Genomic DNA, 57671 nt, shown 5'->3' on the forward strand with positions numbered 1-57671 from the left:
AGACGCCGGGGGTGGGGCGGGCCATCATCGAGAAGGCGGTCTCGGCCGCCCGCGCCCGCGAGGCCGCCCGCAAGGCGCGCGACCTGACGCGGAAGAAGAGCGCGCTGGAGACCGGCGTGCTGCCCGGCAAGCTGGCCGACTGCTCAGTGAACAACCCGGAGATCTCCGAGCTCTACATCGTGGAGGGTGATTCCGCGGGTGGTTCGGCGAAGCAGGGTCGCGACCGGTCCTTCCAGGCGATCCTCCCCCTCAAGGGGAAGATCCTGAACGTGGAGCGCGCGCGCTTCGACAAGGTGCTGTCAAACGACGAGATCCGGGCCATCATCACCGCGATCGGCACGGGGATCGGCGAGGACGAGTTCGACGTGGCGGGCGCCCGCTACCACAAGATCATCCTCATGACCGACGCGGACGTGGACGGCGCCCACATTCGCACCCTGCTGCTGACCTTCTTCTTCCGGCAGATGCGACAGCTGATCGAGGAGGGGATGGTGTATATCGCCCAGCCTCCGCTTTACCGCATCGCCAAGGGGAAGCAGGAGCTCTACGCCTACTCCGACCAGGAGCGGGATGAGATCCTCGCCCGGCTACGGGGCGACGGCGACGGCAAGGGGATCCACGTGCAGCGCTACAAGGGTCTCGGCGAGATGAACCCCGAGCAGCTGTGGAAGACCACCATGGACCCCGCCACCCGGACGATCCTGCGGGTGACGCTCGAGGACGCCGTCGAAGCCGACAAGATCTTCGATACGCTTATGGGCGAGGACGTCGATCCGCGGCGGGCGTTCATCGAGGAGAATGCGGTCTACGCGACGCTGGACGTATGAGGTGAGGTGGGTTGTCCGCTAGCATGGTTTTACGGGTGACGCACTAGCTTGTGGATGCAAAATCGGTCGCTGGACGGCGAAGAGGCCGGTGGGGGATTCCCCCACGGCCTCTTCATGTTGAATCGAGCAACACCGCCTGATCAGCAGACATTCACGCCCAGCGATGAGGCAGCGAGGTGAATTGCGCTGCGTAAGCCCATCCATTCCCATCGTCTAACCAACCGCCGTTCATGTCGCCGAGAGCACTCGTCACCGTCCTCGCGGTGCTGTCACCTGTGGGGTGTGCGGATTCAACTGCGCCCTCCGTGGTTCCTTCCCGCGAGCCCGCCCGAGTCAAATAGTTCAGCAAAACGGCAGGTCGGACGACACTTCTGGGCGGAATCGCCACGAGGGCGAAACCCGTGTGAAGTTCGTCCGTAGGGTGCTCTGTGGTTGAAGGGCATCCTCAATAACAGGAGAATTGCACATGTTCCGATATTCGATCGTTGTCAAGCTCGTCGAAGCCATCCGCGCTCCGCGTACGCGCGGCGTTCATGCCCTCTCGGGCTGGCGTTCCCGTACCGCCCGCGAGGTGCGGCTTCAGGCCCGGTAACTCCGCGTAGCGGATGAAGGCAAAGAGGCGGTCCGGAATCTTCCGGCCGCCTCTTTCCGTTGGTGTGTCGACGCCAACTCCTTCCCCGTGTCAGTCGCCGGAACATCACCCGCGCCACGACTCAGCCCGACTCCTGCGGAAATCCGGTTTGCGCGACCGGTGGCCGGCCGGCCGTCCTGCATCGGCTCAAGCCAAGCTTGAAACCTTCGCGCAACCCGTCCGTAAGGTGTGCTGCGGTTGCAGGACAACCTCAGACAACGGAGCAGAGAAAATGTTCAGATATTCGATCATCTCCCGGCTCGTCGAGACGATTCGTGCCCCTCGCACCCGCGGTGTGCACGCACTCTCGGGATGGCGCGCTGGCGCAGCTCAGGACGCTCGGATGCAGGTGCGGTAAGAATCGAGCGAAATCCTGGCCACTGAAAGACGGCCCGGAGATTCTCCGGGCCGTCTTTGTGGATCATCCTTCCTGGTCCCGCACGAACTGCAACTCGCCCTCCACCTTGACCCTGTTCGCGACCAGCACCCCGCCCGTCTCCAAGGCCTGATTCCAGCGCAGCCCCCAGTCCTGCCGATCGAGCTCCGTACGGAAGGTGAACCCGGCTCGGGTCTTCCCCCACGGATCGACGCCCCGTCCCAGGTACTCGCAATCCAGCATGACCTCCATGGTGCTGTCGCGAATGGTCAGGTCGCCGACCACGCGGAAGCGGTCGCCCTCCTTGCGCGGCGGGTCCCCCTCCAGGCGTTTGCTGCGGAACGTGATCTCCGGATAGGTCAGCGCGTCGAAGAAGTCGGCGCTGCGGAGGTGCGCATCGCGATCCGCGACGCCGGTGTCGATGCTGGCCACATCGATGACGGCTTCCACGCCCGCGGCCTCCGGCTGCTCGCGGTCTCCCGTGAGTGTCGCCCTCAGCTCTTTGAAGCGGCCTCGCACCGTGGTCATCATCATGTGTTTGACCGAGAACTCCACGGCCGAATGAGAGGGGTCGAGCTGCCAGGTAGGCACGCCGACCTGGGGGACGGTTTGCGTTGCCACGGTTCGCTCCTTGTGGGGAGGTTGGGGAGGATGATGGTGCCCGCTCGCGAGCGAACGTCCCCCGCATGAAGCGCTCCTGTTCGTCCTCCGATGTCTCCCAAGATGAACGGAGGCGCAGTCCAGCTGTACGCCTCCGTTCGGCGAACGAGATCGAAAAATCCGGCAAAGGCCGCGTTGTGGACCCGGGCGGATGACCTGAGCAGATCAGAAGACGGGACCTTTGGTTCGCTTCGTCGTCACCAGCACGACCCCGGATTCTCCCCTGGCGCCGAATATCGCGGTGGAGGGAACGTCCCGACGTACCTCCACGGCGGCGATTTCCCAGGGATAGAGTAGCCGCAGGTCGCCCGGAAGAGCCTCGGCGCCGTCGATGATCACCAGCGGGACCCGCCCCCGCAGCAGAACGAGGAGATCGTCGGTCCCCCGGGCGCGCACGACCAGGCCCGGCACGCTCGACAGCACTTCCTCCACCCGCTCCGCCTGTACCCACCGGGTGCGTGTGATGCCGTTGCTGGTGATCGAGATCGGGAACCGCTCGAGCTGCGGGAGCACCGGGTCAGGGGCGCCGGCCGAGCTCGGGCGAGTGTCGCCAGAATTTCCGATCGAGGCGCAGGCCGTGGTCAGGAACAGTAGGCCGGTGGCGAGGAGTGCCCGGGGGGCGGCGGAGCGGCGGATCTGGATGGACATGGGAGCCTCCGTTGAGGGGAGGGATCCCGGGGTGCGGCGGGCGCTCTGTCAGCCTCTTCCGCGAGGATCCCTCGTCGGTGCTCCCTCTGCTCGGATTCCTTTCTCGAAACGGCTCAACGCTTCGTGAACCGGGTCGGCGGTCTACATAAGGTCGCCGTCGGCTAGTGGATACGCCGTCAGGCTTGGATATCGCCGGTGCGGTCACTAATCTGGAGAAGCCCACCGCCGGCTGTGCCAGGAGTCCCCCACGGCGCAGGCAACATGGAAGCACCCGCTTCCGAGGTCACCCGACTGCTCCATCGCTGGAGTGACGGCGACGAGGGCGCGCTCGCTCGGCTGATCCCCATCCTGTACGAGCGATTACGCTGGATCGCCCGCCAGCGGTTGCGCGGCGCAGCCGCAGAGCATTCCCTCAACACGACTGGGCTGGTCCACGAGGCCTACATCCGCATGGTGGAGGCCCCTCACCGCACCTTCCGGGACCGCAGCCATTTCCTCGCCCTTGCTTCCCGTGTCATGCGTTGCCTGCTGGCGGACCACGCGCGCGCCCGAATGGCGGCCAAGCGGGGAGCCGGGGCGGCAAGGATGGAGCTGAAGGAAGCCTTCCTGATCCCGGACGATCGGATGGAGGCCATTGCGGAGCTGGACGAGGCCCTCGCCCGCCTCGAGGCTCTGGACCCGCGCCAGGCCCGCATTCTCGAGCAGCGCTATTTCGGCGGTTTGTCGCTCGAGGAGACCGCGGCGGCGATGGACCTCTCGCTGGCCACGGTGAAGCGGGAGCTGCGTTCGGCCCGCGCCTGGCTGCTGGTCGAGCTCACCGCCGAGCCGCCCCTCCCATGATCGATCTCGACGCCACCCGCTGGCAGGAGATCCGCCAGCATTTCGAGGCTCTGCTGCGGTTGCGCTCGCGGGATCAGAGCGCGGCCCTGGCCAGGATCGGCGCCACGGATCCGGAGATGGGCTCGGCGCTGGCGGCGTTGCTGGCGGCGGACGAGGAGAGCAGTGGCCTGCTCCGGATCTCCAGCGGGGGCAGCGGCGGGCGCGCTGCCTCGCAGGGAGCGGACCTCCTGGGTCACGCCGGCCGGACCATCTCGCACTTCCGGGTGCTGCGTCCGATCGGCGCGGGCGGGATGGGGGTGGTCTACGAGGCCGAAGACACCCGGCTCGGTCGCGCGGTGGCGCTGAAGTTTCCGCTGCCGCAGTACTTGCTGGACGAATCCTCCCGCCAGCGCTTCCTGCAGGAGGCGAGGGCTGCCGCCGCGCTCGATCATCCGAATCTCTGCACGATCTACGAGGTGGGGGCGCTGCCGGACGGCCAGCTCTTTCTGGCCATGGCGCTCTACCGGGGGGAGACCTTGCGGGCAAGGCTCGCCCGGCTGGGAGCTCTGGAGATCGGCGAGGCGGTAGAGATCGCACGCCAGACGGCGCTGGGCCTCGCCTGTGCGCATGCCGCCGGCATCGTTCACCGGGACCTCAAGCCCGGGAACCTGATGCTGTTGCCGGATGGCACAGTGAGGATCCTCGACTTCGGGTTGGCGAAGACGCTTGGCTGGGGTGGCACCACGGTGGGAGCGGCGGTCGGCACGGTCCCGTACATGGCGCCGGAGCAGGTCCGGGGAAGGGCGGTAAGCCCCGCGACGGACCTGTGGGCGCTCGGGGTGGTGCTCTACGAGATGCTGACCGGCGCGCGGCCCTTCGTGGGGGAGAACGAGTTTACGGTCGCGCAGGGGGTGCTGGAAGCGACTCCGCTGCCACCCAGTGCCCGGCGGCCGGAGGTGGGTGCGGAGCTCGAGGCTTTGGTCAATCGCCTGCTGCGCAGAGGGGGCGACGAGAGCTTCTCGAAGGCGGCGGAGCTGGCCAGGGAGCTGTCGGCGCTTACGAGGCCCTCGTCCGTCGAAGCGCACACACCGGATCGTCACCCGCGCTGGCGACCCATACCACGCTGGCGGAGACGTCCGCTCCTCCTGGCCGCCGTCGCCGCAGCGATGGGCACTGCGGCGCTCGCGATCTATGCGTTGCGGGAAGATGCCTCTGCCTCGCCGGATGACCGCCGGGTAGTGGTGGCGGTGTTCGAGAACCAGACCGGCGATTCGAGCCTGGCGCCGCTGGGCCGGCTGGCGGCCGCGTCGATCAGCCAGGGTCTGTCCGAGCTGGGCTACCTGGAGGTGCGCGACGCCGAAATGATCCCCGGAATATGGAGTGACTCGGGCTACAGTCCGGCTCTGGTCGCGCGGCTCGTCGAAGGGACGGCCGCGGGTACGCTCGTCAAGGGAAGCTATTCTCTGGAGGGGGATAGCATCCGCCTGGTCGCGCAGATCACCGATGCGGATGACGGCCGGGTTCTGCAACGGGTGGGACCGATCTCGACGCCGATCTCCGCGCCGCATGAAGGGATCGATCAGCTGGTCAGCACCGTCATGGGCGGCGCTGCACTGATCTTCGACCCCCAGACCTCCCCGTGGGAAGCCAGGTCACGGCGGCGCGTGCCGACATTCGAAGCCTATCGCGCCTACAGCGCGGGTCTGGACGCCTATCAGATGAACGACTGGCTCCAGTCTGCCGCGCATTTCGAGCGTGCTTTCGAGGTAGACACCACCTTTGTTGGCGCCGCGATCTGGGCAGCCCTGAGTCGGATGTTGATCACTTGGGGGATGGGTGGCATCTCCCGGGATGAACAGGTGTGGAATCTCGCTCGCGCGGATTCGATTGCGGCCGAGGTCGAAAGGAGGCTAACCCGCCTGGAACAGTACGACCGGCATTTCTTCGATTGGTATCTGTCGCTCCGCTACGCGAACTACGATGGCGCCTATGTCGCGGCCACAAGGATGCTGGACGTTGCGCCCGGATCATACGTGGCGCTGAAGGAGGCGGCGTGGGGGGCGAGGCGGGGCCAGCGCCCGCGGGAAGCGCTCGAGCTGTTGCAGCGTCTGGGACTGGAGAACGGGCTCCTGCGTAGCTCCGCTTCATACTGGTGGGAACTCGTCTCGGTGACCCACCGGCTGGGCGACTACGACCGGGAGATCGCATACGCCCGGATGGGAAGGCAGGTGATCCCGCTGTGGTCGTACGGGACCGTGGCCGAGGTGCGAGCGCACGCGGCGGCGGGGCGGATCGACACCGCCGCCTGGATTGTCAACGAACGGGCCGGAACGCTGGATGGTGTGCACCTGCTGGAGATCGCCGTTGAGTTCTCCACGCACGGATTCGATCGTGAGGCGCGCTCCGTCCTGGGACTTGTTGAGCCCTGGGTTGCCAGCCGTACCGGAGACGTCCGCAACAGTGAAGCGATTGCGCGGATCAGAGCCGACGCCCTCTATATGCTTGGTGATTATGCCGGCGCCAGAAGGGAGTACGAGGCGAGATCCTGGTCGCAGCCGCTGTACTGGTTCGTTAAAGGCCGGCTCGGGCTCATTGCGATCGAAGAGGGCGATACGCTCACGGCCAGACGGCTTTATGCCGAACTGCTCGCCGATACGCCGCTACTTCCTCAGCGCGACTGGCCGCTCTTCATGGCCCGCGCGGGCTTGGCGGCACGAGTCTCCAACCTGGAGGAGGCCGCTGCGCACGCGCGCGAGCTGCTGTGGACCGGCGGATGGGAACGGCTGCACTTCTTCCCCGAGCTTGCTCCGCTGCGCAGCTATCCACCGGTCCAGGCTATGATGAGGCCCAGTGGCTGACTGTCCGCCATCTCACCATGTCGCCCCAACGAACAAAGCCCCGAGCCGTGAGCTCGGGGCATCCGTGCCTCCTGATCCTGAGCGATCAGAACCAGCGAGTCCAGTCGCTGAACCAGGTATCGTCGCGCAGTGGTCGGGGCGGTCGGCGGTAGGCGTAGCTCCCGCCCATCGCCCCGTACGTCCCGCCGACAGGGGAGTAGCGGGGGTGCCACTCGCGGTCGAAGCGCGCATACGCTTCGTCGTAGCGATTCAGAGCCCCCCGGCGCCTCAGCTCATGCTCTCCGAGCCACCAGTAGTCGCGATCATAAGGGCGCGGCAGTTCGCCGGGTCTGTCCTGGTACGCCGAGCGGTACCCCCCGGGGCCGGAGCGATTCCCTCTTCCACGGCGATAGCCCCGTTCGCCGCTCCGTCCCAGCCCCTCCATCCAATCGCGATTGCGGTAGCCGGGGCGTGGTCCCTCGTACCAGTCGTAGTCACGGTAGCCGCCGCGCATACCGTAGGTCCGATCGTAGCGAGCCATCGTCCCTCCCTGGTCAGGTTGAGAGTAGTGCGGCCATGTCAGAGCTCGTCCGGGAAGCGGCCTCCGTAATTGGGGCCGTACCGGACCGGATCGAAGGGTGGTGGTGGTCGCACGCCCCGGCGCGTGCGCGTGCCTCCGATGGTGGAGTAGGGGGCACGGTAGTAGCCCTCGTCGACCATGCGATCCAGCCGGTCTCCCCCGAAGCCGTAGCCGTAGCTCCGCCGCCGGTTGAGGCGGTCGTCCACGTACTCCCGATTGTACCGGCGCGTGACCCTGTTAGGCAGCGGGATCTCCTGTCCGATCTCCGAGTACGACTCTAGGTAGAAGGTGTCGTAGCGGGGCGGGTAGAGTCGACGCCGACCGAGCGGTCGCGTGGTCTCGCGATAGCCCCGCATCCCGAAGTCGTAGCGTCGGCGCAAAGGCCTGTCGTAGCGCGCCATGGTGGCTCCTCCTTCCCGGGTTTGATGGCCCTGGGGCGGGAGTTGCAAGCGGTGAGCCGGCATGCGCCGTTCGCTTGCAGGAGAGCGCCCCCGTGCAGAGTCGCGGGTTTGACGAACGTCCCCATCTACCTGAGCGATGCGTGACTTTCGCGATCTCGCCCGTGAGTACGAGGAGCGCCATTTCCCTCCCACGCGCCGCCTGGACCTGCATGGTGAAGGGCCCGTCCGGGCGCGAGAGCTCGCGCTCCAATGGATTCAGTCGCGGGCCCACGAGCAGCCGGGGGACGAGCTGCTGCTGATCGTCGAGCGGGGCCGCGCCCCGGGCCGTCCTCCGACGGCTGTGAGGCGCGCAGTGGAGCGCCTCCTCGGCGAGCTGCAGGGCAAGCTGGTCGACTGGTGGCAGGATTTCGGCACCGGCGGACTTGCCCTCCGCATCTCCGATCAACCCTCCGTGCTATCGCCACCCGCCCGTCCCGAACCCACCGGCGAGGGGCGTACGCCCGAAACGGCTGCCGCCTTCCTGCCGGTGCACGAAGACATCCCCGGCGAGCTGCAGGGCATTGCGCGCCGCATCGCCGAGCTGAGACGCGATCGGGAACAGCTCTCGCTCGGGCTAATGGAGGTCATCCTGCGCCGCGTGTGGATCGAAGCTCAGGCGAAAGCAATGCAGGAGAGGGTCGGCTTCGAGAAGGCTCTCGAGGAGATGCTGGAAGAGGAACTCGGGGAGGAGGAGCGGCGTCGGGAGGCAGGGGGTGGGGGGTGACGGAGGAGACAGGGGAGGCGGGGAGACAAGGGACAAGGAGACAGGGAGAGACAAGGAGACACGGAGACAAGGAACGACCCACACTGTAGTGGGCCACGTGAGCTGTAGCTGGTACCAAACAGCCCGGCGTGCGGCTGCGAACGATCCAGAGATCGGCTGGGTTCACCCGTTCACTCCCTGTCTCCGTGTCTCCGTGTCTCCTTGTCTCCACCCGTTCACCGGTTCGCCCGTCCACCCGTCTACCCTGGCCGCCGCTTCACACGCCTCTCGAAGACCACCTCGCCTTCCACGATCATATAGCGAATGAGGCGTCCGACCGCTTCGGGGAAAGCCTGCTGGCGGTCACGGAAGCGGTCGTTCGACACCACCGATGCGTCGAGTTCCCGCGCAAAGGAGAGGATGAAGTAATCGGCGTCCGTTCCGGCCGGTGCCTGACGGATCTCACCTCGTTCCACCATATCCTCGTATTTCTGGGGCTCATCGATCTGGTGGCGCAAGGCCGCATCGACTACTACGACTGGCTGGTAGCCTTCCTCCTTCAGGCGACCGCAGACGAGTGAGATGTTCTTCAGGTGCGGGCGGGCGCCTTCACTCGAGTGCGCCACGTTCGAGCCGTCGACGATAGCGATAGGTCGCTTTCGCTCTTCCTCGCTCATTCGCATCGGAAACGGGCACGGTGTACTGTCGCGGGCCAGGATCGCATCCCGGGGGCGGCGGTGGAAAATCGCAATGCAGGTGCCACCTTACGGGTTTATTGCGGCGCTGGCTCGAATCGGGCTCGTTCCGTGCAGAGGCAGGCGGGTGACTCCGGTGAGGTGAGCGCCCTACCAGAGGGGGGAGCGATGAGACGAGCGGTGCGTGGGCGGAGCGCGGCGCTGTTGAACATCCTCGCCGTCGCGTTAGCCGCGCTATTTGCGGGAGAGGCCTCCGCCCAGCTCCCGCTCGAAGCCTGGGTACGCCCGCTGGCCGCGGTTCCAGTGGGAGCGTTCGCCGGTCGCGACGACGGAATCGAAGCCGGCGCGAGCTTCGGCTTCGATGCGGGAGCTTCCATCGATGTGGGGGCGCTCACGCTCTACGGCGAATACCAGGAAATCGGATTCAGCTGCGGTGAGTGCGAAGAGGTGGAGGTGGAGGAAACCGCCCTGGACCGGGGCTGGGGAGCCGGGGTGATCGTGCCCCATCCTTCTACCATCGCCGGGCTGCGCCCCTGGGCGCGAGCCGGGATCATCGTCCATCACCTGCGCTTTCGCTTCGGAGACGAGCGGGCATACTCCGATCCTTCGTTGGGCTGGTCCCTGGGCGTCGGAGCCGAAGCACGCCCCCTCCCCTGGCTCCGCCTCGAGCCCAGCCTGCTCTTCAACCGCTACAGCGCCGAATACGGCTTCGCCATCGATGTGCCCGATCGTCGTACCTCCATTTCTTATATCACCTTAGGCCTGGGTGTGGGGGTTGGTCTCTGAGACCCGCTCCCCCGATCGAGTAGCAATGAAGATCCACGGCCGCACTTTCCTGCTCCTCCTCGCCCTTCTGCCCGCCTGCGTCGACGCCGAGCCGATCGGGCCGGACTTCGAGCAGCGACTCTTCAGTATCCTGGGAGGGCTCGAGGTGGGTGAAGCACTCACGCTCGCGGGGGTCAACGCCCAGTCGATCGTGCTGCCGGGAGGTGAGGATGGGGCGCGCTACCTCTTCGTCCCCTTCCTCGCGGCGGAGGAGGGCTCGGTTCGCCTGCGCGTGCGAGTGAGCGGTGAAGCGCTGGAGGAGCTGGATTCGGGAGTGGCGTTGTTCAATCGATCTCCAGATTTCTCCACGCGGGCCCTCCGCTCCCCGCTGACGGACGATTCCTCGCACTTGCGGCTTCGTGAGTTCGAGCGCCGGCGCGCGGCCGCTTTCCTGGCGAATCCCGCGGCACGCGCTGCGGTGGACTCCGATATCGCGTCGCGAGCCCAGGTGGCTCCGCCGGCGGTCGGTGAAACCGTGGCGATGCGCGTCATCAATCGCAGCCCGGAGAATCCCGACCTGTGCAGCAATCCCCTTATGCGCTCGGGACGGGTAGCGGCGGTTACGGAACATGCGATCCTGGTGGAGGACGTCCTGAACCCGGTTGCGCTTTCCGCGGCCGACATCGAGAGGATCGCCTCCGAGTTCGACGACCTCGTCCTCCCGGTAGCGGTGGAGAACTTCGGCGAGCCCACCGACATCGACGGGAACGGACGCGTCTTCATCTTCATGACGTCGGCCATCAACGAGATGGCGGACCGTGAGGGCGGTGGGATCACGGTCGGCTTCACCTTCGCGCTGGACCTGCTTCCGCGCACGAGCGCAGTTGGCACCTGCGCGGCCAGCAACGAGGGGGAGATCTTCTACCTGATCGCTCCCGATCCGCAGGGTGAGGTGGGAGTGAGGGTTCCCGAGGAGGTGGTGCAGCAACTCGCTACCTCGATCATCGTGCACGAGCTGCAGCACATGATCAACGCGGGGCGCCGGCTGTACGAGGTGCCGGACGCCCGCGAGTTCGAGGAGCTCTGGCTGAACGAAGGTCTCTCCCACATCGCGGAGGAGCTCGTCTTCTACGCCGCCACCGGACTGCAGCCCCGCTCCGACATCGGCTGGAGGACCCTCACCAGCTCCCAGCAGATCTTCGAAGCGTACCAGCGCTTCGTGCGCGACAACCTCGCCATCTATTCGGAGTACCTGACCGCGCCGGATGCCGAGACCCTGATGGGCAAGTCGCGCAACGATGACGATTTCACCACGCGCGGGGCGAGCTGGGCATTTCTCCGCTACCTGGCGGACCAGACGCCCTCCGAGGATGCGGAGCTGTTCCGGGCGCTGGTGAACTCGCCTATCGGAGGCGTGGAGAACCTGGACCAGGTGCTGGAAATCAGCCCGCTTACCTGGATGCAGCGGTGGACGGTGTCAAACTTCGTGGACAACCTGCGGGATGAGGACATAGAGGAACAATTCAAACAGCCGAGCTGGGATTACCGCTCGATATTCGAGGAGGAGATCGGCTTCCTGCCTCTCTCCCCCCATTTCCTCCAACCCGGTGACACACTACGGGTGACGCTGCGCGGCGGAGGCTCGTCCTATCTGGTCCTGCAGGCCGCGGGGGACGGTCAGGCCCGAATCAACACGATACAGGGTGGCGACCCGGTCTTCGGCGAGTTCCGCGCCTCGGTCGTGCGCCTGAAGTGACCCGCCGCGGCGCCATCCAGAGGTGCCAATTAGTGGTGATGATGGACGGCGGTGCCAGCTCCCGCGCCCCCGCTCGTGTCTGTAGTGCCGCCTGATTGCCGCACCGGCGCGGCCACCAGGCTCGCGGAGTCGCGCACCCGCGCCTCCACCCAGCGGGCCATCCCGGGGTGAGGCAGGAGAGCCTCGCCTTCATAGACCACCGGTAGCCCCTCCAGATCCCGGGGGAACTTCTCCCGGCTGACCGATCCAGTCGAGATCAGCACCGGTACGACCACTACCGGGCGGCCGGTGGCGAGATGCTGGAGCTGGATGATCTCCCGGATGGACGCGACCGCCTCCTCGCGCACCGGCGCGGGGGCGTCGTCGCGCACCAGCCCGACCATCACGTTGCGGAACCCGGTGACCTGCTGCACCCGTCTGGCGATGGGGCGCAGGTTACGCATCCACTCCGCGTTGTCCTCGGCCGAGTTCGGACCGTGACCCATCAACAAGAGCGCCTGCTCTGAAGGGTTCTCCGCCAGAGCGAGGGCTCGCTCCGCAAGGACGTCGGCGACCTCGGGTGAGTCGTCGATGGCGCGCGTGAGCACAATCGGGACGTCCACATCGGGACGCTCGATTCCCGACATCTCCAGGTGGTGGCGCATCACCTCAGAGCGCTCATCCGCCTGTCCCACCAGGTAGCGGATCTGCTGGTAGTGGCCACTGTGGCTGGACACCAGCAGCGGTACTACAACGATCCGATCCACGCCCTGTTCGGCGAGCCGCCGAGCGGCGTCCTGAAAGCGGTGCTCGGCCGCGCCCGGCCCCATCAGGAAACTGACCTCAACCGGGCCGCCGGTGTCCGCCAGTTGCGCGATACGGAGCACCTGGGCGTCCCAGGCGGGGCCGCCGCCATGTGCGATCAGAATGGTTCCCACCGACTCCCCGGCCGGGGCACTCTGGGCGAGAAGCGACGGGGGAAGCAGCAGTGTCGCGCTGAGCGCGGCTATAGTGCGAAGCCTCGGCAGCATCTTCAGTCCATGGCTGATCAATTGGCACTGTGGGCCGCCACCTGCCAGCCGAGGCCGACGTAGAGGTGGCGTCCTGTGAACCCCGGCCAGTGGGTAGGCCGAACGTCGAAGAGATTGCGGACTCCGCCACTCAGCTGGAGCCCACCCCGCAGCTTTCCCGAGAGTGAAGCATCGAATCGCAGGAAGGCCTCGCGCTCCATCACCGCGTCATCTTCGTTCCTTTGAACGGGAGTGGCGCCGGTGTACACGCCCGTCACCGCCGCGCGCAGGCCCAGTGGAAGGGTGCTCTCGAGGGAGGCCCGGCCCGAGTGCTCGGGCCTCCCGAGCAGCGGCTGCCCGGTGTCGGTCGCTTTGGCGAGCAGGTAGGAATAACCCGCCTCCGCCCGCAGCCCACCGCTCGAGATCGCACCTTCGACCTCGATGCCGCGCGTCATCCCTCTGGCCACGTTGCCGTATGTGTAGACCTCGACCCCGCTCGAGTCGCCGGCGAGTACCGTCTCGATGAAGTCGTCGAACCGCGTATCGAAGAGCTGCGTTCGTAGGTAGGCGTTGCCGGGGCTCCATTCGAGCCCGAAGGAGACGTTGGTCGAGGTCTCCGGCTGCAGCTCGGGATTGCCCCGCACAGTGTAGCTGAATCCGGGTCCCACATTCAGGAACTCCATGTAGAGCTCCTTGAACGCGGGTGCGCGATATCCCTGGCCCACCGAGGCTCGAACCGCGAGCTCCGGAAACGGGCGGAGCAGTGCCGCTACCCGAGGAGTGAAGTGTGCACCCCACTCCTCGCTCCAGGCGATCCGCGCACCGGGGACGAGGCTGACCGGCCCGATCGGCAGAGTGGCCTGAGCAAACGGTTCCACGGTGTGCAGCACGCGGTCCGCATCCACCACGCGGTCCGAAGAGATCTCTTCCCGCTTGGCCTCGACGCCGAGGTCGAGCGCCGCGCCGTCACCGCGGCCGAAGTTGTAGAGCAGCTCCGCTTCGTAAAGCCGCTGAATTTCGGTCTCCCCGCCGTCACCCGACGGTGTCTCGACCGCGGCGCGACGCGAGAGGTGCTCGAACTCGGTCCAATGCAGCGTCGGCGCGAGCCGGTGGATGCCGGAGGACCACTCGGCGCCGATGCGGGCACCCCGCTGATCGTTGTCCGCGAACTGGAAGAGCTGGCCACCCTGCCATCGCTGCCGCTCGTCCAGAAGGAGCCCGGATCCCTCGAGCCGCAGTTCCGGCGACACCGTCCAGCCCACCTTCAGCAGACCATCCCATCGCTCGGCCAGAGCGCCCTGCGGAGACTCGATTCCCGGAGCCACTTCCGTAAGGCGCCGCCCGGCATCCAACAGGTAGTCCACCGATCCAATGGTCCCGCCCACGGTACCGGAGAGGTCCCTCCGCCCCTGTGATCCCGTGGTGGCGTCGAGACCCAGGCGCCAGCGCTCACTCCCAGCCGAGCGGGTGATGATGTTCACCACCCCGCCCATCGCCTCGGAGCCGTAGAGCGAGGACTGCGAACCCTTCACCACTTCGACGCGCTCGATCATCGAAGTAGGGATCCGGGAGATGTCGAGCGTCCCCGAGAGCCGACCCACGATGGGCTGCCCGTCCAGGAGGACGAGCACGCGCTCCGAGCCCAGGCCCTGCAGCATGACTCCCTCCCCGGCCGGATGTCCGGGCTGAAGCTCGATCCCCAGTCGCTGCGTGAGGAGGGTCGAGAGGTCCGACACCCGCGCGATCTCGATATCGCGGCGGGTGATCAGCTCGGTCGTGACCGGGGCGTCGGCGAGCCGCTGCAGTCGCCGGGAGGCAGTCACCACCAGTGCGTCGAGTGGCAGGGCACTGGGGGAGAGGCGAATCACCACCGGCTGGCTCGTCGCTCCGGGTACTGTGAAGGTGACGGGCTCGCCAGCGAAACCGATCCGCTCTGCGCTGGCGCGGTAAGGGCCCGGCGCCAGCCCGGTCGCTTGCCAGTCGCCCTGGGCATCGGTGGTCACTAGCCGTTCTCCCCCAGCGCCATCGACGCGGACCGTCGCCCCGGCGATCGGTTCACCCGTGCTCGCGTCCACCACGCGGCCGCTCACGTTTGCCTGCTGGGCGACTGCCGCGGCCGGTGCTGCCAGGAAGGTCAGCGCCAGAAAAAGCGCGGCGATCTCGCTGGGCGCGACGGGCTTACTCCGAGAGGGGCGCATAGCGGAAGGTGATGTGGCGCGCCGCGCCGTCGCTCGGGCGGTAGTAGCTGGTGAGCTGGAGCTTGTAGACCGTGTCGCCGACCCGAATCAGGTAGACGTTGAAGGTCGGCCAGATCTGATGTCTGCCTTCCAAGTTGTACCGGTACCAGCGGTGCTCGTCGAACACGCCGCCGTACTGGTCGGCCGCGAAGACACTCTCCTCGACCTCCGTGGCAGGAGGCGTGTCATCGAAGTGCGTGCCTGCCAGGACGGCTGCAGCCTCGCCGCTCCCGCTCACCCCGCCGTTGACGCGGACCTCGAATCCCTCGAAGCGAAGGTCCCAGTTCTCCTCGTCCGAGACCGCGCCAGTGAGCAGGTCCACGTGCGCCGGCCCTCCGGAGACGTCGACGGTGAGAGATTTCGTCTCGCCGTAGCTGTTCGTTCCCTCGTCGAAGAGGGCGAATTCCAGCGTAACCGAACCGGCGTTATCCCGGGTGGCCCCGGCAATCTCCGTCACCCGCAGCTTGAAGTAGGAGTCGCCTTCCGCCGTGCGCACGATCCAGCTCTGGTCGTCGGCCGCGCTCACGGTGTGGGTGGCCATGTCGTAGCGCCACCATCCGTCGATCGCGGGGTTGAGCGCGTCGCTCTGCCAGGAGTCCTCGTCGGTGGGGATGTCAGCCGTAGTCACCGCTTCGAAGTCCGCCCGTTCCGTGTCGGCAGTCATTGCTTTGACGTCGGCATCGGTGGCGTTCTCGTTCTGGCAGATGCAGTAGCCGACCACGTCGGAGGGTCCGGCGGCGCCGCTATTGAGCATCACGCCGGTGGCGAAGAAGGCGATGTCCCAGGAAGTCGAGCTGGCGGGGGCGCTCACCTGCACCGTGCTGGCGTTGTCGCCCAGGCGAACGAAGGTCCAGTCTGCGGAGGCATCGACTGTGAGGGTGCCGAAGGGTTCGCCGACATCGGGGCCGGTCGGGTTGCTGTTGTCGGTACAACCGGCGAAAGCGGTGGCGAACAGTCCCAGTCCCACCGTGCTGAGAAGTAGAGAGCCGCGCATGCGTGGACGTTACGTGTCTATACGTGTAGCCAGCAGTGATGTTGAGAACCATTCTCATCCATCTCCCATCGTACGGGGCGGAGATGGTGCTGTCAAGATGGCGAAAAGGCGGCTCGACGGCTGACGCTCGGCGGGTGCATGGGAAGCGGGGTGAGAGGGGTGAGAGGAACCGGATAGCGGCAGCAGGGTATGGCTCGGGGCATCGCCGTGGGGACCAAGGGGTCCCCGCCTGCGAGCCGCCCGCGGCGCTCGTTTCCCGCAGACGAGAACCGCGGGTTCATTTTTTATGTTCAGCACGGAGGTGGCTGTGGCCAAGGAAGAGGGCGTCGAAGTCGAAGGGCTCGTCACCGAAGTGCTCCCCGATCGCATGTATCGGGTGAGGCTCGAGAACGGGCACACGGTCCTTGCCTACGGCGCCGGCAAGATGTCGAAGTTCAAGATTCGCGTACTCCAGGGAGATCGCGTCACGCTTTCTCTCTCTCCTTACGACCTCTCCCGCGGACGGATCACCTATCGACACAAATCCTAGAGGCGCTATGGACCAGCTCAGCGGCAGCGGTGCCGGGCGCTGGCTCGGCCACGACTTTCCGGCCGAAGGGCCGGACAGCAGCGGACTGTGGGTGGGACGACACGCCGCGGATGACGACCTGCTCGTCTTCGACCCTGCCCAGGCGGATGGACGTGGCGACGTGATCTCCTTCTACAGTCTGGCCAAGCATCGGATGCGGAGCTTCCCTCGCTCGGTGCTGGGGGAGAAGATCCAGCCGGTCACCGACGAGGTATCCAGCGCGCGAGCGCTCAAGGACTATGCGCGGCGAGAGACGCTGCAGGCTCAGGCCGAGGACGCGCGGGAGGCCGATCGGAACGCCCACGCGGAGCAGCAGCGTGAAGCGGTGATCGAGGCGCATCGTCGCTACCTCGAAGCGCTGGGTGTCGACTACGCAGGCGTAGAGCGCACCGATGGACACCGCCGTTCGGGGCGCCGGACCAAATGTCCCACTTGCGGCATCGTGCTCGACGATTTCGCCCACGCGGCCTGTGCCGCCTGTGGCGGGGTGCTCTGTTCCTGCGGAGCCTGTTTGTGCGGAGCACCGGTGAGGGGGCGGTGAAGCGGATCTGATACCACACCAGCCGGAGGAATGGATGGCCAGGACCAGGGGAGCGAAGAGCATGCGGGTCGAGGAGTTTCTGGTGAGCCCGGAGGATCGGCCGGGTTGGGTCCGGGCGAGCGAACGTACACCGGAGGTGGGGCAGCAGGTGTACTGTGCAGGGGGCTCGGGAGAGGTCGTTTCCGTGCACGGCCGCACCGGGGACGGGAGCCGGTTGCTTCAGATCCGACTGCAGGACGACAACGCGCGTCCGTTCTTCGCCGCGGCTTCCAACGTGCTGGTGGATCCGCACGCCTGAGCGCCGACGCCGCAGCCCGGAGCCCGCGGTATCCGAACGGATGCCGCGGGCTCATTGTACATAGAGCCGTGCTTCGCGATCATACCGTTGCACAAGCGACCTCGCGTCGCTCCCCGCCCGGGGGCGACCGGCCGTTCAATCCGTTCGATCCCGAGATTTGCGCATGATCCACGGCTTCTTCCGCGGAACGGTGGCCGTCGCACTCCTGATGACCGCCGCGCCGCTCATCTCCGCCCAGGAGGCGACTCCTACCTTCACCCGCGCAGACACGCTGCGGGGCACCATCACCCCGGAGCGAAGCTGGTGGGACGTCGTCTTCTACGATCTCCACGTGCGGGTGAACCCGGCCGATAGCTCGATCTCGGGATGGAACGGAATCACCTACCGGGTGGTGGAGGCGCCGCGGGAGATGCAGATCGACCTCTTCGCGAACCTCGAGGTCGACAGCATTCTGCAGGATGGGCGTCCGCTGCAGTATCGCCGCGAGGGGAACGCGATCTTTGTTACCGGCGTCGCCAATGCGCCGATCGGGGCTATCGACACTGTAACGGTGCACTACCACGGGAAGCCCACCGTGGCCGCCAACGCTCCCTGGGATGGAGGGTTCGACTGGAGCCAGGACCGCAACGGCAATCCCTTCGTCGCCACCGCGGTCCAGGGGATGGGGGCGAGCGCCTGGTGGCCCAACAAGGACCACCAGTCGGAGGAGCCGGACAGCCAGCGCATAGCCATCACCGTACCCGCACCCCTCGTGGACGTCTCCAACGGGCGGCTGCGGTCGCGTCGGGAGAACGACGACGGGACCGTGACGTACGAGTGGTTCGTCTCCAATCCGATCAACAACTACAACGTCGCCGCCAACATCGGCGACTATGCCCACTTCAGCGACGTCTATCAGGGGGAAGCCGGCGAGCTGACGCTGGATTTCTGGCCGCTCTCCTACAACCTGGAGGCTGCCCGGCGGCAGTGGCAGCAGACCAAGCCGATGCTGGCCTGCTTCGAGCACTGGTTCGGCCCCTACCCGTGGTACGAAGACGGTTTCAAGCTGGTGGAGACGCCCCACCTGGGGATGGAACACCAGAGCGCAGTGGCCTATGGGAATGGCTACGGCAACGGCTATCGGGGACGCGACCTATCCGGTACGGGCTACGGGTTGAAGTGGGACTTCATCCTCGTCCACGAAGCGGGTCACGAGTGGTTCGGCAACAACGTCACCACCGAGGACATCGCGGACATGTGGGTGCACGAGGGGTTCACGAACTACTCGGAGGGGCTGTACACCGAGTGCCGGTCCGGAAAGGAGGCCGGTGCGCAGTACATCATCGGCAGCCGCCGGAACATCCAGAACGACCGCCCGATCGTCGGGGTCTACGGCGTGAACAATGAAGGCTCCGGTGACATGTACTACAAGACGGGCAGCATGCTGCACATGATCCGGCAGATCATCGACGACGATGAGCTGTGGCGCAGCATCCTCCGCGGGATCAACCAGGACTTCCGGCACCAGACCGTTACCGGCACAGAGATCCAGGCGTACATCAACCGACGATCGGGCAAAGATTTCAGCCGGGTGTTCCAGCAGTATCTGACCACGACGGAGATCCCTCAGCTCGAGTATCACTTCGAGGGGAACGAGCTGCGCTTCCGCTGGCAAAACGTGGTGGAGGGCTTCGACATGCCGGTCCGGGTGTGGCTCGGGAATGAGCTGCGCTGGCTGCAACCCACCCAGGAATGGCAAACGGTCACCGTATCCCCGGCCGACCCCGAGTCCTTCCGCGTGGACGACGACTTCTACGTCGAGGCCGTCGCTCTGGAAGGGGCCGGGTCCAGCGGTTGAGAATCATTTGCAAGTAAGCGATTGATATAGACTTGCGCGTTTGGAGGGCGGTCCCCTATTTGCATCTCACCGACACTGTCGAGCGACTTCACCATTTCAAGGGAGGGAATGCATGGCCGAGCCTCAGGAAAGACCGACCACCGCGCAGTCCCGGGTCGCCTCGTGCAGCGCCACCGACTGCACCTACAACGAGAACCGTGAGTGCCACGCCGGCGAGATCCGGGTCGAGATGGGCGCTCAAGGTGCCGTCTGTGGCACGTACACGCCGCAGAAGGCGAAGGTAAGACCGTAGACGGCAGACAAGGGGAAGAGGAGACAGGGAGACAAAGAGTGAGGGGGTGACAAGGTGACAAGGTGAACGGGTGAGGGGCGGCGACCCGATGGGTCGCAGAAACAATGACCGGTAATCCGGCTCATCTTGTTGTTACCCTCCCTGCCTCCCTGTCTCCTTGTCTGCTTGTCCCTGTGTCTCCTTGTCCCTGTCGGTGGATTGACGGGAGGCTGAACAAGCGCTATCCTGGTTGAGAACAATTCTCAACCTCGCGGATGAACGGTCTCTCCCAGGCGATGCAGGACGCTGCAGGTGAGCTGCAGCGGATCTCCGAAATAAATCGCGGCGCGCGGCGGCAGCGTGCCGCGGCGGTGGCGCTCGTGCTGCGCAGCCTCGAATGCTCGCTTTATGGATGTGAGTCGGGGGGCTTCGTGGCGCGTCGCGCCCGGCAGGAGGTGGAAGCCCTTCCGGCCGGCGCGGAGCGCGCTCTGCTGCTGCGTCTCCTCCTGCTCGAAGGGAGCCCTGCCGCGCCGGGGACCGCGGCCCTGATCGCCGATCTGCTGGTCGACTACGCGTACGAGCTGGAGGTCACGCGGCGTCTGCCCGAGGCGGAAGCGGTCATCAACCTCGCGCTCGTCTTCGCTCCCCACAGCGCCGCGGTGGCCCTGCACGCTGGACGCATCGCGCGCAAGCAGGCCCGGCACGACCGGGCACTCGAGCTCTATCGCCGGGCGCGCGAGCTGGACAGGGCGAGCGGAGCCATCGGCCGCCTGGCGTCGATCGGTGAGGCAGTTGTCTCTCCTGATCCATTTCCCCGCCTGGCGGCCGTCCTGCGTGAATCGATTCGAGCGCGCGACTTCGACGCTGCCGCTGTGGCGCTGGAGGAGCGCGCCCGGCTGAGGCGGGCCGCCGGGGACCGGGCAGGGGCGGCGCGAGACCTCTCCATCGCCGCGGTTCGCTACGTCGACCCGGTGGACCGCGCCCGGGTCGCGCACCAGCTCGCCGACCTCTTCGCCTCGGTCGGTGACCGGCTCGCGGTGCGCGAGGCGCTGCTCCTCGCCCTGGCGGTGGGCGACGCCTCGCAGCGCGACCACGCACAGGCGCGTCTTCACGCGATCTCGCGCGACCTCGGGGATCAACTCGGCACCCGCAGGTGGCGCAGCTTCCAGCGCCCGGCTCTGGTTTCGCTCTCCCCGACGCCGCGAACACCCAGCACGCGCTCGGTGGCATCGCGGCTCGCTCGCTGGCGCATGCAGCTCGAGAGCGCGGTGGCCGCCCCTGCCTGATCGGCGGGGGCTTCTTTTTCGTCAGCCCCTTTCCCACATGGAAAGCGCGCCTTCATGAGCGGTGCCCGCCCTCCCGTCGGCGCTGATCCAGCATCTAAGTCCGCTCCGGTATCCAGCCCTGGTCCGGCTTCCGGAAGTGGCCGCACACCGGCAAACCCGGGTGAGCCTTTCGGTCGGGAGTGGGTGCTGGCCGGGCACGCGGATCCTGCCGAGGTGGAGCGGACCGTGGGCGACGACATGGAATCGAGGGCGACCTCCCGGGTCAGCGCCGCATCCGACGAAGTTCAGCAGCTAATGCGGGCACTCCGCTGCATCGACCTCACCACCCTGGCGGCGGACGATACACCCTCCACGGTCCGCGAGCTGTGCGCCGTGGCCCGTGAGCCCCTGCCGGCAGTGCTGCGAGAGCGGCTGGGCGTTCCCGAGCCCGCAGCTCGTGTGGCCGCGGTCTGCGTCTATCCCTACTTCCTTCGCGTCGCGCTCGACGCGCTCGAGGGGAGCGGCATTCCGGTGGCCGTGGCCGCAGCCGGATTCCCCGCTGGTCTCTCGCCGCTCTCTGCCCGCATCGAGGAGATCCGGAGCTCCGTGCAGGCCGGGGCGCAGGAGATCGACGTCGTGATCAACCGCTCCCTGGTGCTCACCGGAGCGTGGGGGGAGCTCTACGAAGAGGTGAGGGCCTTCCGCGAAGCGAGCGGCCCTGCACTGCTGAAGGTGATCCTGGCGACGGGCGAGCTACGCTCGCTGGATAACGTGGCGCGCACGGCGCGGCTCTGCATGCAGGCCGGCGCGGACTTCATCAAGACGTCGACCGGAAAGGAGGCGGTGAACGCGACCTATCCGGCCGGTTTGGTGATGCTTCGCGAGATCGCGGCCTACCGCGAGCGGACGGAAAGGGAGGTGGGCTTCAAGCCCGCTGGGGGCATCCGCACGCCGGAACAGGCGCTGGCCTGGATGCGGCTGGTCGAGGAGACGCTCGGGGAGAAATCGGTCCGCCCGGAGCGCTTCCGCCTGGGAGCAAGTGCCCTGCTGGATTCGATTCGCCTACGGTTGTCCTCACTGGCGGAACGAACGTGAATCGAGCGTGAGAGGAGGGGGCACTCAGCGCTTCTCCTTCTTGTCCTCTTTCTTCGGTGAGGCGGGCGGCTCCTCCGCCTGCTGGCGGGCCAGCGCGGCAATTCCCATCACCCCGTGCGGCCCCACCGAATCGACGATGCTGCTCGGCACCACCATCATCCCGCCCTTCTGCTTCAGGCCTTCATAGAGGATGTTCATCGCGCGAAGCTGCATGGCGACCGGGTTGTCGCGGTAGGCCTCTGCCGCGTGCTCGAACATCCGCGCGATCTCCACCTCCGCTTCGCCCAGGATGATGCGCGCCTGCTTCTCCCGCGACGCTTGCGCCTCGCGCGACATCGCGTCTTGCAGAGAGGCGGGGATGACGATGTCGCGCATCTCCACGGCATGCACTGAGACCCCCCAGGGGGTGGAGCGCTCATCGATCAGCGCCTTCAGCTCCTCCTCGATGCGCTCCCGTCCGCGCAGCAGGTCGGTCAGGGAGGTCCGGCCGATAATGTCGCGCAGCGCCGTCTGCGCGGCCCAGCTCACCGCCTGATGATAATCCTGAACCTCCAGCGCGGCCTTCTCGGCGTCGTAGACCGTCCAGAAGAGCACCGCGTCGACGTTCACCGGCACGGCGTCGGAGGTGAGCGTCTCCTCGGCGGCGAAGCTGGAGGTGATGGTACGCTGGTCGATCCACGCCGCGACGGAGTCCACAAACGGGATCACCCAGAACGGGCCGGGGCCGCGGAGGCCGGTATAGCGGCCGAAGCGAAGCACCACCGCTCGCTCCCACTCCTGCGCCACGCGCGGCGACATCGCCCCCAGGATGCCCACGACCCAGCCCAGCAGCATCGCGAACCACCAGCCTCCGAAGACCGCGAGCAGCGTCCCTATCGCCACCGGGACACCGAACGCGCCCGCGGTGAGCAGGTTGATGTGGCGGGCCGGATTCACCTCGGGAAAGCTGGAGCGGAAGGGAACGAGATCGGTACTGGGCATCGGAGGGGCCGGGGTTCAGGGAGATCTGCGGCGACTGTCCAGGTGGATGATTACGTCGTCAAGATTGAAGCCGAGCTCGGCCGCGGCGCGCAGAAAGGAATCCTCGAGGGCGGTGAGCTCCTGTATCACCACCTCGTGATCGACCTCCTCGGGGGAGGCACGGACGAAGTAGCCGACGCCCCGACGCAGCTCGATGATCCCCTCGCGCTGCAGCGCCCTCAGCGCCCGTTCGATGGTGTTGGCGTTCACGCGGAGGTCGACTGAGAGCTGACGAACCGTCGGCAGCTCGTCGCCAGGCGCAAGGAGCCCGGCGGCGACAGCCGAGCGAATGGTACGCGCCAGCTGGAGGTCGATGGGCGTCGGGTCGGAGGGATCGACGTGGAACACCGGCTACTTCACCCCTCCCATCATGCGCTTCACCAGGCCCCCGCCGAGCAGCAGCAGCAGCCCAAAACCGATGCTGACCCCTGCCACCAGCATGAAGACATCCACTGCCAGGGCGGGGCTGATCTCGCCCGCGGCTTCCGCCTCGGCGGCGCCGATCTGCGCGGCCAGCAGCCCCGCGAGGAGGTTTCCGAGCGATGCAGCCATGAACCAGATCCCCATCATCTGTCCGACCATACGGTGTGGCGACAGCTTGGTGACCGTGCTCAGCCCCACCGGGCTCAGCGCCAGCTCGCCGCAGGTGTGCAGGAAGTAGGTGAGAATGAGGAAGATCACGCTCATCCGCTGCACCGAACCGGAGGCCACGCTGGCGGTTCCGCCCAGGACGACGAGGAAGCCGAGTCCCAGGAGGATCAAACCCACCGAGAACTTGCGTGGGCTGGACGGTTCGAGTTTGCGCGTCGCGAGCCAGATCCACAGCCAGGCGAAGACGGGCGCCAGGCTGATGATGAAGAGTGGGTTGATCGCCTGCAGCCAGCTGGCGGGCATCTCCCAGCCGAGAAGGTTGCGGTCGGTGAGCTGCTCCGCCACCAGGTTTAGGGAGGTCGAAGCCTGCTCGAAGCCGGCCCAGAACACGGCGGCGGCCACGAAGAACACTCCGATGGCCGCCACTCGTCCCTTCTCCTCGCGGGTGAGGCCGCCCCAGAGGAAGACGTACCCGAAGTACAGCACGGTCGAGCCGACGATGACGGCGGTGCCTGCCCCGGCGATCTGTTCCACCGACACGCCCATCAGGAGCAGCGCGGCGATCACGGCCGCGAAGGCGACCAGTCCGAACAGCAGCCTCCGCAGGTTGGCGGAGCGTTCCGCCTCCGTGGCGTCCGGGTGAAGGCCGGCCTCGCCGAGGTGCTTGCCGCCGAGCACGTACTGGATCAACCCCAGCACCATCCCCACTCCCGCCGCACCGAAGCCGAGGTGCCAGTTGACTTTCTCACCCAACCCGCCCACGATCAGCGGCGCCAGGAAGGCGCCCAGGTTGATCCCCATGTAGAAGATGGAGAACCCGGCATCGCGGCGAGCGCTGGCCTCGATCGGGTAGAGGTCGCCGACCATGGCGCTGATGTTCGGCTTCAGCAGCCCGGTACCCAGCACGATGAGCAGCAGGCCGAGATAGAAGGTCTCGAGCCTGGGAATGGCCATACTGAAGTGGCCGCAGGCGATGACGATGCCACCGAGCAGCACCGCCTTCCGCTGGCCGATGATGCGGTCGGCGACCCAGCCGCCCGGGAGTGCCATCAGGTATACGGCTGCCGTGTAGATGCCGACGATGGCCGCCGCGCGTGAGACCTCGAAGCCGAGGCCTCCCTCCGCCACCGGCGCGACCATGAAGAGGATGAGGATGGCGCGCAACCCGTAGTAGGAGAAGCGCTCCCACATCTCGGTGAAGAAGAGCGTCGACAGCCCCCAGGGGTGGCCGAAGAAGCTTTTTCCAGGGGGGGCGAGGGTAGCCGACGCCGAGCTTGCACCCGGGTGGGAGGTGAATTCGCCCGCGGGGGTTTTCGCCATGGGAGATTGTTTCTGGTGGAACGCTGGGGATGCGCGAATCTAGCCTTTACGCATGCGCATTGCCAGCGTAACTCAATGGCCGGCACCGCATCCGATGGGATGGGCGGAGCCGGGCGGATTTCGCTCTCAACGCCGCGTCGCCGTGGGTCGAGTGCGAGGCGGCTTCTTGCATTCTGGATGGTGGGTCGATGATGGGTTCCAGGCTGTCTCCGGGCGTCCGCTACATGGCGGCGAGTGCCCTCTTCTTCAGCGTGATGAGCCTGGGCGTGAAGCTCGTGGGACAGCGCATACCTACGCAGGAGGTGGTCCTGGTTCGCGGGACGCTCAACGCAGCCTTCACCTACGCGCTGTTGCGGCGCGCCGGTGTGCCGGCTTTGGGCCATCGACCGGGCGTGTTGATCCTCCGCGGGATGTTCGGCTTCCTGGCGCTGAGCTGCCTCTACTACGGCATCGTCCGTCTGCCGCTCGCGGACGCCACCGTGCTCCAGTACACCAATCCGGTCTGGACGGCGCTGCTCGCGGGCTGGTTGCTGCGAGAGCGGGTGGATGCCTGGGAGGTGGCTCTGATCCTGGCCAGTCTGGTCGGAGTGACGCTCATCGCCCGCCCCGGCTTTCTCTTCGGTGGGATGGCAGGGCGACTGGATCTGTTCGCGGTGGGCGTGGTGCTACTCGGATCGGTCTTCAGCGCGGCCGCGTACGTGACCGTGCGACAGCTCGCCCGCAGCGAGCATCCACTCGTGATCGTCTACTACTTTACCCTCGTGTCGATTGCTGGATCGCTGCCGGGAACGCTGCTGGAGCCGGTCTGGCCCACGCCGAGCGAGTGGGCCTTCCTGTTGCTGGTCGGTATCACGGCGCAGGGCGGACAGGTCTATCTCACCCGTGGTCTGCAGCTGGAGCCGGCCGGGCGGGCCACGGCGATCGGGTATCTCCAGGTGGTCTTCGCAGCCATCTGGGGCGCCGTCGTCTTCGGGGAGGTGCCGGATGGCTGGGTCCTCGCCGGGGCAAGTATCATTCTGGGAAGCACACTGATTCTGGCGAGCCGTCGCGCGCGGGCCGTGGCGCCCACGGCGCCCGGCGTCGCTCTCAAAGGAGAGGGAGGATGATCGAGGCTGGTGAGGCGGTGTCCTTCGCGGCCGAGTTGACGGTCGCGAAGCAGGCGGCGGCGGACGCGGCACAAGTGCTCCTGCGTGCGGCCACCCCCGCGACGGTCCGCGAGAAGCAGGGGGCGGCCGACCTGGTCACGGAGGTCGACGAGCAGGCGGAGCGGCTCATCCTGGAGCGGTTGAAGCGCCACTTCCCCGGCGACCGGTTCGTCGCTGAAGAGAGCTCGGCAGGTGCGCTCAGGCACGGAGAGCGCACCTGGATCATCGATCCGCTGGACGGCACCACCAACTTCGTGCACGGGCACCCTTTCGCGTGCGTCTCCATTGCTTTCGCCGACACGGAGGGGCTGGCGGTGGGTGTGGTCCACGCTCCCTTCCTGGGCGAGGTCTACCACGCCGTGCGCGGGGGCGGCGCATACCTCAACGAGCGGCCGCTGCAGGTCAGCGCAGTGGCGGAGGGGCCTGCGGGGCTGTACGCGACAGGCTTCCCCTTCAAGGCGGGAAAGGGAGACCCCGAGCTGTACTTCCGGCTCGTCGCCGACATGGTGGCGAGCTCGCACGGCGTGCGGCGCGCGGGATCCGCCGCGCTCGACTGTGCCTTCGTCGCCGCGGGCCGGCTGGAGGGCTACTTCGAGATCGGTGTCTCCGCGTGGGACGTCGCCGGCGGCCTGCTGCTGGTCACCGAGGCCGGCGGCCGCGTGACCGGCTGGCCCGGTGACACGGAGCCTCCTCTGCAAACCGGGCGAGTGCTTGCGACGAACGGGAAGGTGCATGGGTGGTTGGAGGAGAAGGTGGGGAGGGCGGGGCTGTAGGGGGAGTTTGGAACGGCACCCTCCCTGCATCCGCGAACATTCCAACCAGCCTTCATTTCGGACCGAACACCAGGAGCCGCTCGATGTCGTCTTTTCAGACGTACCTGCTCGGGTATATCATCCTGATCATCGGTCTAGCGATTGCCGCCTACCTGCTCGGTGCTCCGACGATCTGGATCGCCGTCGGGGTCATCGTGCTGATCGGCATCGGAATCATTACCGCGACGGGGCGGACCAAGCCGCGCGACCCGCAGCCACCTTCCTGAGGGAAGGCCGCGGCGGCCGCGTAGCCGGTTCCGCGCTGGAAGGAATAGTCAGATGAGCGAAGGGGTCTGGGTCGATTATCCGGTCGAGGTGGAGTGGGAGGGAGGACAGCGCTTCCGCGGCGGTCGCCCCGGCGGCCCCACCATCCTGCTGGACGGGGATCGCGAGGAGGGACCCGGGCCGGTCGACTCGGTGGTGATCGCGCTGGTGGCCTGCTCCGGGATCGACGTGGTCGAGATCCTCAATAAGCGACGGACCCCGCCGAGCCGCATGGACGTGCGCATTCGGTTCGCGCGGGCTGCGCAGCCGCCGCGCCGGCTCACCGCCATTCAGCTCCTCTTCCGGGTTGCCACCGACTCACCTTCGTCGCAGGTTGCCCGCGCAGTCGAGCTTTCCGTGCAGAAATACTGCTCGGTGGTACATTCCCTCAAGGAAGACATCGACATTTCCTGGGAGGTGGAGGTGGAAGCGCCCCAGCCCGCCTCGGGATGATCGACGCCCACATCGGCAACACGCCGCTGGTCCGACTGGAGCGGGTGGTGGAGCCGGGGATGGCGGAAGTGTGGGTGAAGGTGGAAGGCATGAACCCCGGCGGCTCGATCAAGGATCGCACTGCGCTCGCGATGGTGGTGGACGCGGAGCGGCGCGGCGTCCTGCGCCCTGGTGGCACGATCGTCGAGCCGACCTCTGGGAACACCGGCGTCGGACTCGCCCAGGTCGCGGCGGCGCGCGGCTATCGCCTCATCCTGTGTATGCCGGCCACCATGAGCGAGGAGCGCATCAGGACGCTCCGCGCCTATGGCGCCGAGCTCGTCCTGACCGACCCCGAATTGCGAATGCTCGCCGCGATCGCCGAGGCGGAGCGAATCCGGGACGAGTCCGGCGCCTTTCTGCCCAACCAGTTCTCCAACCCCGCCAACCCCGAGATCCACTACCGCACCACGGGCCCGGAAATCCGCGACGCGCTCGACCGCATCGACGCCTTCGTCTATGGATCCGGCACCGGAGGGACCATCAGCGGGGTGGGGCGTTGTCTGAAGGAACGCGATCCCTCCACCCAGGTAATCCTGGTCGAGCCCGGCCGCTCAGCCGTCCTGCACGGCGAGCCGCGGGGACAGCACCAGTTCCAGGGCATGGGCCCCGGCTTCATTCCGGACAATCTCGACCGTGCGGTGGTGGACCGCGTGATGAAGGCCTGGGAGGAGGACGCCTTCCCGCTGGCGCGTCGCCTGGCACGCGAGGAAGGGCTGTTCGTGGGGATGAGTAGCGGGGCAATGGTCTGGGCAGCCCTGCAAGTCGCCCGCGAGCTCGGCCCCGGACACCGGATCGTGACTATTGCGCCGGATTCGGGTGCACGCTACCTGTCAACGGCTCTCTTCTCCGATCAGCCGGAAGATCGATCGTAACCAATTTCGTGATCCATAGATGACGGCGACTGTACTGAAGTTCGGCGGCACGTCGGTGGACGATGCCGGGGCCCTGGAGCGCCTGGCGGACATCGTCCGGCGGCAGCTGGATGCGAACCCCGTGGTGGTGGTCTCCGCGATTCGCGGGGTGACCGACGCGCTCCTGCAGGGCACCCGCCTGGCCCAGGGGGGTGAGATCGGGCGAGCCTTTTCCGAGCTCGAGGGGCAGATAGGCCGCTATTCCAGCCTGGCGGCGGAGCTCCTTCCGCCCGAGGCCGCCGAGGAGATGGACCGCATCGTCGCCAATTCGGCGCTGGAAATCTCGGATCTGCTACGGGTGATCTCACTGCATCCGGGCACCTACCTCCCACTGCAGGACGAGATCGCCTCCTACGGCGAGAGGCTTTCGGCCGCGCTCGTCACCCGTGTGCTGCAGAGCCGCGACCTCCCCGGAGTGCTGGCGGACGCCCGCCGCTGCATCATCACCACCGCCGACCATACCCGGGCGGTCCCGCTCCCGGGTCCCACGGGTGAGAACACCCGCAACATCCTCGGGCCTCTGCTCCGGCAGGGGTCCGTGCCGGTGATGGGTGGGTTCATCGGCTCGGCGATGAACGGGGCGGCGACCACCCTCGGTAGGGGTGGCTCGGATTACACCGCGTCGCTGGTGGGGGCGGCGCTCGACGCGCGCGAAATCCAGATCTGGACCGACGTGACGGGCTTCCTGACCGCGGATCCCCGGGTGGTTCCGCAAGCGCGCCCGATCGCCCACCTCTCCTACGCCGAAGCGGCGGAGCTCGCCTATTTCGGGGCTCGCGTCCTCCATCCCAAGACGATCCAACCGGCTGTGGAGCGCGGAATCCCGGTGCGAGTCTGCAATTCACGGCACCCCAACGAGCCCGGCACCCTCATCGACGACGATCCGGTCATCGCTCCCGGTGGGGTGAAGGCAATCGCCCACAAGCCCGGAGTCACCATCCTCCAGGTGTCGTCGGCGCGCATGCTGGGGGCGTACGGCTTCCTCCGGGCACTCTTCGAGATCTTCGACAAGCACCGCACCGCGGTAGACGTGGTCTCCACCTCCGAAGTGAGCGTCTCGCTCTCCCTGGATGACACGCACGCGCTTGCCGACATCATCGCGGAGCTCGAGGGACTCGGAACGGTGGGTGTGGAGCCGGGGCGGGCGATCGTCTGCATCGTCGGTGAGGGACTGCGTTCCACCCGAGGCATCGCCGCACGCGTCTTCGGCGCGCTGGAAGACGTGGATGTCGCGGTGATCTCGCAGGGCGCTTCCAGCATCAACCTCACCTTCCTGGTACCCGAAGCCGATGTCGGCGACGTGGTGGAGCGCCTGCACCATCACTTCTTCAGCAACCCGTAATGGTCACCGTTCGGCGTTGGCGCAAAATGGCGAAGCATCAACAGCGCTGAGGGTTGCGCCATTCGAGTTCGATGATCATGTTTGAAAAACACGGCACAGACACGACCCCGACGAAGCGCTCTGCCCCGAACCGGGGGCGGGAATGAGCGTGCTCGACGAGGGAGCGGAGGGACGTTCTCCCAGACAGCGGAAGCTGGTCAGCCCGGAGCACTTGCTCCGGCTCCTCAACCAGCGCCTGGAGGGATATGGGCACTGCCACGGCTGCAAGCTCGTCGGCCCGATCCGTCGGCTTGCCGAGCCGGAGGAGGACGGCCGCAACTGGAGCCGCTTCATCCCGCTGGTATGTGGGAGCGCTTCGGCCGGCGGCTGTATTCGACTGGCCGAGCGGATCATCGACGACGCCACGCTCGAGTACAACCTCCGGGAAGACGAATGATCCCGCTGACCCGCGACTGCGGGTCGCGATTAAAGTGCAACCCCCCGCCTGCCGATATGAAACAGAGGTAAGCCCGCGTGCGCTGTCCCGTACGCGGTCTGCCTGTCCTCCGCAGCTCTGAGCCAGAAGGAGCCCTGATGCCTTCTCGCGCAACTCCTCGCATCCTCATCGGTCCCCGCGCCCTCGACGACCGGATCTGCCGCCTCATGTACATCCCCGAGACGGACGAGGCCTGGACGGAAGAATGGGCGGAGCGGGAATGGGTTCGCACTCCCGTGCTGGTCCGGTACCTCATGAAGGCGCCCACCGCCAGCCAGGCCACTCTCCGTCGTCGCGGCATTCCGCGCGAGCTGGGCGAGTGGGACCGAGAGCTTCAATAGCCCTTCCGCGCCTCTAATTCTCGGGCGCCTCCGGCATCGCCGAGTTCGAGACGAAGGCGATCCGTCGGCCGTCCGGCGACCAGGAAGGCACGTTGATGGTGCCCTGGCCCCCGTATACGTACGCGATCACCTCCGCAGCGCCTCCTTCGATCGGCATCAGGCGAAGGTAGACCTGCTTGTACCAGGGATGGTCGTCCGCTTCGATCTCCGGTCCGTAGGAGAGGAAGACGATCCACCGGCCATCCGGTGAAATGTGCGGGAACCAGTTGTTGTATTCGTCGTCCGTGACCTGCTGCTGGTCGCTTCCGTCGGGCCGCATGCGCCAGATCTGCATCTTCCCCGTACGGCTGGAGTTGAAGTAGATCCACTCCCCGTCCGGCGTGTATTCCGGCCCGTCGTCCAGTCCCTCCGCCGTGGTCAGGCGAATCTCTTCACCCCCCTCGCTGGCGGCGCGATACACGTCGAACTCGCCGTCGCGTCCCCCCGTGTAGACGAGATATTTCCCGTCCGGAGACCACCCATGCAGGTAAGAGGGGCCGTTTGCGGTCACCCGCCGAGGAACACCGCCCTGTATGGGGACGGTATAGATCACGGAAGACTCTCCTTCCGGACTCGCGCTGCTGATGCCGAGCATCGTGCCGTCGAAGGAGATGACGTGGTCGTTGTTGTTGCGGATGATCTCCCCGGTGTCGATGACTCGGGATTCCCCCGTCGCGAGATCGAACCGGTAGATCCGACCGTCCACATTGTAGATCAGGGCCGCTCCGTCCGGTGTCCAGTTGGGCGCCTGCAGCGCCTTAGGCGATCTGTAGATGATACGACGCGACCGGGTTTCGAGGTCGAGGATCTCCAGGTTTGCCCCGAGGTAGTCCCGGTAGGGCGTGTAGTCCTCCGCGGGAGGAATGATGATGCGGACGTCACGGAAGGTCGCTTGCTCGACGACCTCCGGATTGTGGGCGCAGACGAAGAGGCCGACGTAGACCTCGTCGCCCAGGTCCACGTCGGCGATCTCCTCGCGGACGAAGGTCGCGCCCATCTGCGCCACCGACATGATGAAGCGGCTACCCCGCCGCTCCAGCTGAATGATGTCGGCCGCGCGGACAGACAAAGCCACCTCCTCAGTCTGGCCGCCGGGGGTTCTTCTGAACTGCAGCGCGGTGAGCCCGTCGCCGTGGACGGCGGCGGTCACGTGCGCCGATTCCGGGTCGAGCGAGGGTCGGACCGTCCAGCCCATCTTGCGATGCGGATCGACGCCGTCGCCCACGAGGTGGGCGCGCGTGCGCAGGATGAAGTCGCCGCGCATACGCTTCCAGGCGAAGTGGAACTCGTCCCGGTCGGCCCACATGTTCGCGCCCGATCCGGCGATCAGGAAGCTCTGCTCCTCCGGATCATACGTCGTCGCGCCCGGCTGGGCCTGTCCTACGTCGGTGGTACCTTCGAAGGGACCCAGGTTCTGCGCGTCGGCGGGAAGCGCGCATGCCACGAGGGCCGCGGCGAGGGCAAGAACAGTCGGCTGCGGTCGCATGGGAAGGCGGGAGACGGGGTTTTGTGGGGCGAGAACAGCATGACCGAGGACTGTATGACAATGTCGCGCAACGGCACCTGAACACAAGCAAATCGTTCACCGCGGCCCGCACCTCCAGGAAGAGAACGAAATGGATCAACGCCGGATTCGTGTGCTATTCGTCTGCATGGGGAATATCTGCCGCTCCCCGCTGGCTGAGGCCGTCTTCCGTCACCAGGCCCGCGAGCGGGGCGTGGAGGACATGTTCGAGATCGATTCCGCGGGGACATCGGGGTACCATGCCGGCGATCCGCCGGATCGGCGCGCCGTGGCAACCGCCCGCGCGCGTGGCGTCACCGTCACCGGGGTGAGCCGGCCGATAATGGATCGCGACGTGAAGGAGTTCGATTACATCGTGGTAATGGACTCCGACAACCTCGCCTACGTCGAGCGTCTGCACTCGATCGTCCGCGGCAGCGCGCGTGTGCACCGCCTACGGGAATGGGATCCTGAGCCTGGAGGGCTGGACGTGCCCGACCCCTACTACGGTGGGGCTCGTGGCTTCGAGGAGGTGCACGACATGGTGGAGCGCTCCTGCGCCGCGCTCCTCGATCATCTGCTGGCACAGCACGAGGCGGTGCGATGAGTCTCCCGCCGCTTGTTCGTGAAGCGGTAGAGGCGCGTCTCGGCTCGGTCATCGAGCTCGGGCCGGTAGGCGGAGGTTGCATCAACCCGGCTGTGCACATCCATGCTGGCGACAGCGAGCTCTTCCTCAAGTACGGCCGGCGAACCCCCGAAAGCTTCTTCGCGACGGAAGCCCAGGGTCTGCGGCAGCTACGTGCGGCGACGTCGCGGCTGCGCGTCCCCGAGGTGGTGGCGTACGCGGACGCCGACGCGGAGTCTCCCTATGGCTGGATCGTGATGGAGTGGCTGGAGCCCGGCCGCCCCGGCAGGGACTTCGCCCACCGGCTGGCCGAGGGGCTCTGTGAGCTGCACACCCCTCTCGAGGGAGGGTGGGGGGCGGAGTGGAACGGCTACATCGGGACCCTGGCGCAGGATAACACTCCTACGGAAAGCTGGTCCGACTTCTGGCAGAGGCGCCGTCTCGCCCCCCAGCTCGAGCTCGCGCGGCGTAACGGGTGGGTGCCCGGCGGAGACGACGGGTGGGAGCGGTTGTTCGAGCGGCTGCCCCGCTTGCTCGCTCCCGCGGAGGTGGACGGCCCGTCACTCCTGCACGGGGATCTCTGGGGCGGCAACATCCTTGCGACTGCCTCGGGCGAGCCTGCGATCGTCGATCCCGCCCCCTACCGCGGACATCGCGAGGTCGACCTCGCCATGTCCGAGCTCTTCGGCGGGCCGACACGGACTTTCTACGAGGAGTACGACCGGCGACGTCCGCTCCTCCCTGGCTACCGTGAACACCGGAGGGCCATCTATCAGCTCTATTATCTCCTTGTGCACGTCAATCTGTTCGGCGATGCTTATGTTGCCCGCACTGCGGCAAGCCTCAACGCCGTCCTGGCTTCTACCTGATCCGGGAGCGGAGCGGGGGCCAGGCTGTCCTCCCCTCCTCAGTCGGAGTACTCAGCAGTGATCGGTCCGTCGGTCGACGAGGTGTCGACGGAGGTCGACGCCCCGGCGCCACCCGCCGGAAGGGTCATGCTGGCCCGCGCGCTCGCACGACAGGCGGAGCGCGCGATGGTTCGCGCTTCCGACGCCCCGCTGATCCGCGGCAATACCGCCCGCATTCTGGTCGATGGTCCCGTCGCGTTCGACGCGTGGCTCGCGGCCATCGCGCGCGCGGAGAAGTGGATTCACCTCGAGAACTACATCATCCGCGACGATTCGACGGGACGTCTCTTCCGTGAGGCGCTGATAAAGCGCGCCGCCGAGGGCGTTCGGGTACGGGTGCTCTACGACGCCGTGGGATGCTGGGCCACGCCCAGGCGCTTCTGGAAGCCATTCATCGAGGCCGGGGTGGACGTCCGCGCTTTCGCGCCGATGGGCCTGCGCGACCCGCTGAACTTCCTGCGGCGAGATCATCGTAAGGTGATCGCGGTGGACGGTACGTACGCCTCCGTCGCGGGGATGTGCATCGGCGACGAGTGGCGGGGGGACGTGGCGCGCGGAATTCCGCCGTGGCGCGACACCGGAGTGGAGTTCCGCGGCCCCGTGGCCGCCGCGATCGACCGCGCCTTCGCGCGCACCTGGTCCGTGGCGGGGGAGCCCCTCCCGGCGGACGAGATCCCCGATCCGGACGAGGTGCCGCGCGCCGGGGACGTGGCCGTGCGGGTGGTGGAGGGGGAGCCGGGGCGGTCGCGAATCTACCGGCTTTCGCAGTTCGTCGCGGTGGGGGTGGAGCGACGGCTCTGGATCACCGATCCTTACTTCGTAACGCCCCCGGCGATGACCGAGGCATTCGCCGCGGCGGCGCGAGACGGGGTAGACGTCCGGATCATCGTTCCGGCGTACAACAACTGGCCCATCGTGGGGGGCTTCTCCCGTGCCGGCTACCGGCCCCTGCTGGAGGCAGGGGTGCGTCTGTTCGAGTGGGAGGGGCCCATGATCCACGCGAAGACCGCTGTGGCGGACGGCATCTGGTCGCGGGTCGGTTCCAGCAACCTCAACCTGGCCAGCCTCCTCGGCAACTGGGAGCTGGACGTGGCCATCCTGGATCGGCAGGTGGCCGCGGAGATGGAGGACCTGTTCATCCAGGACATGCAGTCGTCGGTGGAGCTGCGGGTCCGGTCGGTGGAGGGTGGGTCGTTGGGAAAGCGCTTCGTGTACCGCGAGCCGGTGCTGGAGCAGACGGCGGAGCCGAACCGGCGCGAGGTGGAAGCCGCGCGCTCGGCGCGCGAGCGGGCGCCGCGAGGGCGGCGCCTCGGCCGGGTGCTCGGGCGGGTGGCGCGGGCCAGCTCGGTGCTCGGTCGTGCTCTGGTGGGACAGCGGCAGGTCGGTCGGGAGGATCGAGGCTGGATCCTGATGATCGCCGCCGGTACCCTGGGGCTGGCGGTGTTGGGCATCGTAGCCCCGCGGCTGCTTGCCTGGCCGCTTTCGTTCCTTCTGTTCTGGCTGGGGATCGGCAGCGTCTTCCGCGCCTGGCCGGGGCGCCGCAAGGGCTAGCGGAACGCCGGGGGATCGCGGAGGGTACTCAGCTCAGCTTTGCGTTCTGCGCATGCGCCGACAGGGTGGCGTTCGCGCACGGCCCAAGATCCTTCCATGGGGCAACTACATGGAACTTCGGTCCGCATTCTCCCTGTCGGTGTCGCTCGGGGTGGTCCTTGGTCTCGGCATTGTCGCGTCGAGCTCGAGCGACGCCGGCAGTTCGCCGGAGTTGGTCATCGCTGCCGTCCGGACCCTCACCGTTCCCCCCGTCCGCTTCGACCTCCCCATCGTTCCCAACTCTTCGGTTGATCGCTTCGTCTCGCTCTTCCGGGATGAGCAATCCGACCGCATGGCGCTCTATCTGAAGCGCGCCGGTCGATACGAGGGGATGATCCGGTCCAAGCTCCGCGAGCGGGGTCTGCCTGAGGACCTCGTCTATCTCTCCATGATCGAGTCCGGGTTCAATCCCAACGCCCGCTCCCGTGCGAGCGCCGTGGGGCTCTGGCAGTTCATGCCGGGTACGGCCCGAGACTACGGGCTGCGGGTCGACGCCTACGTGGACGAGCGCCGGCATCCGGAGCGCTCGACCGAGGCCGCGATCCGCTACCTGGAGGACCTGTATGAGGAGTTCGGCGCCTGGAATCTCGCTGCGGCCGCCTACAACACGGGCGCGGCACGGGTCGCGCAGGCAATGCGCGAGGTGACCGGAGCCGAGCGGGGGGTGGAAGCCGATTTCTGGCGTATCCGGCGCCGTTTGCCGGCCGACACTCGCGAATACGTGCCGCTCATCTTCGCCGCCGCGATCGTCGGGAAAGAGCCGCACAAGTACGGCATCGAGCAGGTCGAGCGCTGGCTTCCTCTACCCACCGACACCATCTCCGTACCGGGCGGCACCGCCCTCTCCACTCTCGCCGGCGAAATGGACGTCGACGTGGAGAACCTCCGCTCCCTCAATCCCCACCTGGTGAAATCCATGACGCCGCCGGGGCCGGATTACCCGGTGATCGTGCCGGATGGGGCCGCGCAGCGTTATGCCGCGGCGACTGGAGGTGCGAAGTCGCAGGCGGCCCGCGTGCGCACGCACGAGGTCAGGCAGGGGGAGTCGCTCACGCTCATTGCCCGCCGGCACGGCGTCAGCGTTGCCGCGCTGCGGCAGGCGAACGGGTTGGCTGAGGATTCGGTGGTTCGTCCCGGGCAGATCCTGCGCCTTCCGGTCTGAAACCTGCTGCCTCTCGCGGCGTAGACAATGAAGCCGACGTTGTGCGGAGTCGGGCTCGGGGGTGCGACTACCCTGGCTTCCCGGTTCCGCATTTCTCTTGACCCCCCTGATCGAGGAGTGGATCAATGCGCTTGCGACGTGTCGCGGGCCTCATGCTGATTGGAGTGACGCTTTCGGGCTGCGGATACAACCGCATTCAGGAACTCGACGAGCGTACGGAAGAGCTCAAATCAAACATCGGCGTGGAGCTCACCAACCGGAACTCGCTGATCCCGAACCTGGTGGCAACCGTTCAGGGGGCGGCTGAGTTCGAGCGAGGGACGTACACGGAAGTCGCGCAAGCTCGCGCCGGGCAGCTGACGCAGGCGCAGCAGGCGTTGCAACAGGCGGTGCAGAGCGGAGATGTCGAGCAGATGGCGGCGGCCGAGGGGCAGCTGAACGGTCAGTTGCGTGCCTTTATCCAGGTCGCGGTCGAGGCCTACCCACAGCTACGCGCGCAGCAGAACTTCATGGCGCTCCAGGACCAGCTCGCGGAGAGCGAGAACCGGATCAGCGTTGCGCGCCGAGACTACAACGAGGCGGTACGCGCCTACAACACCTACATACGCCAGTTCCCGCAGGCGATCACCGCCCGTGTGATCGGGGCGGAGCGCAAGGAGCCCTACGAGGCCCCGCCCGGGAGCGAGGAAGTGCCGGTGGTGGATTTCGGAGGATAGCGGGAGGATGACTGACGCGAGGGCAGGGAGGCGCCCACCAGGGAGCGCCCTGCCCTCGGTCTCATAGCCTCATCAGCATCACCTGGGTCAGGTGGATCGCGAAGAAGGCGATCAGCGGGGTGATGTCCACGCCACCGAGCGGCGGGATGACCTCGCTCAGCGGGCGAAGGATGGGGTCAGTGACCTGCCGGACGAAGCGCACCGCCACGTTGTCCGAGTAGGGGGAAACGAACCAGGACATCAGCGCTCGTGCGATTATCAACCACTTCAACAGCTCGAGGGCATAGTACAACAGCGTCAGCACGATCATCCACGCTCTCCCGTTCAGCCGGTTTCGTCCTGGAAAGGCCCCAGGAACAGCACGATCGGGTCACTCAGCCGCCCGACCGCCGCCCTCAGCCGCTCCACCGTCATCTCCTCTATTCCCGCCGCCAGACCGCTCGCTTCGCCGTAGACCAGCAGCTCGCGGGCGAGCTCTCGCGCCCGTTCCTCCGGGGCCGCGAGCGAATGCAGCCGTTCACCCCGATATCTCCGCAGCCGTGCCTCGAACCGGTCCTCGAGCATCGGCTCGTGTGCGACCTCCTCGACCACCTCGAGGATCCGCTCCGCCCACGCGTCGGCCTCCTCTGGTGGGGTGACCAGCTGGAAGCGTAGCTCCCCCCCGGTGATGCGTGGCGAGATTTCCGCCCGCGCGTTGAACACGGAGCGCCGCACGGGGGAGAACTCCAGTTCGTCCAGCGCCAGTTGGGCCAGGAAGCGTATGGCCTCCAGATCGGCACTCACCGGGAAGCGGTAGCTGACCGAGATCCAGGTGGTGATGGAGTTGTAGTTCCGCCGAACCGGCGATCGCGCGGACAGGATCGGTTCCACCTCTACGGTCAAACGGCCGGCGGGATTCACGAACTGGAGCAGGTGATCGCGTACGCTATCCGGATCGACCGGCCCCACGACCGCCACGACCACGCGGTCCGACGTGAAGGCGTCCCGGAGGATGTCGTCCACGTCCTGGACGGTGAGCTCCCGCACGCTGGAGGGGGTCCCGACTGTTGGCCGCCCCCAGGGATGCTCCGAGCCGAAAAACGCCTCATCGGCCGCCCGGCTTGCCGCGTCTGCGGGGTTGGATTGCCTGCTCAGAAGCTCGTTGAGGACCGTCTCCCTCTCGCGCTCGACGATGGCGCGCTGGGGAGGATCGCGAAAGAGGGAAACGAAGAGGGCGCGTGTGGCTTCCTCCCAGACGTCGGGCGCGGCAGTGAGGGTGAAGGAGATCGCGTCCTTGTGTGGCTCGATCGCCAGGCGCGCGCCCAGCGAGTCCAACAAGGGCTGTATCGGCGCCACGACAGACCGCCCCGCCAGATAAACGATACCTTCCTTCCCCTCCGGCTCGTCGGCGGGACCCGCGAGCACCAGCACCTCGGTGGCGACCACCGGGCTGCCCGCCTCTGGCACCACCGCGATCCGCTCCTGCGCCGTGGCACCGGAAGCCACCAACATTGCGGCGATGCAGCCCAGCAAGGCAGGGCGTCGGAACTCCCTTGCCGTGGCTCTCATCTGCGGGTGGCCTCCAGATTCTGCGGCGGAATCTCGGCTCGCACGGCGCCCGCCTCGTCGAGGCTCTCCAGCACCTCCCTGACGTCACTCACCCCGACATCGGCGAGCTCCGCGTAGAAGCGTTGCGCCGACTCTGCGTCGCCTCCTCGATCGATGAACCGGCCCACCACCTCGGCCATCCGATCGGGAGTTCGTGAATAGAAGAGCATGTCGTGGCGAAGGGCGCGGGCGGCGTCGGACACCCGCGCTTCGGTGAGATCGGCGGCGAGCTCGGCCGGAGCTTCTCTCAAGCGCTCGGGCGCGCCGCGGAGCGCCGAGGTGGGAGCCGCCACCATCAGGACGAGAGCTTGCCCGTAATGGGTCCACCAGTGCTCCCCCCACACCTCGGACGAGGGTAGCTGCGCCTGGAGCAGATCGGCGAGCAGACGAGCAGTGACGCTCACCGCCGCCGCCGGAAGGTCATCGATCGGATAGCCCACCCCGAACCACCCCCGCGTAGCCTCCGCGGGCGCCAGCGGGCCAAGGAAAGCGGTGTCCAAGCGGGCACCGCTGCTCTCTACATCCGGTGCGGCGGGGAGGTCGGCGAATTCGCGTCTCACGTCCTCGAGGGAGACGTCACCGACGGCCAGGATCGCCAGGCGATCGGGCCGGTAGAGTCTCGCCCACAGCTCGTCCAGGGGCTCCTCGGAGAGCCGCTCCGCGGAAGCGGGGGTTCCCGCGGCGGAGAGGTCCGCCGGGAAGAGGTGGGCTCGCAGCGTTGAGCGGAGGTGTTTGTCCGCGGTCTCCCATTCCGCCAGCCGTTCCTCGGTCAGCTCGCGCTCCGCGGATAATCGGGCTCCGGCGCCTGCTACGGGGGGTTCGAGGGCCGAGCGGAGGATGGCGGCGAGGTAGGGGAGCTCGACAGTCGGCCCGGTGACCGTGTAGACGATGGCGTCGCTGGTGCGCTCCACACGGACCTTGGCACCTACCACCTGCGCCTGCGCCTCGAGGCTGGGGTAGCGGATGTGCTGGAGCAGATGCCCGGCCCCCGCGAGTCCAGGAGGGTCGTCGACGAGGAGCGACATGCGCAACGAAACCAGCGGGATGGCGGGCTGCCGGTGTACCGCGAAGAAGGGTTCGGCGCTCTCCTGCGCCTGCGCAGGGAGCGCCAGCAGGAGGCCTCCGAGAAAGGCACCGAACAGGTTGTCGCGCGCGAGTTTACGCAATATACCAGTCGTCGGGTCCGAGCTGCCGGAGTTCGGTTGCACCTCGGGCCGGCACGGCCACCATCGATCGCACGCAGCCCTCACAGGGGCCGTAAGATACCCCGCGGGGGGAGTGAGTTCCAGGGGCGGAAAAAGCGCAAAGGGGCCGCCCGGAGCGCCCGGACGACCCTTTCTGGACTGCTTGTCGGCAGCGATCCCTCAGTCCGGAATGGCGTCGCTGATGATGAAATTGAGGGGATCCACCTGCTTGCCGTTCACCTCCACCTCGTAGTGCAGATGCGGTCCGCTGACCAGCCCGGTGGCGCCCACCTCGGCGATCACCTGTCCTCGCTCCACCCGCTGACCGGCGCGCACCAGGATGCGGGAAGCGTGAGCGAAGCGAGTGCGATAACCGAAGCCGTGATCGATCTCCACGGTGTTGCCGTACCCGCCGCTTCGGTGCCCGGCGTACCGCACGACTCCGTTGGCCGGGGCAAGGATGGGCTCCCCGACCGAGGCGGCGATGTCGATCCCGCGGTGGGGGCGGCTGATCCGGAGGATCGGATGGCGTCGATTGGGTGAAAAAAGGCTGGAAAGGTGTCCATCGGCGGGCGCAATAGAAGGCGTTGCCGCCAGCCGTTCGGTGTTCTCGCGCAGGGCCCCGATGGCCTCGCCGAGACTCGAGCGAAGCAGGTTCGCCCGGCGGACCAGGGTCTGGAGGTCGTAGGACGCGGCGAAGACCTTGCCGCCCACCTCCTGGTTCAGCTGGTAGATCTCCGAGCCCTCCAGAGTGGGTGTGCCAGGGCCGCCGATGCCTACGCGCTGAACGTCCTGGTCGATCGGTGGCAGTCCGGCGATCGCGCGGAAGGTTGCGTTGTTCCGCGAGAGCGAATCCAGTGCGGCGGCGAGCGTCTGCATCTCGTCGCGGATCTGGTCGACCTCGGCGGCGAGCAGCTCGTTCTCGCGCTTCAGCCGCCCGGCCTCCAAGTGCCGGTCCTGCCGGATGAAGAACCCGACGGTGAAGGTGCTGAGGAGCAGTGCGGTCACGAGCACGAGAGAGATGCCCGCCCGCACCGCGGAGCTGGTGACATGGAAGGTCCTTACGCGCTCGCTGTCGTAAGGAACGAGCATCAGGGTCCACCTGGTGCGCGCCATAGCCGCGGACTGCCGATGGAAGAGATGATGGAAGCGGTCCAGATTGCCGCCTGAGCCGCTTCATGGTTGCCTGGGCAGAGGGGTCACGCTGCCTTCGCGCGCGGCGAAAGGGCGACACTCCTCGAAAAGCGCGGGGTGGGGCAAGTGCAAGCCCATGGCCGGGGGTTGCGCATGTGCGCAACCCCTTCTGCGGCAGTCGGTTAAGAGGGAACTCTCGGGGAAGGGAAGCGGCCCGCCCTGTTGCATCCTGCCAGAGGTGCGGGCCTTTGCAAGATGTCAGGAGGAAGGGGCGAGGTCCGGCCGTGGGAAGAGCACGTCACCCTTCTGCACCTTCCATCCGGTCGGCTGCAGCGAGGCGAGGTCGTCCAGTCGCGGGAGCTGTTCGGGGCCGCCCAGCTGCCGCCAGAGCTCGAGGGCCTTGGTCGGAAGGTAGGGACTGAGGAGCACCGCGCTGATCGAGAGCGCGCGCGCCAGCGCCCCGAGCACCGCGTCCAGCGCGTCACCGCGATCCGGATCCTTCGCGAGCTTCCAGGGCGCCTGCTCGCCGACGAACGCATTGGCGGTGGACACAAGGCCAAGTGCAGCCGCGGCCCCCTCGTGTAGGAGGTAGGCGTCCATCTTTTCGCGATACTGGGCAACCGCCGCCTCGATGGCGCGGTCCAGCTGCGTGCCGCCCGACTCAGGGATCACCCCTTCGCGGTATTTCAGCACCATCGAGATGGTGCGGCTAGCGAGGTTGCCGAGGTCGTTCGCGAGCTCCGAGGTATAGCGCTCGTCGAAGCGCTCCCAGGTGAAGCTGCCATCCCCGTCCCAGGGGATCTCCCGAAGGATGAAATAGCGCAGCGCATCCGGCCCGTAGCGGCCGATCGCCTCGTCCAGGGTGAACGAAACGCCCGCGGACTTGGAGATCTTGCCGCCGCCCAGCGTCATCCACCCGTGCCCCCAGACCTGGCGGGGTGTCGCGACCCCTGCTGACATCAGCATGGCGGGCCAGTAGACGCAGTGGAAGCGCACGATGTCCTTGCCGATCACGTGGAGATCGGCGGGCCAGAGGCGCTCGTAGCCCGGGTTCGGGAATCCCGTCGCCGAGAGATAGTTGGTCAGCGCGTCGATCCAGACGTAGACCGCGTGCTCCGGGTCGCCGGGCCAGCGGATCCCCCACGCCAGCGAGGATCGGGAGACCGAGATGTCCTTGATCTCTTCGATCATCCGCCGCACCTCGTTGCGGCGCGACTCGGGCCGAACGAAGTCGGTTTCCTCGACCAGCTTCAACAGCGGCTCACGGTAGCGCGAGAGGCGGAAGAACCAGTCGTCCTCCTCCATCCACTGGATCTCGCGGGTCGGATGCTCGGGACAGCGACCGTCGACCAGCTCGTCGGCGCTCTTGTACGCCTCGCAGCCGACGCAGTAGTAGCCGGCGTAGGTGCCTCGGTACAGGTCGCCCGCGGCCTCCATCCGATTGATGATCTCGACCACCGCGTCGCGGTGCCGGTCCTCGGTGGTGCGTATGAAGTCGTCGTAGGAGATGTGCAGCTTCGCCCAGGCGGCTCGGAACGCGTCGGCGATTCCGTCGACCCACTCCTGGGGTGAGACACCGTTTGCTGCCGCCGTCTGCGCTACCTTCTGCCCGTGTTCGTCCATCCCGATCACGAAGTGCACGGGAATGCCCTTCAGCCGCTGATAACGGGCGATCGCGTCGGCTCCCACCTTCTCGAGCGCATGCCCGAGGTGGGGAGGGCCGTTGGCGTAGTCGATGGCGGTCGTGATGTAGAAGGTGTCGGTGCTCACGAGCAATACTGAAAAAGTCGGAATCCAGGAGTCGCAAGTCGAAATGGCCGTCTGCCACGTGGCATCCGCGCCGCCGTCGCAATCTACGGGGGTTACCCCGAAACAGCCATTCCGACCCCGGACTCCCGGATTCCGGCTGCTATCGTCTCCGGCGCCTGCGCCGCTTCGCGTCCTTCTGCCCGTCCGGCACGGAGATGATCTTCTCCTCGGTGCGAGGGGCGGGCACGGGCTCCTCCCGCGGCACGGCGGCCATCTCGGCTCGAAGCTGAGCGAGGCCGACGGTCCGACGCTGGCGCTGCTCGTCCATCAAGGTGACGAGGTCCCGCCAGATGTCGATACCGATCACCTTCTCCGGGCCGTGGGTAGTGTGCAGGACCTTCCCCTCGCGCGGGAAGCGTTTGCGTGCGGCGAGGTAGGCGTCGTGCTCGTAGGTGAGGCAGCACATCAACCGGCCGCAGGTGCCGGAGATCTGGGCGGGATTCAGCGAGAGATTCTGGTCCTTGGCGAGCTGCAGCGAGATCGGCTTGATCTCCCGGAGCCAGGTGGAGCAACAGAGCTCTCTGCCACATCGGCCGACTCCGCCGAGCAGAGCCGCCTCGTCGCGCACCCCGATCTGCTTCAGCTCGATGCGCGTGCGGAAGGTCCGTGCGAGGTCGCGGACGAGCTGTCGGAAATCCACCCGCCGCTCGGCAGTGAAATACAGGATCAGCTTGTTGCGATCCCACTGCCATTCGGTCTCGGTGACCTTCATCTTGAGGTTGTGCTGCTCAACCATCTCGCGTGCCTTACGGCGCACGCGCTCCTCGTCGGCACGCAGCACCATGAGCTTCTGCAAGTCCTCCGGCTCCGCTCGGCGCGCGACTCTTCGCTCGGGAGGAGGGCTGGCGTCCCCATTTTCAGCAGGATGGCAGGAGCTGCACTTGCGCGCGGCGATCCCTCCCACGGAACGGATCCGCCCGAGGTCCTGGCCTCGTTCGACGTCGACGATCACGTAATCGCCGACGGACAGTTCGGGATCAGTGGTCAGGAAGAAGTCTCGCCGATTCCCCTTGAACCCTACCTCGACGACATACGGACCATCGGCGGCCGGCGGAGCCGACGGGATCACGGGAAGTGGGAGCATGAATACCTTCCATGTATCGAAACGACGCGCGGAGACAGGGTCCCCGGGTCGCGGAGGGTGAACCAACAGCGGTCAGGCAGCGTGCCACTCGCCCATGGCGAGGTACTTCGCGCGACGCTTCTCCAGCAACTCTTCCAGGGAGAGCGACTGCAGCTCACCCAGGTGGCGGACGAGTGCCTCGCGGAGGTTCTCGGCGGTACGATCCCAGTCCGAGTGCGCGCCGCCCGCAGGTTCCGGCACGATTTCGTCGATCACGCCGAGCTGAGCAAGGTCGGGCGCGGTGATCTTCAGCGCGGCCGCGGCCTTGTCGCGCTCGCTGTTGGACTTCCAGAGAATGGCCGCGCAGCCCTCGGGGGAGATGACGGAGTAGACGCTATTCTCCAGCATGAGAATCCGGTCCGTCACCCCGATGCCGAGCGCCCCACCGGAGCCGCCCTCGCCGATCACCACGCTGATCGTGGGCACGCGCAAGGCCGCCATCGCGCGCAGGTTGCGGGCGATGGCCTCGGCCTGGCCACGCTCCTCCGCGCCGATGCCGGGATAGGCGCCCATGGTGTCGATCATCGTGATCACCGGGCGACGGAATTTCTCCGCGAGCTTCATCAACCGGAGGGCCTTGCGATATCCCTCCGGGTGGGCCATCCCGAAGTTGCGCCGCAGGTTTTCGTTCATGTCACGGCCCTTCTGATGGCCGATGAGCATGACCGATTCGCCCTCGAGGCGCGCCCATCCGCCCACGATGGACCCGTCGTCGCGGAAGCCCCGATCACCGTGCAGCTCGACCCAATCGGTGAAGGCGCGCGCGACGAAATCCAGCGTGTAGGGACGCGACGGATGACGGGCGACCATCACGCGCTCGAGCGGCGTCAGCTTGCGGTAGACGTCGCGCTTCAGCGAGTGCAGCTTGCGCTCGAGGGAGCGCAGCTCCGCCGAAACGTCCAGCCCGCGCTCCCGAGCGAGGTCTTGCAGTCGTTCGATCTGCTGCTCGACCTCGGCGATGGCCTTCTCGAAATCAAGATGGGCAACGGTTGCCACAATAACTTCTGAGCTGAAGGAGTCTGGTTAGGTCACCTGGGCGGGAGCTCCGTGCCCCGGACCCAGCGGCCGCTGGTCGTCCCGGCCCCCCTCCTGCCGTCCCGGGTCGCCTGTCATCTCACGCCCGTCTTTCGATCGTGGGCGCCGCGCAAGAATTGCCTGTAGGGGCGCCTCTTGTGGGCGCCGGCAGGACGATTTGCGGATCGCCGCCGTCCGGAACCCTCAGCCTCGCGTGCGGGTGGCCACCAAGGGCAGTCCTTAAGGGCCCATCTCGATCTACATCCAGCCGAGCGACACCCGCGTGCGACCCCCGCTCCGCAACCCCAAGTCTACAATTGATAACAACATCACGCCGTCTTGACCAGCGTGACCGCCGATTCGCCCAGCGTATCGCGCAGCTGAACGAGCAGCTCCGGACGCGGCATCACGGTCAGAGAACGCGAGCGAAGCCGGGGCGAATCGTCGTCGCCGCCGTTAGTCCAGCGCACGATCAGAGGCGCTGGACCGGGCGACGCAATGAGCAGAGCGGTTGCGCGACGAATCGAGTCCGCGTCGGAGTCGTGGCCCAGATTGATGCAGAGGCCGACGGCTCCGCTCTCTCGCACCGACGCGAGCGGCGTCACCCCGTCGAGGAAGATGGGAGGATCCTCCTCGTCCCGCTCCCGGCCGGAGACGGCCCCGCGCAGCAGCACCGGGGTGTCCTTCTGCAACGAGTCCTTGTTTCGCTCCCAGGATTCCCCGAAGGCCAGCACGGTGGCAGTTCCGTGGAAGTCCTCCACCGTGATCCGGCCCCACTCTGCACCGTCACGCTTGGAAATCTGGCGGCTCACCTCGGTGACGACGCATGCCAACTCCACCTTCTGATCCCTGAACTCCTTCAGGTTGGCGGTGTTCACCCGGTCGAAGAGGGCCATCTCCTCGCGGTAGCGGTCGAGCGGGTGTCCCGAGATGAAGAAGCCGAGGATCTCCTTCTCGCGCTGCAGCCGTTCGCTCTCCGGCCACGGCTGGACGTTGGGCAAGGGGGGCTCGGAGATTCCCGCACTGTTGACAGAGTCCTCGCCGAGCAGGTCGCCGAAGATGTTCTCCTGGATGCTCTCGCGATCCTTCTGCGCCTGTTGCGCGGCGGCAAAGGCAGCTTCCAGCCCCGCGAGGAGCTGGGCGCGGCCCTGCGGGGCGAAGCCGTCCAGGGCTCCCGCGCAGATCAACGCCTCCACGACCCGCTTATTGCAGAGGCGCAGGTCGATCCGGCAGAGGAAGTCGAAGAGCGACTTGAACGGCCCCTCCGCCTCCCGCGCAGCGAGGATGGAGCGCACCGCTCCCTCGCCCACCCCGCGGATCGCCCCCAGCCCGAAACGGATGTCGCCCACACCGTCGCCGACGACGGTGAACTTCAGGTTCGATTCGTTCACGTGGGGCGGAAGCACCTCCAGACCGCGCGGGCAGCGCTCCGGAAGGTACTTGCCCATCTCGCGGCAGGCGGCGATGTACGCCACGACATCCTCGGTCTTGTCCACCACCGAGCTGAGCAGCGCGGCCATGAACTCGGCGGGATACCAGCATTTCAACCAGGCTGTCTGGTAGGCGATCAGCCCGTAGGCGGCGCTGTGTGACTTGTTGAAGCCGTATCGCCCGAACGCCTCGATCTGCTCAGCCAGGTCCTCGATCAGCTTACGGTCGTGGCCGCGCGCCACCGCCCGCTCCACGAAGCCGCCCAGCTCCTTCTTGATCAGCTCGGCGTCCTTCTTTCCCACCGCCTTGCGGAGCACGTCCGCCTCGGCCAGGGAGAAGCCGGCCAGGATCTGGGCGATTCGCATCACCTGCTCCTGGTAGACGATGACCCCGTAGGTCGGCTCGAGCACCTCGGCCAGGTCCGGGTGGGGGTAGGAGACCGGCTCCTGACCGAGCTTCCGGCGGATGTAGACCAGGTCCATCCCCATGTCGAGCGGGCCTGGTCGCACCAGCGCGTTGGCGGCGATCAGGTCGTCGAACCGATCCGCCTTCATTGCGCGCAGCTTCTCGGTCGCGAGCGCCGATTCGAACTGGAACACGCCAGCCGTGCCGCCGCGGGCGAGCATCCGGTAGACCGCTGGATCGTCCAGCGGAATGTCCTCGACCCGGCCGTACTCCACTCCGGTCTCGGGATGTCGCAGCTTGCCGCCGTGGCGGCTGCGGATCGTCGCTACCGCGTCGTGGATGACCGTGAGCGTCTTCAGGCCCAGGAAGTCCATCTTGAGCATGCCCGCCTTCTCCAGGCAGGTCATGTCGTACTGCGTCACCAGTACCGACTCACCGTCGGCTCCTCCCGCGCCCTTGGTGCTCTGGGTGCAGATCGGCACGTAGTCCTGCAGTGGCCCGGGCGCGATCACCACGCCTGCCGCGTGGACGCTGGAATGGCGGGAGAGCCCTTCGAGCGTCTGCGAGTAGTCGAGGAGCCGGCGGTAGCGTTCCTCCTGCTCGTACAGCGTGCGGATCTCCGGGATCTGCTTCACCGCCTCCGCTACCGTCAGGGAGTACGCCGGCCCGTTGGGAATCAACTTCGCCAGACGGTCGGTTTCCGCCGGGAGGAAGCCGAGCGTCCGGCCAACGTCCTTCACCACCGCCCGGGACTTCATGGTGCCGAAGGTGATGATCTGACCGACCGCGTCGCGTCCGTACTTCTCTCGCACGTACTCGATCACCTCGCCGCGCCGCTCGAAGCAGAAGTCCACGTCGATGTCGGGCATCGACACGCGCTCGGGGTTCAGGAAGCGCTCGAACAGGAGATCGAAGCGGATGGGACAGATGTCCGTGATCCCCATGCAGTAGGCGACGATGGACCCTGCTGCGGAGCCCCGGCCCGGCCCCACCGGGATGCCGTGCTGGCGCGCCCAGCGGATGAAATCGGCGGTGATGAGGAAGTAGCCCGAATAGCCGAGCTTGGTGATCACGTCGAGCTCGTATTCGACCCGTTCGCGGATGTGGGGCGGGATGTCGTCGGCCGCCTTTCCGGCGGTGCCCATGGACTCGCCGTCGGCCTGGCCGCTGGCCGCCTGAACGGTCGCCGTGGAGGAGTCATCACCGGTCTTCTTGCCGTACCGCTGCCGCGCCCCGCTCCAGACCCAGGCCCGCAGCATCTCCTCTTCCGATGCAAAGCCCTCCGATTCGGTGGGGAAGCGCGGAACGTAGTACTTCTTCTCGAACTGGAGGTCGACCTCGTCGGCAATGCGCAGGGTGTTCTCCAGCACGTCCGGACGATCCGGGAAGAACTGGGCGATCTCGAGGTGGTTCTTGAAGTACAGCCCCTCGTCGTAGCGCATCCGGTCGGGATCGGAGTGATCCTTTCCCAGACCGATGCAGAGCAGGATGTCGTGCGCCGGGTGATCTTCGGCCCGAAGGAAGTGCGCGTCGTTGGTGGCCACCACCGGAAGTCCGACCTGGTCGGCCAAGGCCAGGATTCGGCGGTTCAGCTCCGCCTGACCCTCGTAGTCGTGCGCCTGCACCTCGAGGTAGTAGCGACCAGGGAAGGTCTCGGCGTACCAGGCGGCCGCCTCGCGCGCCTCGTCCTCGCGTCCCTCCATGAGGTGCTGGGCGACCTCCCCCGCCAGGCAGGCGCTGGTGACGATGAGACCCTCGGAGTACCGCGCCAGCACCTCCCGATCGATGCGCGGCTTGAAGTAGAACCCCTCGCTGAAGCCGATGGAGGAGAGGCGGGCGAGGTTGCGGTAGCCGATCAGGTCGCGCGCCAGCAGGACCAGGTGGTAGTAGCCCTTCTCCCCCTTGACCTTACCGCGCTCGAAGCGACTCCCGGGCGCGACGTAGGCCTCCATCCCCACGATCGGTTTCAGACCCGCCTTTCTGGCCTTCTCCTGGAAGATCCAGGCGCCGTACATCACGCCGTGATCGGTGAGCGCGAGAGCAGGCTGCTCGAACTCCAGCGCTCGGGTGATGAGGTCGCCGACGCGGTTGGCGCCGTCGAGAAGGGAGTACTCCGAGTGGCAGTGCAGGTGAACGAACGACATCGATTCCTGAAATGGGGGAGGTCCTGGCGGGAGCCGGCGAAAGCCGCCGCGCGCCCTGGATCGGCGGCCGGTTCGGCCCCACCGACGAAGAACTCAAAGCGAAAGCTTGCTTGCGGTTAATATGGTCCGAGCCGGAGGGTGGGAGCAAGGGACGGGTCGGGGCCGCCAGCTTTGATCCGAAGGCGCAAATCATGCTGCTTTCGGTGACGGACGGCGGGCGATATATGTGGCGCCGTCATAGCGGTCGGAATCCGATCGGCAGGCCTGGGAGGCGACTCGCTCCGAGGCCCGTTCGTGTCGTCGTGTGTTCCGACTCCACACCCATCCAGCGTTGGAGGACTCGCAATGAAACGATTCTTCGTTCGGAAGGGTCGTGGCGAGCACGCAAGCGTGCGATCCGCGACCCGGCCGTTGAAGCGGGTGGTACCGCTTCTCGTGCTGGGACTTGCCTTGCCTGGTGTGCTCGCCGCGCAGACGGTGACAGGTACGGTGGTCGCCTCCGAATCCGGGTCTCCGCTCCCCGGAGTGACCGTCAACGTGCAGGGCACCGATGTGACCACCGTCACCGACGCCTCGGGGCGCTACACCGTCGAGGTCAACAACCCGCAGACCGACACGCTGACCTTCAGCTCGATCGGCTACGCCACCCAGAATGTGCCGGTCAACGGTCGCACCACCATCGACGTCACCCTGGTGCAGCAGGCGGTGGCGCTGGAGGAGTTGGTGGTGGTCGGTTACGGCACACAGCAGCGGCGGGACGTGACTGGGGCGGTGGCGTCGGTGGAAACGGAAGACGTCGCGCAGGTGGCCACCCCAAACGTTGAGCAAGCGCTACAAGGGCGGATCGCGGGCGTCCAGGTCAGCCCCAACTCGGGTGAGCCCGGACAGAGCGCGGTGGTCCGCATCCGCGGCGTGGGCACGCTGAACAACGCCTCCCCCCTCTACGTCGTCGACGGGATGCTGCTCGACGACATCTCCTTCCTGAACCCCAATGACATCGCCTCCATGGAGGTCCTGAAGGACGCTTCGGCGACGGCGATCTACGGGTCTCGAGGGGCGAACGGCGTGATCATCGTGACCACCAAGCAGGGGGCCATCGACACCCCGACCCGGTTCACGGTGAGCGCCTACGCGGGGTTCCAGGAGGTTCAGAACCCCATCGACATGGTAAACGCGCGGCAGTACGCCGAGCTCGCGAACGAGCTGGCCGCGAATCAGGGTCTGCCGGAACCGTATTTCCCCGACCCGGCCGCGGTGGGACCGGGCACTGACTGGCAGGACGAGATCTTCCGGACGGCCCCGATCCAGAACTACCAGGCCAGCGTGAGTGGCGGCAGCGACCGCGTCTCTTACTACTTCAGCGGCAACTTCATCCGTCAGGACGGAATCATCCCGAAGTCCGACTACGAGCGCATCACCCTGCGCCTCAATAACGACTACGACCTCACGGAGACGTTGCGGCTGGGTAACAACTTCAACTTCAGCTACATCGACGATAAGCGGGCCCCGAACGTCCTGCGGACGCTCTATTACGCCGACCCGACGATCCAGCCCCGGGACGAAAACGGGAATTTCACCGACGGGAACGTCCGTTCCTCCGCCGGAAACCCCGCCGCGACGGTGTTCTACACCAACAATGGGGGCGAGCGGACGCGGCTGGTCGGCAATCTGTTCGCGGAGCTCGACTTCCTGAACGACTTCACCTTCCGAACCAGCTTCGGCGTCGATCACGATCGGGACCAGTTCCGCAACTTCGTCCCGGAGTTCATCGTCTCGCCCATCCAGCAGAACGTCGACTCCGACCTGACCGTCGAGACCACGACGAACAGCTCCTGGCTGTGGGAGAACACGGTGAACTACGACTGGGTGGGGGAACGGCATCGCGTCTCCGCGGTCGCGGGCATCACCGCGCAGTCGTTCTATACGGAGCGGCTCGGCGGGTCGCGAACGAATCTGGTCGGCGACGATCCCAGCCTCTGGTACCTCAACGCGGGTGACGAGGAGGGGCAGACCAACTTCAACACCGCCGAGGATTGGCGGATGCTCTCCTACCTCTTCCGAACGAACTACGCGCTGCTGGACCGCTATCTCCTGACCGCCTCGCTGCGGATCGATGGTTCTTCGCGGTTCGGTTCGGAGAACCGCTACGGCTGGTTCCCTTCCGTGGCGGTCGGATGGGACCTCGCCCAGGAAGCCTTCATGCAGGACTACGAGAACGTGTCCGCGCTGAAGTTGAGGGCGAGCTGGGGACAGATCGGGAACGACAAGATCGGTGCGTACCCGGGGATTCCCGTCGTGACGGGGAATCTCAACGCGATTTTCGGGGAGGACGAAACGATGTTCTTCGGGGCTTCGCCCATCGAGCTGGCGAACCCGGATGTCAAGTGGGAGCGAACGAGCCAGACCAACATCGGCCTGGATGCATCGTTCTTCGATGGTAGGGTGGGTGCGACCCTCGATTGGTACAACCGGCTGACCGACGGAATTCTGGTGCGCGTGCCGATCCCCGACTTCGTCGGCGTGTCCACGCAGCCCTTCGTCAACGCGGCCGAGGTGCTGAACCGCGGCTTCGAGGCGACGCTCGAACTGAATCAGCAGTTCGGCGAGCTCGGCGTGTCGCTCGGACTGAACGCCTCCACCATCGATAACGAGGTGAAGGAGCTGGGGCAGGGCAACGAGGCGATCTTCGGTGGCGGGCTCGGGAACGAGGTCGGAATCACCACCCGCACGGAGATCGGTCACCCGATTGGCGCCTTCTGGGGATTCAAGGTCGACGGCGTCTTCCAGACGCCCGAGGAGGTGGCGGCGGGTCCGCTGCGCGGCGGCGAACAGCCCGGCGACCTGCGCTACGTGGATACGAACGGAGACGGAGTCATCACCGATGCCGACAAGACCTTCCTCGGCTCTCCGATTCCGGACGTCATCTACGGCATGAACATCGACCTCAACTGGCGGTGGTTCGACTTCTCGGCGAACTTCAGCGGCCAGTCGGGCAACGAGGTCTACAACGGCAAGAAGGCGGTGCGCTTCGGGGTGGACAACTTCGAGAAATCCTTCCTGAACCGCTGGACGGGCCCGGGGACGAGCACGACCGAGCCTCGCGTGACCAATGCCGGACACAACTATCTCGCATCGGAGCGCTTCATCGAGGACGGCTCTTTCTTCAAGCTGAACTCGGCGCAGCTCGGCTACCGTCTGCCGGAGTCGGTGACCAGCCAGCTGAACCTGGCCTCGGCTCGTATCTACGTGAACGGCACCAACCTGTTCACGCTTACGGACTACAGCGGCTACACCCCCGAGCTCATTTCGGGGGAGGTGATCAACAGCGGCATCGATCTGGGGGTCTACCCCACGATGCGTGTGATCTCCTTCGGCATGGACGTGTCGTTCTGAGCCGCCATTACATCGAACTCTTCGATTTCCAAGCGATATGAAACCGCTAATGCATAAGAGGTCTGGGGGGCGACGGCGGGTCGCGGCGACCCTGTTGACCCTGCTGGCCGCCGTGGGCTTCTCCGGCTGCGAGGACTTCCTTTCGACGGAGCCGCGCGGGGAGCTGACCACTCCCAACTTCTTCACCAACGAGAGCCACGCGGTACAGGCGACCAACGCCACCTACAACATGCTCCGCGCCTGGCCGGTGCACGTGTTCGCCTGGATCGGAATGACGGACATCGTCTCCGATGACGCGACCAAAGGCAGCGTTCCGGCGGACGCGAGCTTCCTCGGTGACCTGGACGACCTGAACTTCGATCCGGGCAACATCGCCTTCAGCACGGTCTGGGAGGGCTACTACCAGGGGATCTACCGCGCGAACGTCGCGATCCAGAACATCCCCCAGGTGGACATGGATGAGACCCTCAAGGCGCGGCTGATCGGCGAGAACCAGTTCCTCCGCGCGTACTTCTACTTCTTCCTCGTGCGAGCCTTCGGCGGTGTGCCGCTGATCCTGGAGCCCCTGGTCGCGGGCGAGTTCGATCAGACGCGAGCCACCGCGGAAGAGGTCTACAACCAGATCGAGCAGGATCTGCTCTCCGCCATCGAGGTGCTTCCGGAGCAGTACGGGGCTGCCGATGTCGGTCGCGCGACGAAGGGGGCGGCCCGGGCACTCCTCGGCAAGGTGTACCTGTTCCAGGGAGAGTACGAGAACGCGTACGAACAGCTCCGGCAGGTGATCGATTCGGGTGTGTACAGCCTCTATCCCACCTACCGGCAGCTCTTCACCCCGGCGGGTGAGAATTCTTCGGAGGCGGTGTTCGAGGTGCAGAACACCACGCTGGAGGCGGGAGGCGGCTCCAGCCAGTACGCGCAGGTTCAGGGAATCCGCGGCATTCCGAACGTGGGATGGGGCTTCAACACCCCCTCCGACGACCTCGAGGCGAGCTACGAGCCGGGGGATCCGCGTCTGCAGACCACCATTCTGTATCCCTGGGAGATGCTCCCGGATGATCCCAACCGGGTGGTCTACCTGAACCCGAGCATGCCCAACAACCGGTACAACCAGAAGGTCTACACCTCGCCGGATACTCCGCGTGGGTCCGACAACAGCAGCGTGAACATCCGTCGGATCCGCTATGCGGATGTGCTGTTGATGGCGGCCGAGGCGGCCTTCCGGACCGGTCGTGAGGACGAGGCCCGCACCTGGCTCAACCAGGTGAGGACCCGCGCTCGAGACGGCCACAAGAACACCGTGGGGATTTTCGTGGAGACGCTCGCCCAGTCCATCGCGACCCAGGTGCTGGGGCGTGGTGCGGGCGAGAGCCGGGCGTTCGTGCGCTACGTGAACCCGGAGAGCGACGCCTTCGACGCGGGGGTGCGGAGCTTCGTCAGCGCCTGCCAGGACCCGTGTGCGGAAGCGCCCGTTCCGCCCGTGCGGGTAACCAGCATCGACATCATCGAGACGGTCAACGGCAGCCCGGTGCGCGACGCGGACCAGTTCCTCGCGGCCGTGGACGCCGTGCCGACCGGCGCTCCGGTGGTGCTGACCGGTGAGCGAATCGAGCAAGCAGGCGACGGCTCGACCACCAGCTCCGACTTCATCGTCACGCTGACCGCCCAGCCGCTCCTGCCGGAGGTCACGGCCAGCGGAGACGCGCTTCTGCAGGCGATCTGGGCCGAGCGACGCTGGGAGCTGGCGATGGAGCAGCACCGTTGGTTCGATATCATTCGCCAGGGCCGCGCACCTCAGATCATGGGCGCCCTGGGCAAGACCTTCCAGGAAGGGAAGCACGAGCTGTATCCGCTCCCGGCCACGGAAGTGCAGATCACCGGATTGCAGCAGAATCCGGGATATTGAGGGAATGACAGGGTGACAAGGTGACAAGGTAGGCGGGGCAGGCAAGACAAGGAGACAAGGGGACAAGGAGACAAGGGGTGAGCGACCTTCACGCTGACCCCGTCAACGCGAGAGGCTGGCACGCGTGACCTTGTCCCCTGTCACCCTGTCGTCACGCCGTCGATTTTGTCACCCCGTCACCCTGTCACCTTGTCATCCGTTCCTCCTTGTCTCCTTGTCTGACTAACTCCTTGTCTGCCATGCGCTACCTCACCCTCCTGAGCCTCCTCCTCCCCCTCATGGGCTGTGCGAACGCGACCACGAGCCCGGATCGGGCGCCCCCGGCCTTCGATGATTTTGTTCCCGAGGTGCAGGAGCGTACCTTCCGGTGGTTCTGGGATACGACCAATCCGGAGAACGGCCTGGTGCCTGACCGGTGGCCGGAGCCGCCGTTCGCCAGCATCGCGGCGGTCGGGTTCGGGCTGAGCGCCTATCCGGTCGGCGTGGAGCGGGGCTGGATCACGCGCGAGGAGGCGCGCGAGCGAACGCTGAATACTCTGCGGTTCTTCTGGAACGCTCCCCAGGGGGACGCCGCCACGGGAATGACCGGATACCGTGGCTTCTTCTATCACTTCATCGACATGGACCAGGGCCTCCGGTACCGCGACGTGGAGCTCTCGACTATTGACACCGCGCTGCTCATGGCCGGGGTTCTCACGGTGGGCGAGTACTTCGACCAGGACGACCCGGTCGAGGAGGAGATCCGCGCACTGGCGGATTCGCTCTACCGACGGGTGGAGTGGGACTGGTTCCAGCGCGAGGACGGGCTGATCCGGATGGCCTGGTATCCCGACCGCGGCTTCGGGCCGCCGGTCTACACGGGGTACAACGAGGCGATGATCCTCTACCTGCTCGCCCTGGGATCTCCCACCCATCCGGTGGATGCGCGAGCCTGGAGCGCCTTCACCAGTTCGTACGAGTGGGCGGACTTCTACGGGCAGGAGCACGTGAACTTCGCCCCCCTGTTCGGCCACCAGTACTCACACATCTGGGTCGATTTCCGGGGGATTCGCGACGCCTACATGCGCAGCCGGGGGATCGATTACTTCGAGAACTCGCGCCGTGCAGCGCTGGCCCAACGGGAGTACGCGATCGACAACCCCAACGGGTGGGTGGGCTACGACGCGAACGTCTGGGGCCTGACGGCCAGCGACGGTCCGGTCGGCGCCACGATCGTCATCGATGGGCGGGAGCGGCAGTTCCGGACCTACTGGGCGCGCGGAGCGGCGGCCGGGGACATCCGCGACGACGGCACCATTGCACCCACGGCGGTGGGCGGGTCCTTCCCCTTCGTCCCCGAGCTTGCGGCCCAGGCGCTCCGCACCATGGCGGAGCGCTACGGGGAGCACCTCTACCGCGAGTACGGATTCATCGACGCGTTCAATCCCACGCTCCGGACCGAACATCCGGTCACGGCGGGTGAGATCGTGCCAGGAGTGGGTTGGTTCGACGACCAGTATCTGGGCATCGATCAGGGGCCAATCGTACTCATGATCGAGAACTATCGCTCGGAGCTGATCTGGAGGCTCATGCGGAACAACGACTACATCGTACGCGGGCTCTGCCGGGCCGGGTTCTCCGGCGGATGGCTCGAGGGGAGGTGCACGCAATGACGATCCGGTTGGGAAGCTTCGTGAGGAGGTCCGTAGGCAGCGTCGTGAGAAGGTCGGCAAGTAGCGTCGTGAGAAGGTTGGTAAAGGTCGCCGGAGCGTGGGCGTTGCTGGTCGCTTGCGGCCTTCCGGCGGCCCGGTCCGTAGCCGCCCAGCAGGCCACCCCCCCGCGCAACGTCGTCTTCATCCTGTCCGACGACCACCGGTACGATTTCATGGGGTTCCACCCCAATGCGCCAGACTGGCTGGAGACTCCGAATCTCGACCGGATGGCGCGGGAGGGCGCGCATCTGATGAACGTCTTCGTGACGACCGCCCTCTGCTCTCCCAGCCGCGCCTCCATCCTTACCGGCAAGTACGCTCACAACCACCGGGTGGTGGACAACAGCTCTCCCATTCCGCCCGGCACCACCTTCTTCCCACAGTATCTGCAGCAAGCAGGCTACGCGACCGGCTATTTCGGGAAGTGGCACATGGGCGAGAATGCCGAGAGCGACCAGCCGCGGCCCGGATTCGACCGGTGGGTGAGCTTCCGCGGGCAGGGCACCTATTACGATCCACTCCTCAATATCGATGGCGAGCGCCGCCAGATGGAGGGGTACACTAGCGAGATCCTGACCGATTTTGCGCTGGAGTGGCTGGACCAGCGTCGGCGAGAGCCCGAACGCCCCTTCTTCATGATCCTGGCGCACAAGGCCGTACACGCGGAGTTCGAGCCGGCGGAGCACCATAGGGGGCGCTACGCCGACGTGGAGATCCCCTATCCGGCCAGCATGGCCAACACCGAATCGAACTATCGGGGGAAGCCGCACTGGGTGCGTGCACAGCGCGACAGCTGGCACGGGGTCGACTACATGTACCACGGCCAGTTCGACTTCGACACCTTCTACCGGCAGTATGCGGAGACCCTGTTGGGGCTGGACGAGAGCATCGGCCGGGTGCTGGACTACCTCGACCGCACCGGTCTGAGCCGCAACACTCTCGTCATCTACATGTCGGACAACGGGTTCCTGCTCGGGGAACACGGCCTGATCGACAAGCGCAACGCCTACGAGGAATCGATGCGGGTGCCGATGCTGGCCTACGCGCCGGGGTGGATCCAGCCGGGGACCCAGATCACCGAGCTGATCCGCAACATCGACATCGCCCCGACGCTCCTGGAGCTGGCCGGCGTACCGATTCCGGAAGACATGGACGGACACTCGGTGCTGCCGGTCTTCACCGGCGGCCAGATCGAGCAGGAGCCGGAGATGCTGTATGAGTACTACTGGGAGTACGCCTTCCCGCACACTCCCACCACCCTTGCGCTGCGCGAGGATCGCTTCAAGTACATCTTCTATCACGGGGTGTGGGATACCAACGAGCTCTACGACCTGCAGAGCGATCCGCACGAGATGGTCAACCTCATCCACGTACCCGCCTACCGCGAGGAGGTAAACCGCATGCGCCAACGGCTATTCGAGCGGCTGGAAGAGACCGGTGGAATGTTGATCCCCCTGAAGCCAGCCGGGACGTTCCAGGCGGCGGAGCGTGAGCTGCCGTGATCAGGTACGCTGCCGGGTCGGTCGCCCCGCTCCTGCTACTGCTCCTCACCGCTTGCGCCGCCGATTCGTCCGATACCGAATCCGAGGTCGCCAACCGTTGGTGGAAGGGAAACCTCCATACCCACTCCCTCTGGAGTGACGGGAACGACTTCCCCGAAAGCATCGTTGATTGGTACGCGACGCGAGACTACAACTTCCTTGTGATTTCCGACCACAACACGCTCCACGCCGGGGAGAAGTGGGTCACCATCAACCCCGG

51 protein-coding genes (1 of these 51 running past the window's edge) are annotated in these 57671 nt (G+C 66.5%); 31 read left to right on the top strand and 20 right to left on the bottom strand.

What is annotated here, in order from left to right:
- A partial coding sequence (locus tag VF167_09085; protein HEX6925573.1) for a toprim domain-containing protein occupies positions 1 to 827 on the top strand: 827 nt, incomplete at its 5' end.
- Positions 828 to 1879: 1052 nt separating this feature from the next.
- On the opposite strand, the gene VF167_09090 is transcribed toward VF167_09085, so the two are convergent.
- Both VF167_09090 and VF167_09095 read right to left on the bottom strand, forming a co-directional pair.
- Positions 1880 to 2455 carry a YceI family protein gene (locus tag VF167_09090; protein HEX6925574.1) on the bottom strand — a complete coding sequence of 192 codons (576 nt, stop codon included), beginning with the start codon at positions 2453 to 2455 and terminating at the stop codon, positions 1880 to 1882.
- Between the two features lie 204 nt (positions 2456 to 2659).
- On the bottom strand, positions 2660 to 3142 hold the full coding sequence (locus tag VF167_09095; protein ID HEX6925575.1) for a TonB-dependent receptor plug domain-containing protein: 483 nt from the start codon (positions 3140 to 3142) through the stop codon (positions 2660 to 2662).
- 261 nt (positions 3143 to 3403) lie between these two features.
- Here VF167_09095 and VF167_09100 point away from each other — a divergent pair, with 261 nt between their 5' ends.
- Positions 3404 to 3982 carry an ECF-type sigma factor gene (locus VF167_09100; protein ID HEX6925576.1) on the top strand — a complete coding sequence of 193 codons (579 nt, stop codon included), beginning with the start codon at positions 3404 to 3406 and terminating at the stop codon, positions 3980 to 3982.
- Positions 3979 to 6819, top strand: coding sequence for a serine/threonine-protein kinase (locus VF167_09105; GenBank protein HEX6925577.1), 2841 nt, complete (start codon positions 3979 to 3981; stop codon positions 6817 to 6819). The genes VF167_09100 and VF167_09105 overlap by 4 nt, the downstream gene beginning before the upstream one ends.
- A gap of 85 nt (positions 6820 to 6904) precedes the next feature.
- Here VF167_09105 and VF167_09110 read toward each other — a convergent pair whose 3' ends face one another.
- Together VF167_09110 and VF167_09115 are read right to left on the bottom strand one after the other, a co-directional pair.
- Positions 6905 to 7339, bottom strand: coding sequence for a hypothetical protein (locus VF167_09110; GenBank protein ID HEX6925578.1), 435 nt, complete (start codon positions 7337 to 7339; stop codon positions 6905 to 6907).
- 38 nt (positions 7340 to 7377) lie between these two features.
- Positions 7378 to 7779 (bottom strand): hypothetical protein, encoded by a 402-nt coding sequence (locus VF167_09115; protein ID HEX6925579.1) that lies wholly within the window; start codon positions 7777 to 7779, stop codon positions 7378 to 7380.
- A gap of 136 nt (positions 7780 to 7915) precedes the next feature.
- Between VF167_09115 and VF167_09120 the strand changes: the two genes are divergently transcribed.
- On the top strand, positions 7916 to 8542 hold the full coding sequence (locus tag VF167_09120; protein ID HEX6925580.1) for a hypothetical protein: 627 nt from the start codon (positions 7916 to 7918) through the stop codon (positions 8540 to 8542).
- A 239-nt stretch (positions 8543 to 8781) separates the two neighbouring features.
- Here VF167_09120 and VF167_09125 read toward each other — a convergent pair whose 3' ends face one another.
- On the bottom strand, positions 8782 to 9198 hold the full coding sequence (locus VF167_09125) for a hypothetical protein (protein HEX6925581.1): 417 nt from the start codon (positions 9196 to 9198) through the stop codon (positions 8782 to 8784).
- A gap of 186 nt (positions 9199 to 9384) precedes the next feature.
- Here VF167_09125 and VF167_09130 point away from each other — a divergent pair, with 186 nt between their 5' ends.
- Positions 9385 to 10002 (top strand): hypothetical protein, encoded by a 618-nt coding sequence (locus VF167_09130; protein HEX6925582.1) that lies wholly within the window; start codon positions 9385 to 9387, stop codon positions 10000 to 10002.
- 25 nt (positions 10003 to 10027) lie between these two features.
- Positions 10028 to 11737 carry a hypothetical protein gene (locus VF167_09135; GenBank protein ID HEX6925583.1) on the top strand — a complete coding sequence of 570 codons (1710 nt, stop codon included), beginning with the start codon at positions 10028 to 10030 and terminating at the stop codon, positions 11735 to 11737.
- A gap of 29 nt (positions 11738 to 11766) precedes the next feature.
- On the opposite strand, the gene VF167_09140 is transcribed toward VF167_09135, so the two are convergent.
- From VF167_09140 to VF167_09150, 3 genes are read right to left on the bottom strand one after another with little or no spacing between them, the layout of a single operon-like run.
- Positions 11767 to 12747 (bottom strand): CbiX/SirB N-terminal domain-containing protein, encoded by a 981-nt coding sequence (locus tag VF167_09140; protein HEX6925584.1) that lies wholly within the window; start codon positions 12745 to 12747, stop codon positions 11767 to 11769.
- Between the two features lie 17 nt (positions 12748 to 12764).
- On the bottom strand, positions 12765 to 14924 hold the full coding sequence (locus tag VF167_09145; protein HEX6925585.1) for a TonB-dependent receptor: 2160 nt from the start codon (positions 14922 to 14924) through the stop codon (positions 12765 to 12767).
- A complete protein-coding gene (locus tag VF167_09150) occupies positions 14905 to 15957 on the bottom strand; it encodes an HmuY family protein (GenBank protein ID HEX6925586.1) in 1053 nt (350 codons plus the stop codon). The genes VF167_09145 and VF167_09150 overlap by 20 nt, the downstream gene beginning before the upstream one ends.
- 307 nt (positions 15958 to 16264) lie before the next feature.
- On the opposite strand from VF167_09150, the gene infA reads away from it, so the two are divergent.
- The 7 genes from infA to deoC all read left to right on the top strand — a co-directional run bounded on the left by infA (position 16265) and on the right by deoC (position 21832).
- Entirely contained in the window at positions 16265 to 16486 is a 222-nt protein-coding gene (gene infA, locus VF167_09155; protein ID HEX6925587.1) for a translation initiation factor IF-1, read from the top strand.
- Between the two features lie 7 nt (positions 16487 to 16493).
- Positions 16494 to 17066 (top strand): hypothetical protein, encoded by a 573-nt coding sequence (locus VF167_09160; GenBank protein ID HEX6925588.1) that lies wholly within the window; start codon positions 16494 to 16496, stop codon positions 17064 to 17066.
- Positions 17067 to 17100: 34 nt separating this feature from the next.
- Positions 17101 to 17364 carry a hypothetical protein gene (locus VF167_09165; protein HEX6925589.1) on the top strand — a complete coding sequence of 88 codons (264 nt, stop codon included), beginning with the start codon at positions 17101 to 17103 and terminating at the stop codon, positions 17362 to 17364.
- A 163-nt stretch (positions 17365 to 17527) separates the two neighbouring features.
- Entirely contained in the window at positions 17528 to 19201 is a 1674-nt protein-coding gene (locus tag VF167_09170) for a M1 family metallopeptidase (GenBank protein HEX6925590.1), read from the top strand.
- Positions 19202 to 19313: 112 nt separating this feature from the next.
- On the top strand, positions 19314 to 19493 hold the full coding sequence (locus VF167_09175; protein HEX6925591.1) for a DUF1540 domain-containing protein: 180 nt from the start codon (positions 19314 to 19316) through the stop codon (positions 19491 to 19493).
- Between the two features lie 254 nt (positions 19494 to 19747).
- Positions 19748 to 20758 (top strand): hypothetical protein, encoded by a 1011-nt coding sequence (locus VF167_09180; GenBank protein HEX6925592.1) that lies wholly within the window; start codon positions 19748 to 19750, stop codon positions 20756 to 20758.
- A gap of 183 nt (positions 20759 to 20941) precedes the next feature.
- Positions 20942 to 21832, top strand: coding sequence for a deoxyribose-phosphate aldolase (gene deoC / locus VF167_09185; protein ID HEX6925593.1), 891 nt, complete (start codon positions 20942 to 20944; stop codon positions 21830 to 21832).
- Between the two features lie 24 nt (positions 21833 to 21856).
- On the opposite strand, the gene VF167_09190 is transcribed toward deoC, so the two are convergent.
- From VF167_09190 to VF167_09200, 3 genes are read right to left on the bottom strand one after another with little or no spacing between them, the layout of a single operon-like run.
- Positions 21857 to 22813, bottom strand: coding sequence for a slipin family protein (locus VF167_09190; GenBank protein ID HEX6925594.1), 957 nt, complete (start codon positions 22811 to 22813; stop codon positions 21857 to 21859).
- A gap of 15 nt (positions 22814 to 22828) precedes the next feature.
- Positions 22829 to 23200: a GntR family transcriptional regulator gene (locus tag VF167_09195; GenBank protein ID HEX6925595.1), complete on the bottom strand. Its 372-nt coding sequence runs from the start codon at positions 23198 to 23200 to the stop codon at positions 22829 to 22831.
- 3 nt (positions 23201 to 23203) lie between these two features.
- On the bottom strand, positions 23204 to 24763 hold the full coding sequence (locus VF167_09200) for a peptide MFS transporter (GenBank protein ID HEX6925596.1): 1560 nt from the start codon (positions 24761 to 24763) through the stop codon (positions 23204 to 23206).
- A 188-nt stretch (positions 24764 to 24951) separates the two neighbouring features.
- Here VF167_09200 and VF167_09205 point away from each other — a divergent pair, with 188 nt between their 5' ends.
- The 8 genes from VF167_09205 to VF167_09240 all read left to right on the top strand — a co-directional run bounded on the left by VF167_09205 (position 24952) and on the right by VF167_09240 (position 30548).
- Entirely contained in the window at positions 24952 to 25869 is a 918-nt protein-coding gene (locus VF167_09205; protein ID HEX6925597.1) for a DMT family transporter, read from the top strand.
- Positions 25866 to 26681, top strand: coding sequence for an inositol monophosphatase family protein (locus tag VF167_09210; GenBank protein HEX6925598.1), 816 nt, complete (start codon positions 25866 to 25868; stop codon positions 26679 to 26681). Before VF167_09205 ends, VF167_09210 begins: the two co-directional genes overlap by 4 nt.
- A gap of 83 nt (positions 26682 to 26764) precedes the next feature.
- Positions 26765 to 26947 (top strand): hypothetical protein, encoded by a 183-nt coding sequence (locus VF167_09215; GenBank protein ID HEX6925599.1) that lies wholly within the window; start codon positions 26765 to 26767, stop codon positions 26945 to 26947.
- Between the two features lie 52 nt (positions 26948 to 26999).
- A complete protein-coding gene (locus VF167_09220; protein HEX6925600.1) occupies positions 27000 to 27437 on the top strand; it encodes an OsmC family protein in 438 nt (145 codons plus the stop codon).
- Entirely contained in the window at positions 27434 to 28351 is a 918-nt protein-coding gene (cysK, locus tag VF167_09225; GenBank protein ID HEX6925601.1) for a cysteine synthase A, read from the top strand. Before VF167_09220 ends, cysK begins: the two co-directional genes overlap by 4 nt.
- A gap of 19 nt (positions 28352 to 28370) precedes the next feature.
- Complete coding sequence (gene lysC / locus VF167_09230) at positions 28371 to 29732, top strand: lysine-sensitive aspartokinase 3 (protein ID HEX6925602.1); 1362 nt, start codon at positions 28371 to 28373, stop codon at positions 29730 to 29732.
- A gap of 142 nt (positions 29733 to 29874) precedes the next feature.
- Positions 29875 to 30168, top strand: a complete 294-nt coding sequence (locus tag VF167_09235) for a hypothetical protein (GenBank protein ID HEX6925603.1) — start codon at positions 29875 to 29877, stop codon at positions 30166 to 30168.
- Between the two features lie 137 nt (positions 30169 to 30305).
- Positions 30306 to 30548 carry a hypothetical protein gene (locus VF167_09240; protein HEX6925604.1) on the top strand — a complete coding sequence of 81 codons (243 nt, stop codon included), beginning with the start codon at positions 30306 to 30308 and terminating at the stop codon, positions 30546 to 30548.
- A 13-nt stretch (positions 30549 to 30561) separates the two neighbouring features.
- Here VF167_09240 and VF167_09245 read toward each other — a convergent pair whose 3' ends face one another.
- Complete coding sequence (locus VF167_09245; GenBank protein HEX6925605.1) at positions 30562 to 32073, bottom strand: hypothetical protein; 1512 nt, start codon at positions 32071 to 32073, stop codon at positions 30562 to 30564.
- A 130-nt stretch (positions 32074 to 32203) separates the two neighbouring features.
- Here VF167_09245 and VF167_09250 point away from each other — a divergent pair, with 130 nt between their 5' ends.
- From VF167_09250 to VF167_09270, 5 genes are all read left to right on the top strand, one after another.
- Complete coding sequence (locus tag VF167_09250; protein HEX6925606.1) at positions 32204 to 32698, top strand: low molecular weight protein-tyrosine-phosphatase; 495 nt, start codon at positions 32204 to 32206, stop codon at positions 32696 to 32698.
- Positions 32695 to 33585, top strand: coding sequence for a fructosamine kinase family protein (locus VF167_09255; protein HEX6925607.1), 891 nt, complete (start codon positions 32695 to 32697; stop codon positions 33583 to 33585). Before VF167_09250 ends, VF167_09255 begins: the two co-directional genes overlap by 4 nt.
- A 57-nt stretch (positions 33586 to 33642) precedes the next feature.
- A complete protein-coding gene (locus tag VF167_09260) occupies positions 33643 to 35175 on the top strand; it encodes a phospholipase D-like domain-containing protein (protein HEX6925608.1) in 1533 nt (510 codons plus the stop codon).
- A gap of 109 nt (positions 35176 to 35284) precedes the next feature.
- Entirely contained in the window at positions 35285 to 36376 is a 1092-nt protein-coding gene (locus tag VF167_09265) for a transglycosylase SLT domain-containing protein (protein ID HEX6925609.1), read from the top strand.
- Positions 36377 to 36501: 125 nt separating this feature from the next.
- Positions 36502 to 37092 (top strand): LemA family protein, encoded by a 591-nt coding sequence (locus tag VF167_09270; GenBank protein HEX6925610.1) that lies wholly within the window; start codon positions 36502 to 36504, stop codon positions 37090 to 37092.
- Between the two features lie 61 nt (positions 37093 to 37153).
- On the opposite strand, the gene VF167_09275 is transcribed toward VF167_09270, so the two are convergent.
- The 8 genes from VF167_09275 to dnaE all read right to left on the bottom strand — a co-directional run bounded on the left by VF167_09275 (position 37154) and on the right by dnaE (position 48923).
- Positions 37154 to 37402, bottom strand: a complete 249-nt coding sequence (locus VF167_09275; protein HEX6925611.1) for a YggT family protein — start codon at positions 37400 to 37402, stop codon at positions 37154 to 37156.
- Between the two features lie 14 nt (positions 37403 to 37416).
- A complete protein-coding gene (locus VF167_09280; GenBank protein ID HEX6925612.1) occupies positions 37417 to 38640 on the bottom strand; it encodes a hypothetical protein in 1224 nt (407 codons plus the stop codon).
- Positions 38637 to 39845 (bottom strand): hypothetical protein, encoded by a 1209-nt coding sequence (locus VF167_09285; protein ID HEX6925613.1) that lies wholly within the window; start codon positions 39843 to 39845, stop codon positions 38637 to 38639. The genes VF167_09280 and VF167_09285 overlap by 4 nt, the downstream gene beginning before the upstream one ends.
- Positions 39846 to 40043: 198 nt before the next feature.
- Positions 40044 to 40955, bottom strand: coding sequence for a M23 family metallopeptidase (locus VF167_09290; GenBank protein ID HEX6925614.1), 912 nt, complete (start codon positions 40953 to 40955; stop codon positions 40044 to 40046).
- Between the two features lie 300 nt (positions 40956 to 41255).
- Complete coding sequence (gene metG / locus VF167_09295; protein HEX6925615.1) at positions 41256 to 42767, bottom strand: methionine--tRNA ligase; 1512 nt, start codon at positions 42765 to 42767, stop codon at positions 41256 to 41258.
- A 139-nt stretch (positions 42768 to 42906) separates the two neighbouring features.
- Positions 42907 to 43890, bottom strand: a complete 984-nt coding sequence (ricT, locus tag VF167_09300) for a regulatory iron-sulfur-containing complex subunit RicT (protein ID HEX6925616.1) — start codon at positions 43888 to 43890, stop codon at positions 42907 to 42909.
- A 72-nt stretch (positions 43891 to 43962) separates the two neighbouring features.
- Positions 43963 to 44925, bottom strand: a complete 963-nt coding sequence (locus tag VF167_09305) for an acetyl-CoA carboxylase carboxyltransferase subunit alpha (protein HEX6925617.1) — start codon at positions 44923 to 44925, stop codon at positions 43963 to 43965.
- 347 nt (positions 44926 to 45272) lie between these two features.
- Complete coding sequence (dnaE, locus tag VF167_09310; protein HEX6925618.1) at positions 45273 to 48923, bottom strand: DNA polymerase III subunit alpha; 3651 nt, start codon at positions 48921 to 48923, stop codon at positions 45273 to 45275.
- Positions 48924 to 49268: 345 nt separating this feature from the next.
- Between dnaE and VF167_09315 the strand changes: the two genes are divergently transcribed.
- The 5 genes from VF167_09315 to VF167_09335 all read left to right on the top strand — a co-directional run.
- Positions 49269 to 52316 (top strand): TonB-dependent receptor, encoded by a 3048-nt coding sequence (locus VF167_09315; GenBank protein HEX6925619.1) that lies wholly within the window; start codon positions 49269 to 49271, stop codon positions 52314 to 52316.
- A gap of 49 nt (positions 52317 to 52365) precedes the next feature.
- Positions 52366 to 54219, top strand: coding sequence for a RagB/SusD family nutrient uptake outer membrane protein (locus tag VF167_09320; GenBank protein HEX6925620.1), 1854 nt, complete (start codon positions 52366 to 52368; stop codon positions 54217 to 54219).
- Between the two features lie 239 nt (positions 54220 to 54458).
- Positions 54459 to 55871 carry a glucoamylase family protein gene (locus VF167_09325; protein ID HEX6925621.1) on the top strand — a complete coding sequence of 471 codons (1413 nt, stop codon included), beginning with the start codon at positions 54459 to 54461 and terminating at the stop codon, positions 55869 to 55871.
- 68 nt (positions 55872 to 55939) lie between these two features.
- Positions 55940 to 57412 (top strand): sulfatase, encoded by a 1473-nt coding sequence (locus VF167_09330; GenBank protein HEX6925622.1) that lies wholly within the window; start codon positions 55940 to 55942, stop codon positions 57410 to 57412.
- Positions 57409 to 57671: the start of a hypothetical protein gene (locus VF167_09335; protein ID HEX6925623.1), read on the top strand. The gene runs 1018 nt beyond the window's last position; the window shows 263 of its 1281 coding nt (coding positions 1-263); its start codon is at positions 57409 to 57411; the stop codon falls past the right edge of the window. Before VF167_09330 ends, VF167_09335 begins: the two co-directional genes overlap by 4 nt.

This window comes from Longimicrobiaceae bacterium (assembly GCA_036375715.1).
In the GTDB taxonomy this organism is placed as follows: Bacteria; Gemmatimonadota; Gemmatimonadetes; order Longimicrobiales; family Longimicrobiaceae; genus DASVBS01.

Coding starts and splice junctions, on each gene's coding strand:
- VF167_09220 (HEX6925600.1), top strand. CDS start 27,000: ATGAGCGAAGGGGTCTGGGTCGATTATCCGGTCGAGGTGGAGTGGGAG.
- VF167_09170 (HEX6925590.1), top strand. CDS start 17,528: ATGATCCACGGCTTCTTCCGCGGAACGGTGGCCGTCGCACTCCTGATG.
- cysK (HEX6925601.1), top strand. CDS start 27,434: ATGATCGACGCCCACATCGGCAACACGCCGCTGGTCCGACTGGAGCGG.
- VF167_09235 (HEX6925603.1), top strand. CDS start 29,875: ATGAGCGTGCTCGACGAGGGAGCGGAGGGACGTTCTCCCAGACAGCGG.
- VF167_09290 (HEX6925614.1), bottom strand. CDS start 40,955: ATGCTCGTTCCTTACGACAGCGAGCGCGTAAGGACCTTCCATGTCACC.
- VF167_09135 (HEX6925583.1), top strand. CDS start 10,028: ATGAAGATCCACGGCCGCACTTTCCTGCTCCTCCTCGCCCTTCTGCCC.
- VF167_09175 (HEX6925591.1), top strand. CDS start 19,314: ATGGCCGAGCCTCAGGAAAGACCGACCACCGCGCAGTCCCGGGTCGCC.
- VF167_09100 (HEX6925576.1), top strand. CDS start 3,404: ATGGAAGCACCCGCTTCCGAGGTCACCCGACTGCTCCATCGCTGGAGT.
- VF167_09215 (HEX6925599.1), top strand. CDS start 26,765: ATGTCGTCTTTTCAGACGTACCTGCTCGGGTATATCATCCTGATCATC.
- ricT (HEX6925616.1), bottom strand. CDS start 43,890: ATGCTCCCACTTCCCGTGATCCCGTCGGCTCCGCCGGCCGCCGATGGT.
- VF167_09255 (HEX6925607.1), top strand. CDS start 32,695: ATGAGTCTCCCGCCGCTTGTTCGTGAAGCGGTAGAGGCGCGTCTCGGC.
- VF167_09115 (HEX6925579.1), bottom strand. CDS start 7,779: ATGGCGCGCTACGACAGGCCTTTGCGCCGACGCTACGACTTCGGGATG.
- dnaE (HEX6925618.1), bottom strand. CDS start 48,923: ATGTCGTTCGTTCACCTGCACTGCCACTCGGAGTACTCCCTTCTCGAC.
- VF167_09145 (HEX6925585.1), bottom strand. CDS start 14,924: ATGCGCCCCTCTCGGAGTAAGCCCGTCGCGCCCAGCGAGATCGCCGCG.
- VF167_09205 (HEX6925597.1), top strand. CDS start 24,952: ATGATGGGTTCCAGGCTGTCTCCGGGCGTCCGCTACATGGCGGCGAGT.
- VF167_09325 (HEX6925621.1), top strand. CDS start 54,459: ATGCGCTACCTCACCCTCCTGAGCCTCCTCCTCCCCCTCATGGGCTGT.
- VF167_09160 (HEX6925588.1), top strand. CDS start 16,494: ATGGACCAGCTCAGCGGCAGCGGTGCCGGGCGCTGGCTCGGCCACGAC.
- lysC (HEX6925602.1), top strand. CDS start 28,371: ATGACGGCGACTGTACTGAAGTTCGGCGGCACGTCGGTGGACGATGCC.
- VF167_09150 (HEX6925586.1), bottom strand. CDS start 15,957: ATGCGCGGCTCTCTACTTCTCAGCACGGTGGGACTGGGACTGTTCGCC.
- VF167_09275 (HEX6925611.1), bottom strand. CDS start 37,402: ATGATCGTGCTGACGCTGTTGTACTATGCCCTCGAGCTGTTGAAGTGG.
- VF167_09110 (HEX6925578.1), bottom strand. CDS start 7,339: ATGGCTCGCTACGATCGGACCTACGGTATGCGCGGCGGCTACCGTGAC.
- VF167_09180 (HEX6925592.1), top strand. CDS start 19,748: ATGAACGGTCTCTCCCAGGCGATGCAGGACGCTGCAGGTGAGCTGCAG.
- VF167_09315 (HEX6925619.1), top strand. CDS start 49,269: ATGAAACGATTCTTCGTTCGGAAGGGTCGTGGCGAGCACGCAAGCGTG.
- VF167_09140 (HEX6925584.1), bottom strand. CDS start 12,747: ATGCTGCCGAGGCTTCGCACTATAGCCGCGCTCAGCGCGACACTGCTG.
- VF167_09125 (HEX6925581.1), bottom strand. CDS start 9,198: ATGAGCGAGGAAGAGCGAAAGCGACCTATCGCTATCGTCGACGGCTCG.
- VF167_09200 (HEX6925596.1), bottom strand. CDS start 24,763: ATGGCGAAAACCCCCGCGGGCGAATTCACCTCCCACCCGGGTGCAAGC.
- VF167_09120 (HEX6925580.1), top strand. CDS start 7,916: ATGCGTGACTTTCGCGATCTCGCCCGTGAGTACGAGGAGCGCCATTTC.
- VF167_09105 (HEX6925577.1), top strand. CDS start 3,979: ATGATCGATCTCGACGCCACCCGCTGGCAGGAGATCCGCCAGCATTTC.
- VF167_09210 (HEX6925598.1), top strand. CDS start 25,866: ATGATCGAGGCTGGTGAGGCGGTGTCCTTCGCGGCCGAGTTGACGGTC.
- VF167_09130 (HEX6925582.1), top strand. CDS start 9,385: ATGAGACGAGCGGTGCGTGGGCGGAGCGCGGCGCTGTTGAACATCCTC.
- VF167_09320 (HEX6925620.1), top strand. CDS start 52,366: ATGCATAAGAGGTCTGGGGGGCGACGGCGGGTCGCGGCGACCCTGTTG.
- VF167_09280 (HEX6925612.1), bottom strand. CDS start 38,640: ATGAGAGCCACGGCAAGGGAGTTCCGACGCCCTGCCTTGCTGGGCTGC.
- VF167_09190 (HEX6925594.1), bottom strand. CDS start 22,813: ATGCCCAGTACCGATCTCGTTCCCTTCCGCTCCAGCTTTCCCGAGGTG.
- VF167_09165 (HEX6925589.1), top strand. CDS start 17,101: ATGGCCAGGACCAGGGGAGCGAAGAGCATGCGGGTCGAGGAGTTTCTG.
- VF167_09270 (HEX6925610.1), top strand. CDS start 36,502: ATGCGCTTGCGACGTGTCGCGGGCCTCATGCTGATTGGAGTGACGCTT.
- VF167_09250 (HEX6925606.1), top strand. CDS start 32,204: ATGGATCAACGCCGGATTCGTGTGCTATTCGTCTGCATGGGGAATATC.
- VF167_09240 (HEX6925604.1), top strand. CDS start 30,306: ATGCCTTCTCGCGCAACTCCTCGCATCCTCATCGGTCCCCGCGCCCTC.
- VF167_09265 (HEX6925609.1), top strand. CDS start 35,285: ATGGAACTTCGGTCCGCATTCTCCCTGTCGGTGTCGCTCGGGGTGGTC.
- VF167_09095 (HEX6925575.1), bottom strand. CDS start 3,142: ATGTCCATCCAGATCCGCCGCTCCGCCGCCCCCCGGGCACTCCTCGCC.
- VF167_09245 (HEX6925605.1), bottom strand. CDS start 32,073: ATGCGACCGCAGCCGACTGTTCTTGCCCTCGCCGCGGCCCTCGTGGCA.